This is a genomic window from Vibrio sinaloensis (genome assembly GCF_023195835.1).
In the GTDB taxonomy this organism is placed as follows: Bacteria; Pseudomonadota; Gammaproteobacteria; order Enterobacterales; family Vibrionaceae; genus Vibrio; species Vibrio sinaloensis_C.
Genome location: NZ_CP096199.1, coordinates 345,730 through 403,400, shown reverse-complemented (window position 1 = coordinate 403,400; position 57,671 = coordinate 345,730). Strand labels below are relative to the sequence as shown.

At 48.9% G+C, this 57,671-nt stretch carries 48 protein-coding genes (2 of these 48 only partly in view); 17 read left to right on the top strand and 31 right to left on the bottom strand.

Going from position 1 to position 57,671, the window contains the following annotated elements:
* Window positions 1-1,166, top strand: partial view of a sensor domain-containing diguanylate cyclase gene (locus MTO69_RS01910; protein WP_248330633.1) — the 3' portion only. It extends 361 nt beyond the left edge of the window; only the last 1,166 of its 1,527 coding nucleotides appear in the window; its start codon lies beyond the left edge, outside the window; its stop codon occupies window positions 1,164-1,166.
* Window positions 1,167-1,260: 94 nt separating this feature from the next.
* Window positions 1,261-3,822 (top strand): DNA mismatch repair protein MutS, encoded by a 2,562-nt coding sequence (mutS, locus tag MTO69_RS01905; protein ID WP_248330631.1) that lies wholly within the window; start codon window positions 1,261-1,263, stop codon window positions 3,820-3,822.
* A gap of 51 nt (window positions 3,823-3,873) precedes the next feature.
* Here the strand turns inward: mutS and lptG are convergent, their stop codons facing one another.
* Together lptG and lptF are read right to left on the bottom strand one after the other, a co-directional pair.
* Complete coding sequence (gene lptG / locus MTO69_RS01900; RefSeq protein ID WP_248330629.1) at window positions 3,874-4,944, bottom strand: LPS export ABC transporter permease LptG; 1,071 nt, start codon at window positions 4,942-4,944, stop codon at window positions 3,874-3,876.
* A 3-nt stretch (window positions 4,945-4,947) separates the two neighbouring features.
* A complete protein-coding gene (gene lptF / locus MTO69_RS01895; RefSeq protein WP_248330627.1) occupies window positions 4,948-6,051 on the bottom strand; it encodes an LPS export ABC transporter permease LptF in 1,104 nt (367 codons plus the stop codon).
* Window positions 6,052-6,241: 190 nt separating this feature from the next.
* On the opposite strand from lptF, the gene pepA reads away from it, so the two are divergent.
* From pepA to MTO69_RS01875, 4 genes are all read left to right on the top strand, one after another.
* Window positions 6,242-7,750, top strand: coding sequence for a leucyl aminopeptidase (pepA, locus tag MTO69_RS01890; protein WP_248330625.1), 1,509 nt, complete (start codon window positions 6,242-6,244; stop codon window positions 7,748-7,750).
* Between the two features lie 65 nt (window positions 7,751-7,815).
* Window positions 7,816-8,265 carry a DNA polymerase III subunit chi gene (locus MTO69_RS01885; protein ID WP_248330623.1) on the top strand — a complete coding sequence of 150 codons (450 nt, stop codon included), beginning with the start codon at window positions 7,816-7,818 and terminating at the stop codon, window positions 8,263-8,265.
* 236 nt (window positions 8,266-8,501) lie between these two features.
* Entirely contained in the window at window positions 8,502-11,360 is a 2,859-nt protein-coding gene (locus MTO69_RS01880) for a valine--tRNA ligase (protein WP_248330621.1), read from the top strand.
* A 130-nt stretch (window positions 11,361-11,490) separates the two neighbouring features.
* A complete protein-coding gene (locus MTO69_RS01875; protein ID WP_248330618.1) occupies window positions 11,491-12,216 on the top strand; it encodes a substrate-binding periplasmic protein in 726 nt (241 codons plus the stop codon).
* Window positions 12,217-12,221: 5 nt separating this feature from the next.
* Here MTO69_RS01875 and MTO69_RS01870 read toward each other — a convergent pair whose 3' ends face one another.
* The 3 genes from MTO69_RS01870 to rapA form a co-directional block, all read right to left on the bottom strand.
* On the bottom strand, window positions 12,222-13,184 hold the full coding sequence (locus MTO69_RS01870) for a D-2-hydroxyacid dehydrogenase (RefSeq protein ID WP_248330616.1): 963 nt from the start codon (window positions 13,182-13,184) through the stop codon (window positions 12,222-12,224).
* Window positions 13,185-13,217: 33 nt separating this feature from the next.
* Window positions 13,218-13,955: a bifunctional tRNA pseudouridine(32) synthase/23S rRNA pseudouridine(746) synthase RluA gene (rluA, locus tag MTO69_RS01865; protein WP_248330614.1), complete on the bottom strand. Its 738-nt coding sequence runs from the start codon at window positions 13,953-13,955 to the stop codon at window positions 13,218-13,220.
* A 63-nt stretch (window positions 13,956-14,018) separates the two neighbouring features.
* Window positions 14,019-16,925, bottom strand: coding sequence for an RNA polymerase-associated protein RapA (gene rapA, locus MTO69_RS01860; protein ID WP_248330612.1), 2,907 nt, complete (start codon window positions 16,923-16,925; stop codon window positions 14,019-14,021).
* Window positions 16,926-17,387: 462 nt separating this feature from the next.
* Between rapA and MTO69_RS01855 the strand changes: the two genes are divergently transcribed.
* The 5 genes from MTO69_RS01855 (at window position 17,388) to MTO69_RS01835 (ending at window position 22,062) form a co-directional block, all read left to right on the top strand.
* Window positions 17,388-18,764 (top strand): PhoH family protein, encoded by a 1,377-nt coding sequence (locus MTO69_RS01855; RefSeq protein ID WP_248330610.1) that lies wholly within the window; start codon window positions 17,388-17,390, stop codon window positions 18,762-18,764.
* Between the two features lie 118 nt (window positions 18,765-18,882).
* Window positions 18,883-19,887 carry an ornithine carbamoyltransferase gene (gene argF / locus MTO69_RS01850; protein ID WP_248330608.1) on the top strand — a complete coding sequence of 335 codons (1,005 nt, stop codon included), beginning with the start codon at window positions 18,883-18,885 and terminating at the stop codon, window positions 19,885-19,887.
* 251 nt (window positions 19,888-20,138) lie between these two features.
* Window positions 20,139-21,068, top strand: a complete 930-nt coding sequence (gene pyrB / locus MTO69_RS01845) for an aspartate carbamoyltransferase (protein ID WP_248330606.1) — start codon at window positions 20,139-20,141, stop codon at window positions 21,066-21,068.
* Between the two features lie 17 nt (window positions 21,069-21,085).
* Window positions 21,086-21,547, top strand: coding sequence for an aspartate carbamoyltransferase regulatory subunit (gene pyrI, locus MTO69_RS01840; protein ID WP_248330604.1), 462 nt, complete (start codon window positions 21,086-21,088; stop codon window positions 21,545-21,547).
* 125 nt (window positions 21,548-21,672) lie between these two features.
* A complete protein-coding gene (locus MTO69_RS01835; RefSeq protein ID WP_248330602.1) occupies window positions 21,673-22,062 on the top strand; it encodes a RidA family protein in 390 nt (129 codons plus the stop codon).
* Between the two features lie 58 nt (window positions 22,063-22,120).
* Here the strand turns inward: MTO69_RS01835 and MTO69_RS01830 are convergent, their stop codons facing one another.
* The gene (locus MTO69_RS01830) at window positions 22,121-22,312 is read right to left on the bottom strand and encodes a hypothetical protein (RefSeq protein WP_248330600.1); all 192 of its coding nucleotides are present in this window, start codon (window positions 22,310-22,312) and stop codon (window positions 22,121-22,123) included.
* A 96-nt stretch (window positions 22,313-22,408) separates the two neighbouring features.
* Entirely contained in the window at window positions 22,409-23,344 is a 936-nt protein-coding gene (gene mdh / locus MTO69_RS01825; protein WP_248330598.1) for a malate dehydrogenase, read from the bottom strand.
* Window positions 23,345-23,678: 334 nt separating this feature from the next.
* On the opposite strand from mdh, the gene argR reads away from it, so the two are divergent.
* The 5 genes from argR (at window position 23,679) to MTO69_RS01800 (ending at window position 29,487) form a co-directional block, all read left to right on the top strand.
* Window positions 23,679-24,149: a transcriptional regulator ArgR gene (gene argR, locus MTO69_RS01820; RefSeq protein ID WP_176288821.1), complete on the top strand. Its 471-nt coding sequence runs from the start codon at window positions 23,679-23,681 to the stop codon at window positions 24,147-24,149.
* A 329-nt stretch (window positions 24,150-24,478) separates the two neighbouring features.
* A complete protein-coding gene (locus MTO69_RS01815) occupies window positions 24,479-25,447 on the top strand; it encodes a TAXI family TRAP transporter solute-binding subunit (RefSeq protein ID WP_248330596.1) in 969 nt (322 codons plus the stop codon).
* A 381-nt stretch (window positions 25,448-25,828) separates the two neighbouring features.
* On the top strand, window positions 25,829-28,408 hold the full coding sequence (locus MTO69_RS01810; protein WP_248330594.1) for a TRAP transporter permease: 2,580 nt from the start codon (window positions 25,829-25,831) through the stop codon (window positions 28,406-28,408).
* 100 nt (window positions 28,409-28,508) lie between these two features.
* Window positions 28,509-28,946 carry a universal stress protein gene (locus MTO69_RS01805; RefSeq protein WP_248330592.1) on the top strand — a complete coding sequence of 146 codons (438 nt, stop codon included), beginning with the start codon at window positions 28,509-28,511 and terminating at the stop codon, window positions 28,944-28,946.
* A 157-nt stretch (window positions 28,947-29,103) separates the two neighbouring features.
* On the top strand, window positions 29,104-29,487 hold the full coding sequence (locus tag MTO69_RS01800; protein ID WP_248334252.1) for a DUF2061 domain-containing protein: 384 nt from the start codon (window positions 29,104-29,106) through the stop codon (window positions 29,485-29,487).
* A 5-nt stretch (window positions 29,488-29,492) separates the two neighbouring features.
* Here MTO69_RS01800 and MTO69_RS01795 read toward each other — a convergent pair whose 3' ends face one another.
* Together MTO69_RS01795 and rraB are read right to left on the bottom strand one after the other, a co-directional pair.
* Window positions 29,493-30,293: a glycosyl hydrolase 2 galactose-binding domain-containing protein gene (locus tag MTO69_RS01795; protein WP_248330590.1), complete on the bottom strand. Its 801-nt coding sequence runs from the start codon at window positions 30,291-30,293 to the stop codon at window positions 29,493-29,495.
* Window positions 30,294-30,416: 123 nt separating this feature from the next.
* Window positions 30,417-30,830, bottom strand: a complete 414-nt coding sequence (gene rraB, locus MTO69_RS01790) for a ribonuclease E inhibitor RraB (RefSeq protein WP_248330588.1) — start codon at window positions 30,828-30,830, stop codon at window positions 30,417-30,419.
* A gap of 565 nt (window positions 30,831-31,395) precedes the next feature.
* Between rraB and arcA the strand changes: the two genes are divergently transcribed.
* Window positions 31,396-32,616, top strand: coding sequence for an arginine deiminase (arcA, locus tag MTO69_RS01785; RefSeq protein WP_248330586.1), 1,221 nt, complete (start codon window positions 31,396-31,398; stop codon window positions 32,614-32,616).
* Window positions 32,617-32,845: 229 nt separating this feature from the next.
* Here the strand turns inward: arcA and tldD are convergent, their stop codons facing one another.
* From tldD to MTO69_RS01675, 22 genes are all read right to left on the bottom strand, one after another.
* Window positions 32,846-34,291, bottom strand: coding sequence for a metalloprotease TldD (gene tldD / locus MTO69_RS01780; RefSeq protein WP_248330584.1), 1,446 nt, complete (start codon window positions 34,289-34,291; stop codon window positions 32,846-32,848).
* Between the two features lie 10 nt (window positions 34,292-34,301).
* Window positions 34,302-35,123, bottom strand: a complete 822-nt coding sequence (locus MTO69_RS01775) for a carbon-nitrogen hydrolase family protein (protein ID WP_248330582.1) — start codon at window positions 35,121-35,123, stop codon at window positions 34,302-34,304.
* 11 nt (window positions 35,124-35,134) lie between these two features.
* Window positions 35,135-39,004 (bottom strand): YhdP family protein, encoded by a 3,870-nt coding sequence (locus tag MTO69_RS01770; RefSeq protein WP_248330580.1) that lies wholly within the window; start codon window positions 39,002-39,004, stop codon window positions 35,135-35,137.
* 9 nt (window positions 39,005-39,013) lie between these two features.
* Window positions 39,014-40,483: a ribonuclease G gene (rng, locus tag MTO69_RS01765; protein ID WP_248330578.1), complete on the bottom strand. Its 1,470-nt coding sequence runs from the start codon at window positions 40,481-40,483 to the stop codon at window positions 39,014-39,016.
* 19 nt (window positions 40,484-40,502) lie between these two features.
* Window positions 40,503-41,063 carry a Maf family protein gene (locus MTO69_RS01760; RefSeq protein WP_248330576.1) on the bottom strand — a complete coding sequence of 187 codons (561 nt, stop codon included), beginning with the start codon at window positions 41,061-41,063 and terminating at the stop codon, window positions 40,503-40,505.
* A gap of 3 nt (window positions 41,064-41,066) precedes the next feature.
* Window positions 41,067-41,555 carry a rod shape-determining protein MreD gene (gene mreD / locus MTO69_RS01755; RefSeq protein WP_248330574.1) on the bottom strand — a complete coding sequence of 163 codons (489 nt, stop codon included), beginning with the start codon at window positions 41,553-41,555 and terminating at the stop codon, window positions 41,067-41,069.
* On the bottom strand, window positions 41,555-42,430 hold the full coding sequence (mreC, locus tag MTO69_RS01750; protein ID WP_248330572.1) for a rod shape-determining protein MreC: 876 nt from the start codon (window positions 42,428-42,430) through the stop codon (window positions 41,555-41,557). Before mreC ends, mreD begins: the two co-directional genes overlap by 1 nt.
* A 48-nt stretch (window positions 42,431-42,478) precedes the next feature.
* Window positions 42,479-43,522: a rod shape-determining protein gene (locus MTO69_RS01745; RefSeq protein ID WP_004747218.1), complete on the bottom strand. Its 1,044-nt coding sequence runs from the start codon at window positions 43,520-43,522 to the stop codon at window positions 42,479-42,481.
* 152 nt (window positions 43,523-43,674) lie between these two features.
* Entirely contained in the window at window positions 43,675-46,992 is a 3,318-nt protein-coding gene (locus MTO69_RS01740) for a DUF6701 domain-containing protein (protein WP_248330570.1), read from the bottom strand.
* 2 nt (window positions 46,993-46,994) lie between these two features.
* Window positions 46,995-47,447 (bottom strand): MSHA biogenesis protein MshP, encoded by a 453-nt coding sequence (locus MTO69_RS01735; RefSeq protein WP_248330568.1) that lies wholly within the window; start codon window positions 47,445-47,447, stop codon window positions 46,995-46,997.
* Complete coding sequence (locus MTO69_RS01730) at window positions 47,437-48,147, bottom strand: PilW family protein (RefSeq protein ID WP_248330566.1); 711 nt, start codon at window positions 48,145-48,147, stop codon at window positions 47,437-47,439. The genes MTO69_RS01735 and MTO69_RS01730 overlap by 11 nt, the downstream gene beginning before the upstream one ends.
* Window positions 48,147-48,719, bottom strand: coding sequence for a type IV pilus modification PilV family protein (locus MTO69_RS01725; RefSeq protein WP_248330564.1), 573 nt, complete (start codon window positions 48,717-48,719; stop codon window positions 48,147-48,149). Before MTO69_RS01725 ends, MTO69_RS01730 begins: the two co-directional genes overlap by 1 nt.
* Window positions 48,719-49,177 carry a prepilin-type N-terminal cleavage/methylation domain-containing protein gene (locus MTO69_RS01720; RefSeq protein WP_248330563.1) on the bottom strand — a complete coding sequence of 153 codons (459 nt, stop codon included), beginning with the start codon at window positions 49,175-49,177 and terminating at the stop codon, window positions 48,719-48,721. Before MTO69_RS01720 ends, MTO69_RS01725 begins: the two co-directional genes overlap by 1 nt.
* A gap of 148 nt (window positions 49,178-49,325) precedes the next feature.
* The gene (locus MTO69_RS01715; RefSeq protein WP_248330561.1) at window positions 49,326-49,802 is read right to left on the bottom strand and encodes a prepilin-type N-terminal cleavage/methylation domain-containing protein; all 477 of its coding nucleotides are present in this window, start codon (window positions 49,800-49,802) and stop codon (window positions 49,326-49,328) included.
* Window positions 49,803-49,834: 32 nt separating this feature from the next.
* Entirely contained in the window at window positions 49,835-50,401 is a 567-nt protein-coding gene (locus MTO69_RS01710) for a prepilin-type N-terminal cleavage/methylation domain-containing protein (protein ID WP_248330559.1), read from the bottom strand.
* A 76-nt stretch (window positions 50,402-50,477) separates the two neighbouring features.
* Entirely contained in the window at window positions 50,478-50,948 is a 471-nt protein-coding gene (locus tag MTO69_RS01705; protein WP_248330557.1) for an MSHA biogenesis protein MshF, read from the bottom strand.
* Entirely contained in the window at window positions 50,932-52,152 is a 1,221-nt protein-coding gene (locus MTO69_RS01700) for a type II secretion system F family protein (RefSeq protein WP_248330555.1), read from the bottom strand. Before MTO69_RS01700 ends, MTO69_RS01705 begins: the two co-directional genes overlap by 17 nt.
* 8 nt (window positions 52,153-52,160) lie before the next feature.
* Window positions 52,161-53,885 carry a GspE/PulE family protein gene (locus tag MTO69_RS01695; RefSeq protein ID WP_248330553.1) on the bottom strand — a complete coding sequence of 575 codons (1,725 nt, stop codon included), beginning with the start codon at window positions 53,883-53,885 and terminating at the stop codon, window positions 52,161-52,163.
* Window positions 53,882-54,931: a tetratricopeptide repeat protein gene (locus tag MTO69_RS01690; RefSeq protein ID WP_248330551.1), complete on the bottom strand. Its 1,050-nt coding sequence runs from the start codon at window positions 54,929-54,931 to the stop codon at window positions 53,882-53,884. Before MTO69_RS01690 ends, MTO69_RS01695 begins: the two co-directional genes overlap by 4 nt.
* Window positions 54,932-54,934: 3 nt before the next feature.
* Entirely contained in the window at window positions 54,935-55,774 is an 840-nt protein-coding gene (locus MTO69_RS01685) for an ExeA family protein (protein ID WP_248330549.1), read from the bottom strand.
* 5 nt (window positions 55,775-55,779) lie between these two features.
* Window positions 55,780-57,462, bottom strand: coding sequence for a pilus (MSHA type) biogenesis protein MshL (mshL, locus tag MTO69_RS01680; protein WP_248330547.1), 1,683 nt, complete (start codon window positions 57,460-57,462; stop codon window positions 55,780-55,782).
* Window positions 57,463-57,477: 15 nt separating this feature from the next.
* Window positions 57,478-57,671, bottom strand: the 3' portion of a protein-coding gene (locus tag MTO69_RS01675) for an MSHA biogenesis protein MshK (protein WP_432715640.1). Its footprint extends 130 nt past the window's final position; 194 of the gene's 324 nt are visible here — the last part of the coding sequence; its start codon lies off the right edge, out of view; it ends in the stop codon at window positions 57,478-57,480.

Sequence of the window (57,671 nt, the reverse complement as noted above, 5' to 3'; positions counted from 1 at the left end):
CGACCCTCGAAGAATATTATCAAAAACTGCTTATCGCACGACAAGTCGCAGCAGCGACATCGATCACTGATCTGGATAACATAGTCAAAGTGGACGACACTCCGGCGTTGGCGGCGCTGACAGCTATTCAAAACAGTGTGTTACCTAAAGTAGACCAAATACTGAGTTCATCAAAAAGCAAACTTGAGCAGATTAGCCTCTACATGTGGTTGTTCAACTTACTGTTGTTCCCGCTGATTATCATCAGCACTTGGTTTATTCTGCGCGCCATTAAACACTCTCACTTCCTGCTGCAAGAATTGGCAGAGATCTTTGATGTCTCTCCAGATGGTATTCTCTACATCGATCAGCACGGAAAAATTCTCGGCGCCAACAAGATGGCTTGTCAGTTGTTCAACTATACAAACGGTGAAATGAAACAGCTTTCAGTGGAGGACTTGATTGACCCTAAGCTTAAGAGCGCTCATCGTCAGTATCGCGATCAATTTCAGGCCAAGCAGCAGTCTCGGCTGATGACCGACAAACGGCAAAAGATTGTCGGGCTGACGAAAGACGGTGAACCGGTTGAAGTACAAATCGCCATCTCGTCCACCACCATAGGTAACCAACCTCGCACTATCTGTGTTATTCGTGATATGAGAGAGCAAAACGCGTTAAAGCAAGTCGCGGAACTCGACTATCTCACCCACCTACACAACCGACGTAGTATTGATCAACTGCTGTTCAAAGAGCTGGCACGCTCTGAGCGCAATCAAGCGCCAGTGTCACTGCTGTTAATTGATCTGGATAACTTTAAGCAAGTCAACGATCAACTCGGCCACGCCGAGGGAGACGCTATCTTGACTCAAGTTGCGAACTTCTTACGCGAACACACGCGACCTTATGATTCGATCGGGCGCTGGGGAGGCGATGAATTTGTGTTAATTTCGCCCGATTTGCACCAAGAAGACGCCATTAACTATGCGAATCGACTAATAGACTCATTTAAAGATCTGCCCATTGGACGCGGAGAGCTCAGTTTGAGCATAGGTATCGCGACCCACACTCCTGACTGCCCCTACGATTTGAACACCTTGTTTGAACATACCGACCAAGCACTTTATACCTCGAAACAAAAAGGCAAAGCGCAGGCGACGCATGTTAAAGACTTGGCATTAGAAAAGTAGTTCCACCCTCGGTTATTCTCTGCGCTCTGATTGCCCTTACTGGTGCTGTTTTGATACCCTGCGGGGTAATTTGAACTGTTTGCCAACGACTTGTATGAAAGAGCAAAAACACACGCCCATGATGCAGCAATACCTCAAGCTCAAAGCTGAGAATCCTGATATCTTGCTGTTCTATCGCATGGGGGATTTTTATGAGCTGTTTTACGATGACGCAAAACGTGCCTCTCAGCTATTGGACATCTCTCTGACCAAACGAGGCGCATCCGCAGGAGAGCCGATCCCGATGGCCGGGGTACCTTTTCATGCGGTCGAAGGCTATTTAGCGAAATTGGTTCAGCTCGGTGAGTCAGTAGCGATATGTGAACAGATTGGCGATCCTGCCACCAGCAAAGGGCCGGTAGAACGCAAAGTCGTCCGTATAGTCACTCCAGGCACCGTGACTGACGAAGCTTTGCTCTCGGAGCGTTTAGACAACCTTATCGCGGCAATCTATCACCATAATGGTAAGTTTGGTTACGCGACCTTGGATATTACCTCTGGCCGCTTTCAGTTGATGGAGCCACACAGCGAAGAGGCAATGGCAGCAGAGCTGCAACGTACCTCTCCGCGTGAATTACTGTTCCCCGAAGACTTTGAGCCAGTGCACTTAATGTCATCGCGCAATGGTAACCGCCGCCGTCCCGTGTGGGAATTTGAGCTCGCCACCGCTAAGCAGCAGCTAAACCAACAGTTTGGCACTAAAGATTTGATTGGCTTCGGCGTGGAACATGCCAAACTCGGGCTGTGTGCCGCAGGCTGCCTGATTCAATATGTCAAAGACACCCAACGCACTGCGCTACCGCATATTCGCTCCCTGACATTTGATAGACAAGATCACTCGGTTATTCTCGACGCAGCGACTCGCCGCAATTTGGAAATCACCCAAAACTTAGCCGGCGGCACAGACAACACCTTGGCAGAGGTGCTTGATCACACGGCCACAGCGATGGGCAGCCGTATGCTCAAGCGCTGGCTACATCAGCCGATGCGCGATATTGATACGCTCAATCACCGACTCGATGCCATCACAGAGATCAAAGAAGCCGGCCTGTTTGCCGAGCTACATCCGGTGCTCAAACAGGTGGGCGATATTGAGCGCATTTTGGCGCGCTTGGCTCTGCGTAGCGCCAGACCACGCGACATGGCTCGACTGCGCTTTGCCATGCAGCAACTGCCTGAGCTGGCCGAATCGATGAACGCATTAAGTCATCCCTACTTAGCCAAGCTAGCCCAATACGCAGCACCGATGGATGAGGTCTGTGAGCTACTCGAGCGCGCGATCAAAGAGAATCCACCTGTGGTGATTCGCGATGGTGGTGTGATTGCCGAGGGCTATAACGCGGAACTCGACGAATGGCGCAAGTTGGCAGACGGCGCGACTGAGTATTTAGAAAAGCTCGAACAAGACGAGCGCGAACGTCACGGCATTGATAGCCTTAAAGTCGGTTACAACAATGTGCATGGCTTCTTTATTCAAGTTAGCCGTGGACAGAGTCATTTAGTGCCACCTCACTATGTCCGCCGTCAAACATTAAAAAATGCCGAGCGCTATATTATCCCTGAGCTAAAAGAGCACGAGGATAAAGTACTCAACTCCAAGTCAAAAGCGCTCGCGCTAGAGAAGCAGTTGTGGGAGCAACTGTTTGATTTGCTGTTGCCTCACTTAGAGCAGATGCAAAATCTGGCCTCCGCTTTATCGCAAATTGATGTCTTACAAAACTTAGCAGAGCGCGCCGATAGCCTAGATTACTGCCGCCCGGTGTTAACCAAAGACGTCGGGATTCATATTCAGAATGGCCGTCACCCTGTGGTGGAACAAGTGATGGACGAGCCATTCATTGCCAACCCGATTGAGTTAAACCCACAGCGCAAGATGTTGATTATCACTGGCCCCAATATGGGCGGTAAGTCGACCTATATGCGTCAAACGGCACTGATTGCGCTCATGGCACACATAGGTTCTTACGTACCGGCTGAATCGGCGCAGATTGGTTCTGTCGATCGCATCTTTACCCGAATCGGCGCTTCGGATGACTTGGCGTCAGGGCGCTCTACCTTTATGGTCGAAATGACCGAGACCGCCAACATTTTGCACAATGCAACCGCGAACAGCTTAGTGCTCATGGACGAAATCGGCCGCGGCACCAGTACTTATGACGGTCTGTCCCTAGCTTGGGCGAGTGCTGAATGGCTCGCCAAACAAATCGGCGCGATGACGCTGTTTGCGACCCATTACTTTGAGCTCACCGAATTGCCACACTTGCTACCGGGGATGGCAAACGTGCACCTCGATGCGGTCGAACATGGCGACAGCATCGCCTTTATGCATGCGGTGCAAGAAGGCGCTGCGAGTAAATCTTATGGTCTTGCGGTTGCCGGCCTTGCTGGCGTTCCTAAGAGCGTGATTAAAAACGCGCGCGCTAAGTTGACGCAATTAGAGCAGATAGGCCAAATCGCAGACAGCGCTCCGCGAGGCACGGCGGTCGACATCGCCAATCAGTTAAGTTTGATTCCAGAAGCGAGTGAGGTTGAACAAGCTCTTGCTAACATTGACCCTGATGACCTAACGCCAAGGCAAGCGCTTGAAGAGTTGTATCGGTTGAAAAAACTACTATGATGCAAAACGGCAAGCCCTAAAGCTTGCCGTTTTTTATTCCGCGCAGAAAACTTACAGTTTTCTTCTTAATAACATCAGTGCGACCGACAAGAACACGACGCTTGGCATCACGGCACCAAAGACCGGCGGGATGTTATACACCAGACTGAGTGGGCCGAAAAACTCACTCGAAATATAGAAGGTAAATCCAGCAATCACCCCGGACAGAATCCTCGCCCCCATGGTCACACTACGCAATGGACCAAAGATAAACGACAATGCCATCAGCATCATCACCGCAATCGAGAATGGCTGAGTGACTTTGCGCCAAAATGCCAACTCATAGCGAGCAGGATCTTGCTCTGACGCTTTTAAGTAACTGACATAGTCATACAAACCACCCAGAGACAGCTCTTCGGGTTTGACCGTCACCACCGCCAACTTATCGGGCGCAAGCGAGGTGGTCCAACGATACTCAGGCAAGCTCTGTTTGCTGATTTGCACCTCATCGACCATTTCAGTCAGTTGAACGTTTTTCATTATCCAAGTGTTCTCGGACTCGTACTCCACTTCAGCCGCATGGACAATACTCGCTAGGCGCTTGTCTTGATCAAAGCGCCACATATTCATGCCATAAATTCTGTCGTCTTCGACTTTACCGATAAAGATAAAGTCGTTGGCATCACGCGCCCATACACCGGTACGCACCGACAAGATAGCCCCACCTGATGTCGCAAACGCACGTAGATCACGCGCCATTTTTTGCGCTTGTGGCGCGCCCCATTGGCCCAATAACGTGACCAAAAGCATCAATGGCACGGCGGTTTTCAGTACCGACATACCGATATTAAGCTTAGAAAAGCCTGCCGCTTGCATGACGACCAGCTCCGAGCTCGACGCCAACATACCCAGCCCAATCAGCGCCCCCAACAGTGCTGCCATTGGGAAGAACATTTCGATATCGCGAGGAATACTTAACAACACGAACAGCAGTGCTTGGATTAAATCGTAAGTGCCCTCGCCAACCTTACGTAACTGTTCAACATACTTAATAATTGCAGACAAGCCGACAAAGGTCGCCAGCACCAAAGATGTGGTCGCAATAATGGTTTTGCCGATATACAGATCGAGAATTTTAAACACGAGTTACGCTGCCTTTCTTCTTTGTCTAAGTTTATCTTTAAAGCGGCGAACAGGGATGCTGTCCATCGAGTTGATGCCAATTGCCGTTAACAACAAGGCAGCATTGATTGGCCACATACCAATCACGGCAGGGATAGAGCCATCTTCCAGCGCTGACTTGGTGGCACTGATCGATAAGAAGTACGCAAGGTAAATCAAAATAGCCGGCCCCATTTTGGCAAAGCGACCTTGGCGCGGATTCACCGCAGACAGCGGCACCACTAACATCGTCAATAGTGGGATACACACCACCAGCGAAATCCGCCATTGCAGCTCAGCTTGAGCGCGAGGGTCAGAATTCTTGACTAGCTCTAGAGTCGGAATCGCCTCCCAATCACGTCCTTTCGGTTTGACATCGCGTTGACCAATCAATCCTTCATATTGATCGAACTCGGTAATCATGTAGTCAACCCGAGTAGGCACGCCCTCGTACCGCGTACCGTCGTACATGCGAATGACCTGACGCCCATCACTCAGCTCTTTCACCTCTCCCGATTGAGAGAATGACACACTCGGCAGAATCGAATCTCGCGGTCGCATTTGCGCAACAAACACGTGCTTGAGCTGCTTTCCGTCAATATCATCAATAAACACCACCGACGAGCCATCTGGCGTGCCTTGGAAGTGGCCCTTCTTGAGCAGATCAACGCTGTTTTCGGCTTCGACTTCTTCTTGCAGCTGTACCAGTTTATCTTGGCTATAGGGGGAAAAAATGAACGAGTTGAAACCAGCAATAAGTCCGGTGATCACCGCCAGGTAGAGAGCTGCGCGGATCAAGAACTTATTACCGATGCCAGTGGCGTTCATCACGGTAATTTCACTTTCTGCGTACAGACGACCGAAAGTCAGCAAGATCCCCAAAAACAGACTCAACGGCAGCATCAGTAGGCCCATAGAAGGCATACTCAAAGCGACATAATGCATCACCAAACTTGCGGGAATATCGCCATCCGAGGCATCGGCGAGCACTTTGATCAACTTTTGGCTTAAGAACACTAAAAATAGGATAAAAAATATCGCTAATTGGCTTTTGAGTGTCTCGCGGATCAAATATCTAACAATAATCACGCTGAAATTACCTATACAAAACTTGTTTTTTTAATTGAATCACTATAATTTCCCGTTGAACCTTTTATTTTTAAATTTTTGGCTAACTGTTAATGCGCTTATTTAAGGGTAGTTCCGAGTAAGGAATCAACTAGTAAGACGGCATTATCTAACATTTAGTTCTATTTGTCTTCAGGATGTAGGAGTACGCATGGAGTTCAGTGTAAAAAGTGGCAGTCCCGAGAAACAACGCAGCGCATGTATCGTTGTCGGCGTGTTCGAGCCACGTCGCCTTTCTCCAGTTGCTGAGCAGCTAGATAAAATCAGCGATGGCTATATCAGTTCACTGCTTCGCCGCGGTGATCTAGAAGGAAAACCGGGGCAAATGCTCCTACTTCATCAAGTACCTGGTGTACTTTCTGAGCGTGTGTTGTTGGTCGGCTGTGGCAAAGAGCGTGAGCTGGGTGAGCGTCAGTATAAGGAGATCATCCAAAAAACCATCAACACCCTCAACGAAACAGGCTCAATGGAAGCGGTGTGCTTTTTGACAGAGCTGCACGTTAAAGGCCGCGATACTTACTGGAAAGTGCGTCAAGCCGTTGAAGCAACCAAAGATGGCTTGTACACCTTTGACCAATTTAAAACGGTCAAGCCCGAGACTCGTCGCCCGCTACGCAAACTGGTGTTCAACGTACCAACGCGTCGTGAGCTGAACCTAGGTGAAAAAGCCATCGCTCATGGCCTAGCGATCTCATCCGGCGTCAAAGCATCGAAAGACTTGGGCAACATGCCACCTAACGTGGCAAACCCAGCTTACCTTGCCTCTCAAGCACGTCGTCTAGCGGACGATTACGAGACCATCACCACTAAGATCATTGGTGAGCAAGAGATGGAAAAACTGGGTATGACGTCATACCTAGCAGTGGGTCGTGGCTCTAAGAACGAATCTATGATGTCCATCATGGAATACAAGGGCAACCCAGATCCAGAAGCCAAACCGATCGTTCTGATTGGTAAAGGTCTGACGTTCGACTCAGGCGGTATTTCACTTAAGCCAGGCGAAGGCATGGATGAGATGAAGTACGACATGTGTGGTGCTGCATCGGTGTTCGGTACCATGAAAGCACTGGCTAAACTGAACCTGCCACTTAACGTGATCGGTGTTCTGGCCGGCTGTGAAAACATGCCAGGTAGCAACGCTTACCGTCCAGGTGACATCCTCACTACTATGTCGGGTCAAACCGTAGAAGTGCTTAATACTGACGCGGAAGGTCGACTGGTTCTATGTGATGCGCTAACTTACGCAGAGCGCTTTGAGCCAGAGTGTGTGGTTGACGTTGCAACCCTAACTGGCGCGTGTGTGATCGCTCTAGGTCATCACATCAGCGGCGTTATCTCCAACCATAATCCGCTTTCGCACGAGTTGGTGAATGCTTCAGAGCAAGCAAGCGACCGCGCATGGCGTCTCCCTATGGCCGATGAGTATCACGAGCAGTTGAAGAGCCCATTTGCCGATATGGCAAATATCGGTGGTCGCCCTGGCGGTACCATCACAGCGGGTTGTTTCTTATCTAAATTCGCTAAGAAATACCACTGGGCGCACATTGATATCGCAGGTACCGCTTGGAAATCAGGCGCGGCAAAAGGATCAACCGGTCGTCCTGTCTCAATGCTTGTCCAATTCCTGCTCAATCGCAGTGGCCAAGAGACAGAGGAGTAATCCTCAGCATGTTAAAAAGGGCCGCAAGGCCCTTTTTTGTATCTCCTAAGTCCAGAGAAATCAGTATGGCAAACGCAACCTTCTACATTGTCAAACCGAACTCACCTCAAGCCGAGGCGCATGGGTTTGGCTTGTACGTTGTGTTTCTTGCTCAGCACTTTGCTAAGCAAGGTGCTAAGGTTTATCTCAACTGCCAAGATAAACTCCATGCAGAGGCGATGGCCGAAGCCTTTTGGCAGGTGGAGACAAAAGACTTTCAGGCTCACAACCTGGTTGGCGAAGGGCCCAAATATGGCACGAATATCGAGATAGGCCATCAAGGCGTCAAGCCCTCTTGGAATCGTCAGCTAGTAATTAATTTGGCGGATAATCAGACAACCTTTGCGAACAAGTTTGCTGAGGTGGTAGACTTCGTCCCTTGCGAAGAAAAAGCCAAGCAACTGGCGCGAGAAAGATATAAAATCTACCGTCAAGCGGGCTATCAGCTACAAACAATTGAGATTGAACATTTGTAACGTTCAGTCCACAACCGGTCAATCCTTATAGCTAAGGCGATCTTGTTAGAGATCCCTCATTTATAAATGATTGACAGAGATTAACTTTAACCAGAACCAATCCTCTAAATATTTGGGTTTAGAGCAAGGCAACCAATGAGCAAATCCCGATGAACATACAAGTGGTATTTGATTAGGGTTTGCGAATGCAGTTAACGCAGCTATCAGCCTAAATATGATGAGGAAGTACGAGCGCTATGGAAAAGACATATAACCCAACTTCAATTGAACAAGCTTTATACCAAGCTTGGGAAGAGAAAGGCTACTTTAAGCCACACGGTGACACGAGCAAAGAATCATACAGCATCATGATCCCGCCACCGAACGTCACAGGTAGCCTACATATGGGCCACGCGTTCCAAGACACCATCATGGACACTCTGATCCGTGCCGAACGTATGAAGGGCAAAAACACCCTTTGGCAAGTGGGTACTGACCACGCCGGTATCGCCACACAAATGGTGGTTGAGCGTAAGATCGCTGCAGAAGAAGGCAAAACCAAACACGACTACGGCCGTGATGCCTTCATCGACAAGATCTGGGAATGGAAAGGCGAGTCTGGCGGCACCATCACTAAGCAGCTACGTCGTTTAGGCGCATCGGTAGACTGGGACCGTGAGCGTTTCACTATGGATGATGGTCTATCGAATGCAGTTCAAGAAGTGTTCGTTCGTCTCTACGAAGAAGACCTCATCTATCGTGGTAAGCGTCTGGTTAACTGGGATCCAAAACTGCACACTGCGATCTCAGATCTTGAAGTTGAAAACAAAGACAAAAAAGGCCACATGTGGCACTTCCGCTACCCGCTGGCGGATGGCGTTAAAACCTCAGAAGGTAAAGACTACATCGTCGTCGCTACCACTCGTCCAGAGACCATGCTTGGTGATACTGGCGTTGCGGTTAACCCAGAAGATCCACGCTACAAAGATCTGATCGGTAAAGAAATCCTGCTTCCTATCGTTGATCGCCGCATCCCAATCGTGGGCGATGAGCACGCCGATATGGAGAAGGGCACTGGCTGTGTGAAAATTACCCCTGCGCACGACTTCAACGACTATGAAGTAGGTAAGCGCCACCAGCTACCAATGATCAACATCCTAACCTTTGATGCCAACATCCGTGATGCCGCTGAAGTGTTCAACACCAACGGTGAAGCGAGTGACGCGTACTCAACTGAGCTACCTGCTAAGTACCAAGGTATGGAGCGTTTTGCTGCACGTAAAGCGATTGTGGCTGAGTTTGATGAGCTAGGCCTGCTTGATGAAATCAAAGACCACGATCTAACGGTTCCTTACGGTGACCGTGGCGGCGTGGTAATTGAACCAATGCTGACTGACCAATGGTACGTTCGCACCGCACCTCTTGCTGAAACGGCAACTAAAGCGGTTGAAGATGGTGAAATCCAATTCGTTCCTAAGCAATACGAAAACATGTACTTCTCTTGGATGCGCGACATTCAAGACTGGTGTATCTCTCGTCAGCTTTGGTGGGGTCACCGCATCCCTGCATGGTACGACAACGACGGCAATGTCTACGTAGGTCGCACCGAAGAAGAAGTGCGTGCAAACCACAACCTAGCGCCAGTTGTGGTTCTACGCCAAGACGACGACGTGCTGGATACCTGGTTCTCTTCTGCACTTTGGACCTTCGGTACACAAGGTTGGCCTGAGAACACAGATGATCTGAAGACATTCCACCCTTCAGACGTACTCGTAACGGGTTTCGATATCATCTTCTTCTGGGTTGCTCGCATGATCATGATGACGATGCATTTCTGTAAAGATGAAAACGGCAAGCCACAAGTGCCATTCAAAACCGTTTACGTAACCGGTCTTATCCGTGACGAAAACGGCGACAAGATGTCTAAGTCTAAGGGTAACGTTCTTGACCCAATCGATATGATTGACGGCATCGACCTTGAGTCTCTGGTTGAGAAGCGTACTGGTAACATGATGCAGCCTCAACTTGCAGCGAAGATCGAGAAAAACACGCGTAAAACGTTTGAAAACGGTATCGAACCATACGGTACTGACGCACTACGCTTCACTCTTGCTGCTATGGCTTCTACTGGCCGTGACATCAACTGGGATATGAAGCGTCTGGAAGGTTACCGTAACTTCTGTAACAAGCTATGGAACGCAAGCCGTTACGTACTAATGAATACAGAAGAACAGGATTGTGGCTTCAACGGTGGTGAGGTCGAGTACTCACTAGCGGACAAGTGGATCGAGTCTCAGTTTGAGCTAGCGGCGAAAGAGTTCAATGGTCACATTGATAACTTCCGTTTGGATATGGCAGCAAACACGATTTACGAATTTATCTGGAACCAATTCTGTGACTGGTACCTAGAGCTAACCAAACCCGTTCTTTGGAAAGGCAGTGAAGCTCAGCAACGTGGTACTCGTCGTACGCTAATCACGGTTCTAGAGAAGACACTTCGTCTAGCGCACCCAGTGATCCCATACATCACAGAAACTATCTGGCAGAGCGTTAAGCCGCTGGTTGACGGTGTTAAAGGTGACACAATCATGCTTCAAGCACTGCCTCAGTTCGACGAAGCGAACTTCAACCAAGCCGCGCTTGATGACATCGAGTGGGTGAAGTCATTCATCACGAGTATTCGTAACCTACGCGCTGAATACGACATCAACCCAGGTAAGCCGCTGGAAGTGATGCTAAAAGCCGCGAGCGCAGAAGATGCCGCGCGTCTAGAAGCGAACAAGCAAGTTCTGGTTTCTCTAGCCAAACTTGAGTCAGTACGCGTGCTGGAAGCAGGCGAAGAAACGCCTGCATGTGCAACCGCACTGGTAGCTAAGTCTGAGCTGATGATTCCAATGGCAGGTCTTATCGACAAAGACGCTGAGCTTGCTCGTCTCGATGGCGAGATTAACAAGACTCACGGTGAAATCAAACGCATTGAAGGTAAGCTAGGCAACGAAGGCTTCGTGGCTAAAGCGCCTGAAGCGGTTGTGGCGAAAGAGCGTGAGAAACTCGAGGGTTACAAAGAGACTTTGGTGAAGCTTGAAGAGCAAAAAGCGACGATTGCTGCGCTATAAACCAAACGCAATTAGATAACGTAATAAACAGGGCCAGTCATTGAGACTGGCCTTTTTATTGGCTTGATAACCGTCTGTAAAAGCTGAATGTTGTCTTCTAATATTATAAGAAACAAGCGAGGGAGGCGTTATGCGCGTTGGCATCCTAGTATTGAGCACTTTTCTTTTTATCGCCCATTCGGCCTTGGCCAATAGCAACGACAATATCGTCAAGATCGCCGCTGGTAATTGGCCACCGTTTATTGGCGAACAACTGCAAGACTTTGGTCAGGTTGGCAAAACTATTCAAGAGATTTTTGCCGCTCAAGGCTATCAGGTTGAGTTTCACTTCTATCCATGGAAAAGAGCGTATAAAAAAGCCAGTGAAGGGGAATATGTCGCGACTGCGGTGTGGATGTATGCCGAAGAGCGCACAGAGTTCTTCCACTATAGTGATCCCGTTGCTCAAGAACAGTTTGTTTTCTTTCACCGCAACGACAACCCGTTTGAATGGCAATCCTTAGCTGACTTAGAGGGTAAACACCTTGGCGGAGGACTAGGCTACAGTTATGGCGCTGAGCTTGACCAACTGATAGAGAAGGATCAGGTGAGCATCAACCGAGTCGAAACGCCCGCAAAAGCGTTTCAACTGCTGAAATATCGCCGGGTCGAGCTGGTCCCTGAAGAAAAGCATATTGGCTTGTTCTCACTGAGCAAGCAACCGATTGAACTGCAGCAATTGATCACCTTCAATCCAAAGCCTTTTTTGACCAACGACAGCTATTTACTGTTTTCCAAAGCGCACCCGCAAGCCGAAGCATTGATGGCCGTATTCAACCAAGGGCTGGCTGAACGAAACGCGAGCGATAACCCGTAACCTTTCTATACCACCCGGTTGTGCTGTTTCCCCTCGAGAAACGCCGCGATGTTTTCGATAAGGATGTCGGCCAAATTTTGGATCGCCGTGTCACTTCCCCAGGCAACATGGGGCGTTAACAACAGGTTTGGTAAATGCATGTTGGCGACCAACGAGTTGGACTCATCGGCGGGCTCATCGGTAAACACATCCACCCCAGCGGCGCTAATCTCACCTTGTTTTAGCGCATCGACCAGCGCCTCTTCGTCAACCAAACCACCACGGCCAGTATTGATCACTATGCTGCTCGATTTCATGCTCGCCAGCTCCTGACGACCAATCAAGTGGTGGGTTTGCTCGTTAAGCGGACAGTGCAACGTCAGTACATCCGACAAGGCCAACACTCGCTCAAACGGGAGAAATCCATCTCGGCACTGCGCTGCCCCTTTTCGCTCAGCAAGCAATACGTTCATACCCACAGATTTGGCTAACTGAGCAGTGGCTTGGCCCAAAGCGCCACTACCGATAATGCCTAAGGTCGCCCCTGCCACATCGCGGATTGGGTGAGTAAAAAAGCAAAACTGTTTTTGTCGCTGCCATTCACCAGCGGCAATATCATTGTGATATCCCTTGAGGTTACGTCTAAGGGCGAAGATCATCGCCAGCACATGTTCAGGTACCGACCGAGTAGCATAGCCACGGATATTAGTCACCGCTATTCCAAACTCATGGCAGGCCTCAATATCGACGTTATTCACCCCAGTCGCCGCGACGGCAATCATCTTGAGATTAGGCAACTGCATCAGCACCGAGCGATCCAACACCACCTTATTGGTGATGGCGATTTGGGCCGATTGAAGCCGATCCACCACCTCTCCAGGTGCGGTCAAGTCATACTCAAGCCATTGATGCTCAAACGGTAAATGTGGCAGTTCGATTTGTGTGGGAATCGTTGCGCGGTCTAAAAAAACGATGGTTGGCAGCGTCATTAATCACCTCCGTGTCGCTACCTTATTGGTCCATTATGGTTGTGGTAGCGTTTTATAGTCAGGCAATTCTGGCACAGGCGCAAAAAAGTTAAAGACCATAGGCGTCGCTTCAAGATAGAAGTCACACCCAACAAACGCACTTTGCAATGCTTCGCTGTGTGGATGGTAGAAACTGAGTTCCGCCGCATGCAGCGCCAACCGAGGCGAATATTGATACGCTTGCGGGTGAGCATAAAACTCATCGCCGACAATCGGATGACCTAAGGCTTGCATGTGAACTCGTAACTGATGCGAACGCCCTGTGATCGGCAACAAGCGCACAATGGTGGTACAGGATTCACGTTTCACGACCTGATATAAGGTCTTGGAAGGTTTTCCGTGCTCAAAGCAGACTTTTTGTCGTGGACGACGCTCCCAATCGCAGATTAGCGGCAGGTCAACCTCTCCTTGCTCACCGCTTACCTCTCCCCAAACACGTGCATAGTAAACCTTGTGGGTCAAACGGTACTGAAACTGTTTTTTCAGTGCCCGCTCTGCTTGCTTGTGTTTGGCCAACAACATTAAGCCCGAGGTGTCCATATCAAGGCGATGCACGACTTGAATCTGCGGGTAACGTTCAACCAAACGCGACCACAAGCTGTCATAGTGTTCTGCCAATCGGCCTGGTACTGATAATAATCCCGATGGTTTATTGGCCACCAAGATATGCTCATCTTCAAATACGATATCAACCCAAGGTTCACGAGGCGGGTTGTACTCAGTCATTGCCATAATCTCTATCCAATAAAAACCCAGCCTATTGCTGGGTTTAATCCACGACTTACTGTCTAATCACTAGTTATGACTAACAACTATCATACGCAGTGAATCCAGCTGATACTGCGCTTGGTTGATGTAACCGGTGAGCTGTTTGATTTGCGCATCGATAACCTCAATCTCTTCGTCACGGATATTTGGGTTTACGGCCTTCAGCGCGAGTAAGCGCTCGAGCTCACTGTTCAAACTCGCTTGCATCTCTTGCTGTGCTTGGTGGCGAATCGCTGCCACCTTCTCAACCACGAGCTTGTCACCTGCTTCGATTAATTGATGAACCTGGCTTTGCACCGACGCCACCAGTTTAGTGGCAATATGGCGCCCAACCGGACTCAACTGGCGGTTAAAGCTTTCAAACTCAACCTGTGAAGACAAGTCATTACCTTTGCCATCGAGCATAATACGAATCGGTGTGGTCGGTAAGAAACGGCTAATGCCGCTGCGTTTCGGTGCTTGAGCGTCCACTTTGTAGATCAATTCAAGCAGCATAGTGCCTACCGGTAGCGCTTTGTTTTTTAGCAGCGATACCGCCGCCGTTCCTACCCCTTCACTCATCAGCAAGTCGATCCCGCCTTGGATCATTGGGTGCTCCCAACTGATAAAGTGCATATCTTCACGTGACAGCGCAGTATCACGGTCAAAGGTAATGGTCGCTCCCTCATACGGTAGCCCCGGATAACTTGGCACCAACATATGCTCCGAAGGGGTCACCACCAAGGCGTTCTCACCTTTATCGTCTTGATCTAGGCCAATGGTATCAAACAGGCTCAAAGCAAACGTGACCAGGTTGGTGTCGCCATCTGTCGCCGCGATTTTATCGACAATCGCATGCGCTTTTTCACCACCATTAGAGTGCATTTCCAGCAAGCGATCGCGTCCTTGTTCCAATTGTGTTTTAAGCGCTTTGTTCATCGCCGCCGACTCGGCAATCACGTCCTCAAGATCGCTACTGTCACCGGATGCCAGCATCTCGATCAAGCGCTGTGAACAGTGATCGTAGACGGCACGGCCGGTAGGACAAGTTTCAGCAAACGCGTTCAAGCCTTGATCAAACCAACGTGCCAAGATCGCTTGTGAGGTACCTTCTAGGTAAGGAACATGAATGTCGATATCTCGATTTTGGCCAATTCGATCCAAACGGCCGATGCGCTGTTCAAGCAAGTCTGGATTAAACGGCAAATCGAACATCACTAACTGATTAGCGAACTGGAAGTTACGACCTTCAGAGCCGATTTCACTACAGATCAACACCTGCGCGCCGCCCTCTTCTTGAGCAAAGTAAGCCGCCGCCTTATCGCGTTCGAGAATCGACATCCCCTCATGGAACACGGTAGCACGAATGCCCTCACGCTCTCGTAGCGCTTGCTCTAACTGTAATGCGGTGCTTGCACGCGAGGCGATAACTAAGATCTTCTCGCTACGCTTCTCTTTGATCTTTTCTAGCAACCAGTTTACACGGCTATCAAACTGCCACCAGCTCGCATCTTCTCCTTCAAACTCCTGGAAGACTTCTTCCGGGTAAAGGTTTTTCAGTGCGCGCGCTTCAAGGCTCATTTTACCGCCAATCATGCCCGACACACGCATCGATGTCGTGTATTGCTGAGGAATGGCCATCGGCAGTAAATGAACATTGCGCTTGGGGAAACCTTTCACTGCCGCACGAGTGTTACGGAACAACACTCGCCCGGTACCATGACGATCCATCAAGTTATCAATCAGTTCCTGGCGGGCAACCGCTTTGGCTTCTTCGTCGCTGTCACTTTCGATAATGCGAAACAGAGGTTCAACATCTTGCTCAGACAGCAGTTCGGTGATTTGGTTTTTGGCCGCATTTTCGAGTTTACTGCCAGAAAATAAAGCGCTCACCGAATCGGCTACCGGCGCATATTGCTGCTCTTCTTTAACGAACTCTTGGTAGTCAAAGAAGCGATCGGGATCGAGCAATCGCAAACGGGCGAAGTGGCTCTCTCGGCCTAACTGCTCTGGCGTGGCTGTCAGTAGTAATACCCCAGGAGTACGCTGAGCTAAGCCTTCAACCACTTGATATTCACGACTTGGCGCATCGACGCTCCATTCAAGATGGTGCGCTTCATCGACCACCAATAAATCCCACTCACCTTCTAAAGCTTGTTCAAAGCGTTTGCGGCTTTTACGTAAGAAGTCGAGTGAACACAGCACGTATTGTTGAGTATCAAACGGGTTGTCTGCATCGGCGTACGCTTCGATACAGCGCTCTTCGTCGAAAATAGAGAAATGCAGATTGAAGCGACGCATCATTTCGACCAGCCACTGATGCTGCAATGTTTCTGGCACCACTATTAAGATGCGCTCGGCACGCCCAGCCAGCACCTGCTGGTGAATGATCATGCCCGCTTCGATGGTTTTACCTAGACCCACTTCATCGGCCAAAAGTACGCGAGGCGCGTGACGACGACCAACCTCATGGGCAATATAAAGCTGATGCGGGATCAGGCCCGCGCGCATGCCGCACAAACCACGCATTGGGCTTTTATGCTGCTCATATTGGTTCATCAATGCACGATAACGGAGCACAAAGTTGTCCATTCGGTCGATTTGCCCCGCATAGAGTTTATCTTGCGGCTTATTAAAACGGATCTGGTTGCTGAGCATGATTTCTCGCAGCGCAACCTCTTCACCATTATCTTCTCGGGTGCCTAAATAGGTGTACAGTCCTTGTTCTTCGATCACTTGCTCAACGGTCAGCGACCAGCCTTGTTGGCTTTCGATAACATCACCAACATTAAAAGTCACTCGGGTAACCGGCGCGTCATTACGAGCATAAACTCGGTTCTCTTCAGATGCGGCAAACATGAGTGTTACGGTACGGGCATCAACAGCCACCACAGTTCCTAACCCTAAATCACCCTCTGTATCGCTAATCCAGCGCTGGCCCAAAGCAAATGTCATGAATCGACTACCTCATCTATTTTGATTCGAAAATGGGTCTATAAATCTTAGCTGTTCTGACGCAAGTTGAAAGGCAACTGAAGCGGAAAAAAAGGTCAGTCTTTGCGTCAAAAAAGGTCGCTAATCTTACTTGAAGCTGTGATATTGGTCACGTACAAAGACCGCAAAACGCCACTTTTTTTTGCCTGAGTTGCTGATGACATCAAAGTGTAAGAAATCAATGGCATTTCTAACCCAGAGCGTGGTGAAACCACCTTATACTTTAAGGTGAATGCGCTCGCCAAGCCGTCAACTTTCTGGCTGGCACAAGAGATGCATTCACTAGGATGACGATCAACATAGGTTTGCATTTTGTAGTCAAACCGTCCGCGATCTGGCTACAGCATTGCAAGCGACCTCAGCAAGCCACTTCATGCTTATGTATGAGGGGCTAAGCAAGCCGAAAACGGCAAGGAGACGCTTATGGGTGACACCGACCGGAAGCTATTTGTTCTCGACACCAACATTCTTCTTCACGAACCCCTCGCCATCTACTCTTTCAAAGAACACGACGTTGTGATTCCAATGACAGTGCTGGAAGAGCTCGACCGCATCAAAGACAGCAAACGTGACGTTGCCCGCGACGCGCGAGTTGCAATCCGAGCTCTAGAAGCCATGTTCAAAGACGCCACACCGGATGAAATATCAGAAGGCATCCCTATTAATAAAGACCATGACGGCACAGGGCACATTGCGATCTTGGCCGACTTCGAACTGCAGGAGACTGTCAAAGCCTTTGCCGATAAAGCCGGTGACAACCGGATCCTCAACGGCGTGCTGTACTTACAGAACAAGCGCGCACCGCGCGAAGTCATCTTAGTCACCAAAGACATCAATATGCGGCTGCGAGCCAAAGGCGCAGGGGTTCGCTTTGTCGAAGACTATCGCACCGATCAGTTAATTGACGATGTCCAATATCTGACCAAAGGTTTCCAGCAAATCGAAGGTGAGTTCTGGAGCAATGTGCAAAATGTCGAAAGCCGCACGCTTGCCGGTCACACCTACCACACCCTTGATAGGGCGCCATTTGAGCCAACTTACCTTAATCAATACATTATCGATGAGGAGAGTGATTTCGCAGGGCGAGTGGAACAGATCGAACCTGAAGCGATCACCATCAAAGACCTTAGCCGGGAGCGGATGATGCACCGCCGCGCTTGGGACATCACACCCAAAAACATCTATCAAGGCATGGCTCTGGATGCCCTGCTCGACCCAGATATTGATCTGGTGATCCTCACCGGCGCAGCGGGGAGCGGCAAAACCTTACTCGCTCTTGCCTCTGCATTAGAACAAACCATAGAAAAAAGTATGTTCGACAAGATCATCGTAACTCGTAACACGCCCGATATCGGTGAGTCGATCGGCTTTTTGCCGGGCAGCGAAGAGGAAAAAATGCTGCCTTGGTTAGCCGCTGTGACCGATACCTTGGAAGCGCTGCACAAAAATGATCATTGCACAGAGGGCTCGCTCAAATACATCTGCGATAAGGCCAATATTCAGTTTAAATCGATAAATTTTATGCGCGGTCGCTCAATCCAAAACGCGTTTGTTCTGCTTGATGAGTGCCAAAACCTTACCGCCTCACAGATCAAAACCATCATTACCCGCTGCGGCGAAGGGACCAAAATTGTCTGCTCGGGGAATTTGGCTCAGATTGACTCCCACTACTTAACGCCGGTGACCTCCGGGTTGACTTATATGGTAGAGAGATTCAAGAACTTTGAAGGCAGCGCTAACATTCACCTTAACGGCGTGGTTCGCAGCCGCCTAGCAGAGTACGCAGAAGAGAATTTATAATCACTATTGCCGAGATATAATTCATATCTCGGCACTTTATTAAAATAACTATTCACAAACAGCAATTAAATATGTTTAACTAACTCCATTAGCTGAATGAACATTCAAGGACTGGAGTATGGCCTTTAATCTACGTAACCGAAACTTCCTCAAGCTGTTGGATTTCTCGCCCAAGGAGATTCAATTCCTGCTCGATCTCTCTGCAGATCTAAAAAAAGCCAAGTATGCGGGCAGCGAACAAAAGAAGCTCAGCGGCAAAAACATCGCCTTAATCTTTGAGAAAGCCTCAACCCGAACCCGTTGCGCATTTGAAGTGGCCGCTTTTGATCAGGGCGCTCAAGTCTCTTACATCGGACCATCAGGCTCACAAATCGGTGCAAAAGAGTCGATGAAAGACACCGCACGGGTTCTGGGCCGCATGTACGATGGCATCGAGTATCGTGGTTTTGGTCAAGAGATTGTCGAAGAGCTAGGGGCGCATGCAGGGGTTCCGGTATGGAATGGCTTAACCGACGAGTTTCATCCGACCCAAATTCTGGCTGATTTTCTAACCATGCTCGAACATGGCCGCGGCAAGCAATTACATCAAATTGCCTTTGCTTACCTAGGTGACGCACGTAACAACATGGGGAACTCGCTGTTGGTGGGCGCTGCAAAAATGGGCATGGACATTCGCCTTGTCGCACCAAAAGAGTTTTGGCCACAACAAGAACTGGTGGCCACTTGTCAGCAGATCGCCAAGCAGACAGGCGCCAAACTGACTCTCACAGAAAACGTGGAAGAAGGCGTAAAAGGGTGTGACTACCTATACACTGATGTATGGGTTTCGATGGGTGAAGAAGCAGAGGCATGGGATGAACGCGTAGCGAAAATGACACCTTATCAAGTGAACATGGACGTCATCGCCAAAACGGCCAATCCACAAGTGAAGTTTATGCACTGCCTACCGGCGTTTCACAACGATGAAACCACGATTGGTAAGCAAGTGGCCGAGAAATACGGCATGCAAGGCCTTGAAGTCACCGAAGAGGTGTTTGAATCGCACCACTCGATTGTCTTTGACCAAGCAGAGAACCGCATGCACACCATCAAAGCTGTGATGGTGGCCACACTTGGTAGCTAAAACGCAGCGTCACTCGACAGTAAAAGGCTCGATGTAATCGCTTGCGTTAACAAAACTTCAGCGTATAATGCTCGGCAATTTGTCTGGAGGTAGTGACTCGATGCCACGTAATTCGTGCTCTAAAAAGCGTATTACACTGGGTAAGCCAATGTGCTTACTGGCTGGTTATTTCACTGTTTCCATCTGTTTTTGAAGCCTCCCTTTATGGGGGGCTTTTTTATTGCCTAATATTCGTGACTGGGAAGATGATTATGACAAACACGCTTTACAATAAGCACATTATCTCGATTCCGGAGCTCTCTCGCACAGAGCTGGAGTTGATTGTCAAAACGGCAGGTGAACTGAAAGCAGAGCAAAAGCCAGAACTGATTAAGAATAAGGTGATTGCGAGCTGTTTCTTTGAACCATCAACCCGTACTCGCCTCTCTTTTGAAACGGCGATTCAACGTATCGGCGGTAGCGTGATTGGTTTTGATAACGGTGGCAATACCTCTTTAGCCAAAAAAGGGGAGACGCTCGCCGATTCAGTCCAAGTCATCTCCTCGTATGTCGATGCCTTTGTGATGCGTCACCCACAAGAGGGCGCCGCTCGTCTCGCCTCTGAATTCTCAAACGGTGTGCCTGTGATCAACGCCGGTGACGGTGCTAACCAGCACCCAACCCAGACGTTACTCGATTTGTTCTCTATCGCCGAAACGCAAGGGCGCTTAGATAATCTCAATGTTGCCTTCGTTGGCGATCTCAAATATGGCCGCACCGTGCACTCGTTGACCCAAGCGTTAGCCAAATTCAACAATGTCCGCTTCTACTTTATCGCGCCTGAAGCGCTAGCCATGCCTGACTATATCTGTGAAGAGTTGGATGAGGCAGGCATTGCCTACAGCCTACACACCGATATGGAAAGCGTGGTGCCTGAGCTCGATATCCTGTACATGACCCGTGTACAGAAAGAGCGCTTTGACGAATCAGAGTACGCCCACATTAAATCGGCCTACATTCTAACCGGAGCCTTGCTAAAAGACGCTCGCGACAACCTGAAAGTGTTGCATCCACTTCCTCGTGTTGATGAAATTACCGTCGATGTCGACAAAACACCGCACGCCTACTATTTCCAGCAGGCAGAGAATGGCGTTTACGCTCGTGAAGCGCTGCTGGCACTGGTTTTAAATCAAACACTGTAATCGAGGGAGAAACCACCATGAACAAAGAAACTCAATTGCAGGTAGAGGCGATCAAAAACGGCACCGTTATTGACCACATCCCAGCACAAATTGGCATCAAGGTCCTAAAACTGTTTTCGATGCACAAGTCGCAGCAACGGGTCACCGTTGGGCTAAACCTACCGTCATCTGCGCTCGGCCACAAAGACCTACTCAAGATTGAAAATGTGTTTATCAGCGAAGAGCAAGCCAGCAAACTGGCCCTGTATGCGCCACATGCAACGGTCAATCAGATAGAAGACTATCAAGTGGTGAAAAAGCTGGCATTGGAACTCCCAGAGCAGATCAACAACGTGTTTGAATGCCCAAACAGCAACTGTATTAGCCACAACGAACCGGTTGAAACTAGCTTCAAGGTGTTTGAGAAACAACAAGACATCCGCCTTAAGTGTAAATACTGCGAAAAAGTCTTCTCACGTGAGATCGTAACGGAACGCTAGACCGATTGCAGCGAAGCTTTTCGTCCCCGCTGGATGAGGCGGGGATTATCGCTTTACGCGCCTGATAATTCGCGGCACACTGGACCACCTAAATTCTGCTAACCTAAAACAGATGGAACATAACAATGACTAAAGTCCTGCATACAGAATCTGCACCAGCAGCAATCGGCCCATATGTACAAGGTGTTGACCTCGGCAACATGGTTTTGACTTCTGGCCAAATCCCAGTCAACCCGAGCACAGGTGAAGTCTCTGCCGATATCGCAGAGCAAGCTCGTCAATCCCTAGAAAACGTAAAAGCCGTTGTCGAGTCGTCTGGCCTGACGGTTTCTGACATCGTCAAAATGACGGTATTCGTTAAAGACCTCAATGACTTTGGTACAGTGAACGAAGTTTACGGCAAGTTCTTTGATGAGCACCAAGTTGCAAACTACCCTGCACGCTCTTGTGTTGAGGTAGCGCGTCTGCCAAAGGACGTCGGCATTGAGATCGAAGCGATCGCGGTGCGTAAATAAATACGCTGTCGCTAATAAAAAAAGCGAGCCAAGGCTCGCTTTTTTGGTCAGTGACCGTCTAGTAATACTGGTCGCAGCCTTGATGGAGCTGTGGGTTGTCGATAAGCTCTTGCACATCGACCGCCATTTGCTGCTGAGATGATTGCTCTTCAATCAACACGCAATTAGTTTCTCTATCTACCACCAAAACCTTGCCAATCCCCTGCTGACACTCAACCAGCATGCCTTTTTTGATCTGACAGATGTCCATAATCACTCTCCTCTACATCTGGCTTTAATACGAACAAGAGGTTAAAGCGATCAAAAAAGCCGACTCGAAAGTCGGCTTTGCATCATTCAATAGAGATTACTTGTTAACGAAATCAACACCCGTTTGGATGTCACCGTTAAGCGTCTCAAGCATTCCGTCTAGGGCAGATTTCTCAAAATCACTTAGCTCACCGTAGCTAAGGATATCTTCTACACCGTCTTTACCCAGTTTCACTGGCTGTGCAAAGAATGGCGCATGCTCACCGTTACCTTCAACGTAAGCGTACTCAACCACTTCTTCACCTTGCAGGGCTTTCACTAGCGCTAGACCAAAGCGACATGCTGCTTGACCCATTGATAGCGTCGCACTACCGCCACCCGCTTTTGCTTCAACCACTTCGGTACCTGCGTTTTGAATGCGCTTAGTCAGTGCCGCCACTTCTTCAGCGGTAAACTCAACACCTTCAACTTGAGATAGCAACGGAAGAATCGTCACACCCGAGTGACCGCCGATCACAGGTACACGCACTTCACCTGGATCTTTGTCTTTTAGCTCTGCGACAAACGTTTCTGAGCGAATCACGTCAAGAGTCGTCACACCGAACAGACGACGCTTGTCGTAAACGCCCGCTTGCTTAAGAACTTCTGCTGCGATAGGCACAGTGGTGTTAACTGGGTTAGTAATGATACCCACCATGGCTTTAGGACAAACGTCAGCGATACGTTGAGCAAGAGATTTCACGATACCCGCGTTTACATTGAACAGATCCGCACGATCCATGCCTGGCTTACGTGCCACACCTGCTGAGATCAATACCACATCAGCACCTTCTAGTGCTGGTGTCGGATCTTCACCGGCGTAGCCTTTGATTGACACTGGGGTTGGGATGTGGCTTAGATCGGCAGCAACACCAGGAGTCACTGGTGCAATATCGTATAGAGCTAGATCTGAACCCGCTGGAAGACGGTTTTTAAGTAGAAGGGCTAGGGCTTGACCGATGCCACCTGCGGCACCAATAACAGCTACTTTCATCGTAGTTCTCCTTGAGAAGATTCTCTTATATATGTTTTGTAGGGCGGTTTAAAATCGGGTACGCCCAAGCTAAACCAATCACAACCTGATTACAATCAATTAACGTCAGCTTTGCGACCTTGCGCAATCCGACAAAAACGTGCTAGAGGTCGGTGAGCATTATGTGGGTCTTCACCTTGAATGACAAAGGGTTAACGCCAATTTTTTTACCGTGATTTTTTGTCAGTTTACAGTGATACGTTAGACAGATTTGCCTGTTGCCGTTGGCACTAAATGCATAGCTATGCGAGAATATTCACTTGCTTTTGATACTCACAAACATAGAAACGAAGCCATGCGCCATTCTGAAAAACAAGATAACCTCGTTCGTGCTTTTAAAGCCCTATTAAAAGAGGAACGTTTTGGTTCCCAAGGCGATATTGTTGAAGCTCTTAAAAATGAAGGGTTCGAAAATATCAACCAGTCCAAAGTGTCACGTATGTTGACCAAATTTGGCGCGGTTCGTACCCGTAATGCCAAAATGGAGATGGTCTATTGCTTGCCTGCCGAGTTGGGAGTCCCGACTGTTTCAAGTTCACTGCGTGAGTTAGTGCTTGATATTGACCACAATAATGCTTTGGTGGTCATTCACACCGGCCCAGGCGCTGCGCAGTTGATTGCTCGCTTGCTCGACTCACTGGGTAAAGCTGAGGGAATACTTGGAGTTGTTGCCGGTGATGACACCATTTTCATTACCCCGACCTTGTCGATTACTACTGAGCAATTGTTCGACTCAGTGTGCGATCTTTTTGAGTACACTGGCTAATACCTATCCACACAAATCTCAGATTCACGCCGTCAATATTGCGGCGTGACTCAGATCACATCTTAAAAAAATCACCCCTTAGAACTAGAGCTAACTTAAGTAATTGATTGTTATGGCAATTGCAATCAAAACAATCCTGCCACATTCCGATTTCATATAGGCATAATGACTATATTTTTTAACACACGTGTAATTATGTGCCAATTTTTTGCTATTATTCAGCCACTTTTTCAACATACGGATTGAAAAAGATGCCGTTTCCAACATGAGGAAACTCCTTAAACAACTACACTTGTTTAGGGTTAATAATGAATAAGGAAGGGAAATTCATGGCATTGAACAAACTTATTAAAGTTGGTGCGATTGCAGCTGCCGTTATGGGCGCTGGCGCAGTTAACGCTCAAGAGTTCATCACTATTGGTACTGGTTCGGTAACTGGTGTTTACTACCCAACTGGTGGTGCAATCTGTAAGCTAGTTAACAAAGGCCGCAAAGAGCACAATATTCGTTGTTCTGTAGAATCAACTGGTGGTTCAATCTACAACGTCAACACTATCCGCGCTGGCGAGCTAGATTTCGGTATCGTTCAGTCTGACTGGCAGTACCACGGCTACAACGGTACAAGTAAGTTTGCTGAACAAGGCCCGTACAAAGAGCTACGTGCAGTGTTCTCTCTACACACAGAACCATTCAACATCATCGCACGCAGTGACGCAGGCATCGAAAATGTTGCAGACCTAAAAGGTAAGCGCGTGAACATCGGTAACCCTGGTTCAGGTGACCGTGCGACAATGGGCGTGGTAATGGAAGCAATGGGCTGGACCAACGATGACTTCAAACTCGCGTCGGAACTAAAAGGCTCTGAGCGTTCTCAAGCACTATGTGATAACAAAATCGATGCATTCGTTTACGTGGTTGGTCACCCAAATGGATCAATCAAAGAAGCAACCACGTCTTGTGATGCGAAGCTTGTATCTGCGACCGGTGCGAAGATCGACGAGATCGTTGCTAACAACCCTTACTACGCATACAGCACAGTACCAGCAGGTATGTACCGCGGTACTGAAAACGACGTAAATAGCTTTGGTGTGGCTGCAACTATGGTAACCACTACCAAGGTTTCTGACGACGTCGCTTACAACGTTGCAAAAGCAGTATTCGAAAACTTCGATACTTTCAAACGTCTACACCCAGCGTTCGCTAACCTTAAGAAAGAAGACATGGTGAAAGCTGGTCTATCTATCCCTCTACACCCTGGTGCAGAGAAATACTACAAAGAGATCGGCCTACTTAAGTAAGCCTCTCTAGTGTCAAGGAGGGCTCCCTCCTTGACACAATCTTATTGTTTTAAAACAACACCTTTTTTGAGTTTCGCCTTGTTGAAACTCTTTCTGTTTCTGTGTCTAAGAAAATGTACCTATGTCATTAATTATGTGTTCAGAAAATTGCGCAGGAAAAATCGCTGGAAACAAGGCAAAGATTGCAGCTAGCTAGTGGCTCTAACTACAAAATCTTTAACGATGTTTACGGCGATTTTAACCAGCAAGAATGATCCGATAATTGATGAAATAGGTACTGTTAACTGAGCAATATTTCATCTTTTCACTACACTAAAAGATGCTGAATAAAGGTTCGAATAATCAAAATCATACGGACCACTTATAATAAGGATTTAGTCCATGTCGAAGACAACAACTCCGTCTCAAGATGTGCAAGAAATGGTCGCTCAATCCGATACAGGTGCGCGCGCCCCATCCGGGCTAGCTGGTCGCATCTTGTGGTTTGTGCCGCTATGTTGGTCACTGTTCCAACTTTGGTACGCGTCTCCTTTGCCGTTCATTTTCAACTTTGGCGTACTTAACGATACCGAAGCACGTTCTATCCATTTAATGTTCGCCGTGTTCTTGGCCTTCACCGCCTACCCAGCACTGAAGAACTCACCTCGCGATCATATTCCGGCCATTGACTGGCTGCTGTCGCTGGCAGGCAGTTTTTCTGCCGCGTATATCTATATTTTCTACACTGAACTTGCTGGTCGCTCTGGCGCTCCGACGTCGTTTGACATCGTGATCGCAGTCACCGGCATGGTGCTATTGCTTGAAGCCACACGCCGCGCGCTCGGTCCTCCACTGATGGTGGTAGCAGCGGTGTTCCTACTGTACACGTTTGGCGGTCCGTACATGCCAGATGTCATTGCCCACAAGGGTGCTAGCTTAAATAAAGCAATGTCACACTTATGGCTCACCACCGAAGGGGTGTTTGGTGTGGCATTGGGGGTATCGACCTCGTTTGTGTTCTTGTTTGTTCTGTTTGGTGCCATGCTAGAACGTGCGGGAGCGGGCGCTTACTTTATTAAGGTCGCCTTTTCGCTGCTTGGTCACATGCGTGGTGGCCCTGCGAAAGCCGCGGTTGTGGCGTCAGGCCTATCAGGCTTAGTGTCAGGCTCGTCGATTGCCAACGTCGTGACAACCGGTACCTTTACGATTCCGCTCATGAAACGAGTAGGATTCCCGGGAACCAAAGCTGGTGCCGTCGAAGTTGCCGCATCAACCAACGGCCAGCTCACCCCACCAATTATGGGTGCAGCGGCATTCTTAATGGTTGAGTATGTGGGTATTTCTTACGTTGAAGTCATTAAAGCTGCGATTCTTCCAGCGCTTATCTCATACATCGCTCTGATCTACATTGTGCACCTTGAAGCGTGCAAGGCGGGTATGACTGGGCTTCCACGTCGTCATAATCCAACCTTAATTGCCAGCTTGCTGTCGTTTACTGGCACCATCCTTGGCCTATGCGTGATAAGCGCGGCGGTTTACTACGGTGTGGGTTGGACCAAAGACGTCTTTGGCGCTGCGGCGACTCCAATTGTGACCATTGCCCTACTCATCAGTTATGTGGCCTTGGTGAAAATTTCAGCTCAATACGCCAAAGAGGGCGCGATTGAGATTGATGCCGAGCTTACCGAAGTGCCTGATCCAGGCCCAACTATTAAGTCAGGCTTGCACTACCTACTGCCGATCGTTGTATTGGTGTGGTGTTTGACCGTAGAGCGATTCTCGCCTGGATTGTCGGCGTTCTGGGCAACCGTGTTTATGATTTTCATTTTGCTGACTCAGCGACCTTTAATGGCTGTGTTTGCCAAGCAAGGTTCTATGGCGGAGCACACTAAAGCCGGTTTTGTCGATTTGGCCGAGAGCTTAGTTTCAGGCGCGCGCAATATGATTGGTATAGGTGTGGCGACGGCGGCAGCAGGTACGGTAGTTGGCGTAGTGACATTGACGGGCATTGGCTTGGTGATGACCGACTTCGTCGAGTTTATCTCGGGTGGTAACATCATTCTGATGTTGCTGTTTACCGCAGTGATCAGCCTGATCTTAGGGATGGGATTGCCAACAACCGCAAACTACATCGTGGTCTCCACTTTGATGGCTCCAGTTATTGTAACGCTTGGCGCGCAAAGCGGTTTGATCATCCCATTGATCGCGGTACACCTATTTGTGTTCTACTTCGGTATTCTTGCCGATGACACGCCACCGGTTGGCCTCGCAGCATTTGCAGCGGCGGCTATCGCTAAATCGGACCCAATCCGCACCGGTATTCAAGGCTTTACCTACGATATCCGAACCGCGATTCTGCCTTTCATGTTTATCTTCAATACTCAATTATTATTGATGGGGATTGATACATGGTGGCATTTAATGCTCACGATCATATCTTCGGTTATCGCTATGCTGATATTCTCTGCGGCAACGCAAGGTTGGTGGTTCACTAAGAATAAGTGGTGGGAAACGATACTTCTGCTTGCTCTGACCTTTACCTTCTTCCGCCCTGGCTTTTGGTGGGATCAAATCTACCCAGCCAAAGTAGAGCATCCTGGTACGGCTATCGCACAAATCGCCGAGAACATGAACGTCGGTGAGCAAATCGAACTGTTAGTTGCTGGGGAAAACCTTGAAGGCACTTACATATCTAAAACGGTTCGACTGCCGTTCGACGATGAAGCAGAAACAGCGCAAGATCGTATCTCGTCGATGGGTTTAATGCTTAACGAGGATGATGGACGAATGATCGTCGATATGGTCGAGTTTGGCAGTCCAGCGGAGTCGGCAGGGATCGATTTCGACTGGGAAATTCGCGCTGTGGTCGTCGATGCTGACCGACCGATGAAAGAGTGGGTATTCCTGCCTGCACTGCTGCTACTGATTGGTCTAGGCCTGAATCAGAAGCGTCGAGCTCGCAAGGAACAACTGAGCGCCTAATGAGTCAGCCCTGCACACAATGCAGGGCTACACTTACTCTATGAATGCAATCCAACCCGTTTCCCCTAACAAGCGGTGACGGATGAAGAGAGATATCACAATGTACAAACAGATTCTGGTTCCAGTCGATTTAAACGACAAAGGTTTTTCAGATAAAGCCGTTGAGCTTGCGGTATGGCACGCTAAGCACTCTAATGCCCAAGTTCATCTGCTCAATGTTCTACCGGGTATTCATATGTCGATGGTCGCCACCTACTTCCCCAAAGATGCCGCGATGAAGATGAAAAACGATGTTGAGGGACAACTGAAGGCGTTTGCCGCTCAGCACATTGCCGACGATGTCGTTTACAAAGTGCATGTTGCCGAAGGTAAACCGTACTCAACGATTCTTAACTATGCAGAAAAACTGGGGGCAGATCTTATCGTGATGCCAAGCCACAAACGCTCGAAAATTGACAAAGTGGTGCTAGGTTCTGTAGCCAGTAAAGTTGTGAATAATTCACCAATCAATGTTCTGGTGGTAAAACCACAAGGCTAATAGCTAATACCCGTCAATCACTATGATGTTATCAGGCGCTCATTGAGCGCCTGTTTTAATTGCCGCAGCCTATCAATGAAATCGGTACAAGCGAATTTCATTAATACGAATAGTTATCAATAATAGCCATATCCAAACATACTGATGGGCTTTGATGATGAAAAAAACCGTGACTTTCGCTGTACTGCACTTCACTGTCGCTTTGACCGTGGCGTACTGGCTCACCGGCGATTTTTTGCTCGGGAGTTTCATTGCCATGGTTGAGCCTTCAGTCAATACCATCGCTTTCTATTTCCATGAGCGAGCCTGGACCCAAAGCCGCACACTTCGTCGATTGAGTCGTTCAACTAAGGTCAAAACCACCAGCTTTGCTGTTGTCCATTTCAGCGTCGCTTTCAGTGTGGTGTACTTAATGACTGGCGATGCATTTGTCGGAGGGATACTGGCTGCGATTGAACCCACGATTAATACTTGCGTGTATTACTTGCATGAAAAAGTCTGGCAACGCCAACAAACGCCCCAACCTAGTTTGGCCTGTTAGCAAGCTTACAATGCGTAGTGGCTGACACACAGCTGTTCGCTTAAGCCAATATGGAAACGTTGGGTTTGCCCATCGAGTGCCACCTCCAGCAGATACAGATCGTCTGCTTCGGGGTTGGCACTATCGGCATAGATAGGCGCTTCAATTTGAAACAGGGCACTGACATGATTATCGCGAACATCGATGGGTAGGTGATAAGTCATGCCATTAAATTTAACCGCCGCCGAGACCAACCCAGCCGCATACGTGGTGTAGTGCAAATCCACCATAAACTCACAGCCACCGCCGTGATGCCAGATTTGCTCCGTCGCAACATGATCGAGGCGCACGTGGCGGATAAACTGTAAGTACGGTACCTGCCACACCCCAATGCGTGAGTCACTCGGGTTATACGGACTCTGATCTAACGGGCACAACACGATCTCTTGCTCATCGAGTAGACTGTCTTGATCTTGCTCCAAAAACAGGATCTCAAATCGATTCCGACCACGCTGCAAATAAGGGCGAATATCTTTTTTATACACCGACTGAGATTGATCACAATCGAATACGGCCACCCCATTAATCCGGACTTCAGCGTAATAATCGACCCCAGCCATAACCAGCTCAACCGCAGGAAAAGCCAGCATCGACTCATCGACCTCAATGTCGTGCATAAGGTGCCATTCTTGCTGTGCAATGTCTGATTCTGAGAGCGTATCGGGCAATATCAGGCTCAACGGCGCAGGAAAGGTAATGTCATCTTGAGGAATTGATAAGTCCGTCAATGGAGAGAGTTGCCATAAGCCTGCCAGAGGGAGTTGCATAGTTTCAAACTTGTCCTAGATCAAAGTTGGACGATTATAAAGCGAGAAACAGGGCAAAAGCGAGGCGCAGATACAAAAATACCAGCCTTTTGGCTGGTATTCGAAGCAGATCGAGAGCGAAGATTACTCCTCGTCATCCTCTTCCTCTGGGTAGAGCGCATCTTCGCCTTCGTAGTAAGTGCCCCAGCCGTCGTAAATAATGTCGTATTTTTCAGCCAGGTGGACGAGTTTCTCTACTTGCGCATCAATGGCTTCGGCATTCAGTGCAGACTCCATAGTGGCATCACAGCACAGCAGTTTGTTGCCATCCTCGTCTTCCGTTTCCTCTGCTTCAAGCACTTCAAAACCCATTTTGAACGCTTCAACTACCGCTTTTTCTAGGGTGTTAAAGTCTTCGGCAAACAGGTGATGTTCAATTTCGTATAGAGCGTCCGGATCACTGCCATCTTCCAATAAAGCTTGAATGATATCGCGAGTATCTTCTTTTTGAATTTCAATTAACTCTTCAACCGATAGATATTCATCTTGTTGAGACATATGCCGTGCTCCAGATAATGACAAAAATGATCGTAACTTACAGCGGTGAAATATCGCATGGATCCAACGAAATTACTACCTGAAATAGGATCTCACGCCGATCTTTATCCTCTCAAGCTCAGTGACTTTAGCAGGATCGAGTTCACAACAATCAAAATTAACAATTTTTTATCAAAACAGGAATTCAGAACATTCTCTCTATTTAGCGATAGCCTGCAACGTCTGGTGTTTATGCGTTTTTATCTGCTTCGCGTGCATAACCGAATTTCGAATCTAATTGAATAAAACATGCACTATTTCGCCCAAGAGTGGCTGAATCTGCATAGCTATGCTGGTTTAAAGTCACAATCTGCACTCTCTGATGTCGCGGCAAACGAATAGCAACGCATCTCCCGCCCGTGCCAGCAAAAGATAAATATAGCAAATAACTTGCTTAAAACCATCAATAACAAAATTAAACACCAGTAAAAACCAAAAACTCAAATCATAGAACTACAAACCAGGGTTGCATCTTTATAACAATCTTGTCATAAATACGCGCAGGAAAAACAAGTAAGGACACAAAATGAGTAAGTTGTATGTAGGCTCAGAAGTTGGTCAGTTGAGACGTGTACTATTAAACCGCCCTGAGCGCGCCCTCACCCACCTCACCCCATCTAACTGTCACGATCTTCTGTTTGATGACGTGTTAGCCGTTGAAGCTGCAGGCGAGGAGCACGACAAGTTTGCACAAACCTTAACCGACCAAGGCGTCGAAGTTCTTCTTCTTCATGACTTACTGGTTGAAACCTTAGCGGTCGCTGAAGCAAAAGCTTGGCTGCTCGACACCCAAATCTCCGATTTCCGTTTTGGTCCAACCTTCGCCAGAGACTTACGTCACTACCTGTTCGAAATGGATAACGAGCATCTAGCCACCGTGTTGCTCGGTGGTTTAGCTTACTCCGAGTTGCCGATTCAATCAGCATCTATGCTGCCTCATATGCATCGACCACTCGACTTTGTTATCGAGCCTTTACCTAACCACCTGTTTACCCGCGATACCTCTTGCTGGGTGTATGGTGGTGTATCACTCAATCCAATGATGAAGCCAGCACGCCAAAGAGAAACCAACCATTTGCGCGCTATCTATCGTTGGCATCCGGTATTTGCAGGCCAAGACTTTATCAAGTATTTCGGTGATGAAGATCTTCATTATGATAATGCCAACATCGAAGGTGGCGATGTTCTGGTGATTGGTAAAGGGGCGGTATTGATTGGCATGTCCGAACGTACCACTGCGCAAGGTGTCGAAAACTTAGCCGCCAACCTGTTTAAGCATGGGCAGGCAAAACAAGTGATCGCGATTGAGCTACCAAAACACCGCTCATGTATGCACTTAGATACGGTGATGACCCATATGGATGTGGATACCTTCTCTGTGTATCCAGAAATTATGCGCAAAGATCTTAATACTTGGCGACTCACGCCGAAACAAGATGGTGAGATGAAGGTAGAAAAAGTGCCTAGCTTTATCCATTCCATCGAGCAAGCGCTCGAACTGGATTACTTAAAGATCATCACCACAGGCGGCGATAGCTACGAAGCAGAGCGCGAACAGTGGAACGATGCCAATAATGTACTGACAGTGAAACCTGGCGTCGTGATTGGTTACGAGCGTAATGTTTACACCAATGAGAAATACGACAAGGCAGGCATTGAAGTGTTGACTATTCCAGGTAACGAATTGGGACGTGGTCGCGGTGGCGCCCGCTGTATGAGCTGCCCTATCGAGCGCGATGGGATCTAGTTTCGAGTTTCGAGTTTCGAGTTTCGAGTTTCGAGAATTGCAACTTAAAGGATTGGCACAATGTGCCAATCCTTTTCTTTTAAATTCAGATAATTAAACTTAGATATTAGCCAGTGCTACCAGCAACTTTCGACTCGCTCATCACAAACTCCTCTAGAAGGACGAAGTCCGTTCTCGGAGCTAGATGCTCGCAAGGCGAAGCCCGCACTCCAAGCAAAGCGTTGTGTTGTTACTCAGTGCCACCAACTGTGATGGAATCGAGTTTAAGGGTTGGTTGACCTACGCCAACCGGCACACTTTGTCCTGCTTTTCCGCACACACCGACACCTCGGTCGATGCTTAAGTCATTACCGACCATAGAGACTTGCTGCATGGCTTCAATACCCGAACCGATCAAGGTTGCTCCTTTGACTGGGCGGGTGATCTTACCATCTTCAATCAGGTAGGCTTCAGAGGCAGAAAACACAAACTTGCCTGAAGTGATGTCCACTTGCCCGCCACCGAAGTTCGGTGCGTATAGGCCTTTTTTGACCGTGGAGATGATCTCTTCGGGCGTATGCTGGCCTGGCAACATATAGGTATTAGTCATACGTGGCATCGGCAAATGGGCATAGGATTCACGTCGGCCATTGCCCGTCGGTTTACCGCCCATAAGACGAGCATTGAGCTTGTCTTGCATGTACCCTTTCAACACACCGTTTTCAATCAAGGTGTTGTATTGGCCATTAACACCCTCATCGTCAACGTTCAACGAACCACGCAAGTCTTTTAGGGTGCCATCATCAACAATTGTACACAGATCAGAGGTGACCTTTTGCCCCACTTTGCCACTGAATACTGAAGACTCTTTACGATTGAAGTCCCCTTCTAGGCCATGGCCTACCGCTTCGTGCAACAATACACCCGGCCAACCTGAGCCGAGTACGACAGGCATCATACCCGCCGGAGCCGCATCGGCTTCAAGATTGACCAAAGCCATTCGAATCGCTTCATCGGCGAAGTGGTAGGCAACTTTGTTGCCGTCATCTTCACTGAGGAAGAAGTCGTAGCCAAAGCGACCACCACCACCTGCGCTACCACGCTCACGGCGCTCGCCTTTCTGCGCGAGCACGCTGATCGATAAACGAACCAGCGGACGAATATCGCCTGCATAAGTACCGTCGGTCGCGGCAACTAACATCTGCTCGTGTACACCACTCAAGCTAATTGACACTTCTTTGATTAACGGTTCTTTGGTACGAATATATGCATCTAGTTCTTTGAGCAGCCTTGTCTTTTGTTCTTTTTCCCAGCTTTCTAGTGGGTTGACGGCAGCGTAGTAATGCTGATTTTCATTGCGTTTGAACGCTTGAACGCAACCACTCTGACCTTGTTGGGCAATACCACGCGCTGCATGTGCACTCTGTTTGAGGCCTTCAAGTTGAATCTGATCTGAGTAGGCAAAACCGGTTTTCTCACCAGTCACAGCGCGTACCCCGACACCGCAATCTATATTGAACGAGCCATCTTTGATGATGCTGTCTTCCAACACGAGAGACTCGTGCCAGCTAGATTGAAAATAGATGTCAGCGTAGTCGACCTGACGGGTGGCAATGCTGGCGAGAGTGTCAGCGATCTCTTGTTCTCCCAGGCCAGCTGGTCTTAACAAAGCATCTTCTACTTGGTGGATTGTCATATATGTGCTCTTAATTTTGTTGTAACTGGTGACGGAAACGAGCGTGCTGCTGGACAGGCATCGCCACTCTCAACTCTTGTACTTGATTCAGTTCGATATCGACCAATAAATTGCCCGCTTCATCAGCCAATGATGCAACCACTTCGCCCCACGGAGAAACAACCATCGAGTGACCCCATGTCTCTCTGCCACATGGATGCGTTCCAACTTGATTGACCGCGATAATCCAGCTCTGGGTTTCAATCGCTCTGGCGCAAAGCAAGGTTTGCCAATGAGCTCGACCTGTTACCGCAGTGAAGGCCGCAGGGACTAAGATGACATTTACCCCTCGTTGCGCCAACTCACTATACAGTGTAGGAAAACGGACATCATAACAGATCGTAAAACCGAGGTGAGCGTAAGGGGTACAATAACTGACCACTTGATTACCTGGAGTAAAGGTTTCTGACTCACGGTAGCGCTGGTGACTATCGGCCACATCCACATCAAACATATGCAGTTTGTCATAGTGGCATACTAGCTCACCTTGAGGTGAATAGAGCAAACTGGTGGTGGTGACTTCCTGCCCACGACGAATCGGCATACTGCCAACCGCTAGCCACAACTGGTGCTCTTTAGCCATCTCAGACAAAGCGCGCTGTAGTGGACCATCATCAAGAGCCTCGGCGACGCTATGGTAGTCTTGACGCCCACCAAACACCAACGCGTTTTCCGGTGTCACCACCAATTGCACCTGCTGCGCAGCCAAGGCAGCCACTTGTTGACTTATATAGGCCAAGTTTTGCTGCGGATCTGGCCCCGACGTCATTTGAATCAAACCGACTCTTTCCATGTCTGCCATCCTTATTTCACTGACTCTCGAAGCTTTTCAGGCAACTTAAACTCCCCTCGACTGCGTGATAACTCTTTTACCTCTGGGTTATCAAGCGGCCCTTTGACTTCATAGTTTACTTGAGTAAACACCTCAACGACAGGAGAGATAACCGTGGTAATCGCCAATACATACAGTGCGGTTTGTGGCGTCACCGCAAACGCAGTAAGCACAGGGATGCCCGAGGTGATATCAGGAACAAAGTTCACTTCTGCATCGACGGTACGAGTGTTGAGGTTGGCGAGCCCTTTGATGGTCATTTCACCTGCGACAGCATCCATGTTGATGTCATTGGTCAAAAACACGCCGTTACGAATTGAACCGCTGCCAGTAATCGAGTTAAAGGCCATGCCTTTATCAAAGATGTCGCTAAAGTCGAGCTGCATTTTGCGAATAATAGAATCTAAACTGAATAGGCCGAGCAACTTAGCCGCACCGCTCACATCAGAGATCACCCCTTTACCGAGTTCTGTCGATACTTCACCACTCAAGGTATCGATGCGGCCAGACCAAGGTGAACCGTCCCAATCCACTTTAGCTTGAATATCAAACGGAGCGCGTTGAATTCCTGTTGTCACGCCAAAGCGTTCCATAATATCACTGTTGTTTTCACCGGAAATCGCCACATCAAATTGAGTACGGCTTTGGGTGTCATTCAGTTGCCACCAGCCTTTGATGTCCGCTCGGTTAGTGCCACTCTCAAAGGTCAATTTTTTCCACTCTAATTTGTCCCCTTGGCGCTGAAGATCGAGGTGAGTTTTACCCACTCGATACCCCTGCAGCCAAAAGTCATCTATTGTCAGCGTAATGTTCGGCACCTGTTGATGGAACTGGCGCTCAAAAGCACTGATCAGAGGTTTATTAGGGTCATCAACTTCAAACATGGCTCGGTCTTGATATTCCTCATCTAAGTGAGGGACGTAAACATGCAGCCGTTCCAGCGCCACGGACAAGTCATAAGGTTCTATGTAGCTTGCTTCCCCTTTTGCTTCTTGACTGTCGAGGTTTAGATACCAACCTAAGCCTTTTCTTCGAGCGGAGAACGCAACATCGTTCCAATCAATACCGGCCAATCGCAGCTCTTTACTGTTTATGTCAACCCGCTGAGGTAACGGAATTTCAGGGGTATTCATTGCCGCGACTATCGCTTGTGAGGGCCCTTGGTCAGCAGAGAGCATTTCGAGCCATTCATCAAGATCAAGCTTGGCCAAACGGATTTGTAAGTGATGCCCCACCACTGGGCTAATTTTAAAACTCCCTTTACCTAGGACTAAGTTGCTGTCTGTCAGCACTGGTGTGCTTGGACGAATATCAATTTCAGTCTGGTATTTAAAGTTAGGCAGTTGGACCCGCGCAGTGACGGTTTCCTGATTCCCAGACGCTTGCAGGCGGCCTTTGCCCGGCTTGCCCATCAACTTGTTGAGCGGTGAAGGTAAGTCACTACTCACTAACTTTAGATCTGCTTCGGTATCTATCTGGTAAGTAAAACCAATGTCATTGAGCTGAATATCGACATCCATTCGCCACGGTGCGTGACCATCCAGAGGCCCGAGCCAACGCTGGCCTAAATATGGCGTCAACGGCTTAATGTCCCAATCGCCAACCACATCGATCGCGACGCCATAACCTTGGGCAATGTTTTCGCCGTTGAAGTCGATAGCGACGGGTTGAGTAAGCAAGGTTGCGTCAATGCCAGCGGCGCTCACGACATCATTATCAAACTCAACCCGTCCTGAAACCTTTTCTAAGGTCATTGGTGGAGCATCAATGGTGACATGATTATTAACTAAGTCGGCATAACCCCATGCACGCGCTTCTTTATCGCCACTAAAGGGAATATCGAGTTGGAAGCGAGACTCGACTTGGCCATCGACTTGTACTGCCGTGAGTGCGGCACCAACCGAATCGACCAAAGGAGAGGCCGTCATATAATCACGTACTGCGTTGCCTTGTGCCACCGCTTGAGCTTCAATCTCAATATGCCCGTCTTCTGCTAACTCAGGAATGCGCCCGGTGATGCGTTTTGCGGTCACATCCATCAATGTGGCGCTGTGTGAATCGAGGTACATAGCATCGTTTTGGAAAAGCAAGTCCAGTTGCAAATCCGTAATTGGCGGCCAGGCGGTATCAAAACTGAACTTAGCTTGCTCTAGCCCAACCCATGCCTGAAACATGCCATCATTGCGTTGATAGGGAAAATCGCCCAACCTGCCATACCACAGCAGCTTGGCGGTGTTGACTTTACCCGCCTGAATCGCAGTACTCAGATAATCCGTTAGTTCTTGACCCAATGCCAGAGTAGGTAAGTAGCGCCACGTTTCTCCCGCATTATAGAGATCCGCTTCGGCGTAGAACGACAAGAATGGGCTTTTGTCTTGCTCAACATCCAAGCGAAATGCGCCTAGCACTTGCAAATCTGGGGTCGCAGCGGTCACTTTATCGGCCCATAAGGACCATCCCTGCTCATCCTGTTGCCAAACAAGATCAACTTGACCTTGCTTGATGCTTAACGGCGCTTGAAAGACATCACCATAAGGCAATAGATCATCAATCAAACTGACTTTCGCTTGCGCTTGTTGTAGGTCTCCATTTATCGACGCAGAAAGGTGGTGCACCTCTGGCAGTAGCTGCCACTGCGACATACTGCCTTGTGATAGCTGGGCGGAATAGTTGAGGTTTTGCCAATCATCAATAGCTGCGACTCGAATGTCTTCCAACCGGCCGCCAAGGTTGAGCTGTTCAAGCACTTCATTCGTTGCTTGAGATTGAGGCGCAAGCTTCATCAATGGCATCAATGCAGCGATGTCCAGTTGCGAGATATTTAGTCGCCAATGCTCAGGCTGCCAATCGAATGCAGCATCGAACTCGGGCCAAGCTTTCTCGTCAGTGTACACATTGAGTGAGTAAGCATTGACTTGCCAGCCTTGCTCTCTAGGTTCGAGCTCTAACACTCCAGATTCAATTAACAGTTCATGACGTTGACCCTGTTGCCAAATCAGCTCAGACGGCAGTAATTCAACATGAGCGCTGGTCGGCTGGTTACGCTCTAATGTCAACCAACTATTAAAATTTAACTGACCTTTCTCGATACCCATTTCCGTTTTAAAGTACTGACTTAACCAAGGTGTCACTCGTACATTCTGCGCAGAAACATAAAACTCACCGCTCACTTCTTGCAATGAACCATGATCAACGAAATTGGCCTTAACCTGTGCCGAGTTGATGTTAGTGTGCGCCAAGTTGACCTCACCATCGACAAAGTGACGACGCCCGTGGTTTTGCCAGTGCAAGCGGCTAATATCCAGCTCTCGCGGTGTACCGTCTACGCCAACAAAGTGCACTTGTGATTGGGTGAGAGAGAAGCGATCCAACTGACGCAGCAGCAATTGGTCTAGCTGCTCGATCACCGTTTTTTGCGCGCCTTGTGGATTGAGTTCTGGCGTTGCTGTGTCTTGAGTCCATTCAATTGAGCGGATGTCTAACTTAAGTTGGTGAATACTCAAGTCTGCCACGACAGGTTGACGCTCGAGTAGTGATTGCAACAGATCGAGCTCTATCTCCACATTTTGCGCCGAAAAATAGATGCCGCTACTTTCAGGGGTATCTGCCGCAACGCCGCGCAGCGAAATAGAGGGATGAGTATTACGCCAAAAACCGTGAATATCAGAAATCTCAAACTCAAGCCCAGTGCTTTGATTCACCCAAGCTTGAATTTGAGGTTGAAAATGATTGAGTTTGGGCAGAGCAATACGTAACCCAGTGACGGCCATGGCCAACAGGACCAGCACCGTCACTAGTAACCCAAGAAAAAATCGCGTTATGCGAGTAACCGTAGAGTTCACAACACGCCTTTACATCATCACAACGTCAAATTGCTCTTGAATATACAAAGGTTCAGCTTGAATTTTCACTTGCTTACTAATAAACACCTCCAGCTCCGCAAGGGCATGAGACTCTTCCCCTTGCAAAGCCTCTGCCACAGCTGGCGATGCATAGACGACAAACTTGTCGGCGTCGTAGGCGCGGTTGACTCGAGTGATTTCACGTAGGATTTCATAGCAAACCGACTCGACCGTTTTGACGCTACCTCGACCTTCACAAGTAGGACAGGTCGAGCACAAGACATGTTCAATGCTCTCTCGGGTGCGCTTACGAGTCATCTCAACCAGACCTAATTGAGTGAAACCATTGATGTTGGTCTTGACCCGATCTTTGTTCAGCGCTGACTCTAAAGAAGAGAGGACCCGATTGCGATGTTCATCCGACGCCATGTCAATAAAATCAATGATAATGATGCCACCAAGGTTGCGCAGGCGAAGTTGACGAGCGATCGCTTGGGTTGCTTCGATATTGGTATTGAAAATGGTCTCTTCGAGATTGCGACGACCGACAAACGCCCCCGTATTGATATCGACGGTGGTCATCGCTTCGGTTTGGTCGATGATCAAATAACCGCCCGATTTGAGCTCCACTTTACGCTCTAAGGAGCGTTGAATCTCGTTCTCGGTGTCGTACATATCAAAGATCGGCTTATCGCCTTCGTACAGCTCTAACTTATCGGTGAGCTCTGGTACGTATTCAGAGGTAAACTCTTTGAGGTTTTCGAACTCCTGACGCGAGTCGACCAAGATTTTATTTAGCTCAGTGCCGACAAAGTCACGTAAGATTCGCTGCGACAAACCAAGCTCACCATAAAGGGTCGAGCGGGTTTTGTACTTGCTGCGACGCTCTGTCACTTTTGACCATAGACGTTTAAGAAACGCCGCGTCTTGAGAGAGCTCTTTTTCATCAGCGCCTTCGGCGGCGGTGCGAATTATAAAGCCGCCGTTTTCGTCGCAGTAATGACCAACCACTTTTTTCAAGCGGTTGCGTTCCGCTTCGCTTTCAATACGTTGCGACACGCCAACGTGGCTCGCCCCTGGCATAAACACCAGATAGCGCGATGGCAAAGTGATGTCGGTGGTTAAGCGTGCCCCTTTGGTGCCCAGTGGGTCTTTGACCACTTGCACCACGATATCTTGTCCTTGGCGAACCAGTTCAGAGATATCGCGAACCTGAAACTGTTGCTTCTCGTTTTCTGCCACACACTCAGTGTGAGGCACAATATCGGAGGCGTGCAAAAACGCCGCTTTTTCTAGGCCAATATCAACAAATGCCGCTTGCATTCCCGGCAACACTCGGCTCACTTTGCCTTTGTAAATATTACCAACGATGCCACGCTTGGCTTCTCGTTCGACATGAATTTCTTGGAGGCTGCCCCCCTCAATCATGGCCACACGAGTCTCACTCGGGGTCACGTTAATCAACAACTCAGCACTCATGAGCGCACCTCAAAAATAATTATAAAAATTTGCGCAAGAGCTGGTCAGTTTCGTACAAAGGTAAGCCGACAACGGCGTAATAACTCCCTTCAATCCGGGTCACAAAACGTCCACCCAGACCTTGAATACCATAACTACCAGCTTTATCGCATGGCTCGCCCGTCTGCCAATATTGTTCTATTTCTTGCTCTGACAAGGGCTTAAACCAAACGTCTGTGGTCACAACCACAGTTTCTTGATTCTCTTGTGTGGCAACAGTCACCGCTGTCATCACTTGATGTGCTCGATTGGAAAGCATCAACAACATCTGTTTAGCATGCGCCAAGTCATCCGGCTTTTCCAATACCTTATCGTCACACACCACAATAGTATCTGAGCCAATCACGACGGCATCGGGTTCGAGCAAGACCGCCGCCATCGCTTTGTCTTTAGACAAACGCGCTACGTAGTCAAACGCACCTTCATTTGTCTGACGCTGTTCTTCCACATCGGTTTTGAGCACCGAAAAGGTGTAACCCAACTGAGTTAATAACTCTTTACGTCGCGGCGAACCAGACGCCAAAATCAAACACTGTTTCATTGTCTATCTTATATGCCAGTGGCGTCTCACTCGACGCATTAACAAAAACATCCATGGCCACAAAACACAGTTAATCAAACCGCTCCACAAAGAAACCGGATTGAAAGTGATATCTTGGATTAAGTACTCGCCACAGAAGATCAATACATCGAGTAACATCGACATCACGCCAATCAAGATGGCCTGCTGCCAAAGCGCCATATTGCGCACCACAAGGAAATTGAGCGCAACTAGATATATGACGATCGACATCATCATGCCGCGGATACCCAAGGTGGAGCCGAGCAGCAAATCCCACAACAAACCCAAGATCAAGGCAGACCCAACATTTACCCGATGCGGTAACGCTAACACCCAATAACAAGTGACCAGCAACAGCCAAGATGGGCGCATCAAATCGAGCACACCGGGCCAAGGGATGGTTTGCAGGGTCAATGCAATCAAAAACGACCCAAAAATGACAAATTTGCCCTTTAAAACACTATTGGCCATTACTGAGACTCCTGTTGATTGTCAGGTAACACTTGTTGAACTTTCTCCTGACGAGAGTCATTCGGCCATATCAATAGCAAATAACGTAAGCGTTCAAAATCGACCACCGGCTTCGCTTCAATCACCGCGAACTCGCGCGCGGTGTCACGCTCGACATTAGCAACATGCGCTACGGGAAAGCCTTCCGGGTATATCCCGCCTAACCCCGAGGTGACTAACAGGTCGCCCTGTTCAATATCGAGACTGATCGGAATATGGTCGAGGTTAATCAGATCCGTTTTACCACTCCCAGAGGCGATGACACGAATGTCATTACGAATCACCTGCACCGGAATCGCGCTCAGGCTATCGGTCAGCAGTAACACTCGGCTGTTGTGAGCAGAAACAAAGGTCACTTGGCCGACGATGCCTTTTTCATTTGCCACTGGTTGACCGACGTAAACACCGTCGATCTGCCCTTTATCAATCACCACTTGATGACGATAGGGCGAAGTATCGACCGCCATTACTTCGGTCACCACTTTGCGCTCGTCGCGAATAAATGATGATCCGAGCAGCTTACGCAATCTTTGGTTCTCTTCCCGGTACTGATCCAGCAACAATAAATCGTTTTTTAAGCGCAGTACTTCCCGTTTCAGTGTGCGGGTACTTTCCATGTAATCCTGACGGATATTGAAGCGTTCATAAGCCCCTTCAAACATCACTCGTGGAACGTCGGCCAGATACTGAATCGGCGCGACCAAGCTATTGAGAAAGTAACGTACTTGGGCAAACGCGCCTAAACGACTATCAGCCAGCATAAGGCTGGCTGATAGAATAACGGCAAAAAATAGACGTAACTGAAGTGAAGGTCCCCGGCCAAAAATCGGCTTCATAGAGTATGAGATCCTCTTACGGTTCTTGGCAGCGCCAAGAAGTTTCGATTATTCTTCGCTAAACAGATCGCCACCGTGCATGTCGATCATTTCAAGGGCTTTACCACCACCACGAGCGACACAGGTTAGTGGATCTTCAGCAATCACCACTGGGATGCCGGTTTCCTCTGTCAGAAGACGATCAAGATCTTTCAGTAGTGCACCGCCGCCAGTCAGTACCATACCGTTTTCTGAAATGTCAGACGCCAGTTCAGGCGGACACTGCTCGAGCGCGACCATTACCGCAGAGACGATGCCAGTTAGAGGCTCTTGCAGCGCTTCGAGAATTTCGTTTGAGTTGAGGCTAAAGCTGCGCGGCACACCTTCGGCTAGGTTACGACCACGCACTTCGATCTCTTCCACTTCATCACCAGGATAAGCTGAACCGATCTCGTGTTTGATCTTCTCCGCTGTCGCTTCACCAATCAAACTGCCGTAGTTACGGCGAACATAGTTGATGATCGCTTCATCAAAACGGTCACCACCGATACGCACCGACGATGAGTAAACCACACCGTTAAGTGAAATCACCGCCACTTCTGTTGTACCACCACCGATATCAACCACCATTGAACCGGTTGGCTCAGAAACACGCAGACCCGCACCAATTGCCGCCGCCATTGGCTCGTCAATCAAGTAAACTTCACGTGCGCCAGCGCCTAACGCCGATTCACGAATCGCGCGACGCTCAACTTGGGTCGAACCACAAGGCACACACACCAAAACGCGTGGGCTTGGTTTAAGAACGCTGTTGTCATGAACTTGCTTAATGAAGTGTTGCAACATTTTTTCGGTCACGTAAAAGTCAGCGATAACGCCATCTTTCATCGGACGAATTGCAGAGATGTTACCCGGAGTACGACCTAACATTTGTTTTGCAGCATGTCCGACTGCGGCGACACTTTTGCCGGCACGGTTACGGTCTTGACGGATGGCTACAACGGAAGGCTCGTCGAGGACAATGCCCTGTCCTTTAACGTAGATAAGAGTGTTGGCAGTACCTAAATCGATAGATAGGTCATTTGAAAATATGCCACGAAGTTTTTTGAACATATTCTTCGCTCGTCCTGAAAGAATTAGAAGATAGAAAATTGCACTAAATGTACCAATGCCTTGCCGCTACAGCAAGGCATTGAAGTGTAAACATGGGCTGAAACACGCAATTTCTAACAGATTCCTAACGATGGGCAAAAAAATAACAAAAATTACTGCCCAGTTAGCCCTGGCTCACCACGGAAGATGACCCGATCATTGCCGCGGAAAATGCCAAACGTGACCACAGCTGCTGGGTTTTCTTCGCCGCTTTGTGTCGGATCCCAGTTATACATCAACCACGCTTGTCCGTTGTTGCTACCGCTACAACTGGCAGAAGAGGCACTGCTGTCGAGTCTGAGCCAAAGCCGAACTTGCTCGCGTGTCGAGGTGGTTTGGCGAGCGCGCAAAGCTGATGAGAGACCAGAAGCAACTACGCCGGTATCACTCAAGCGAACATTGTCTTCAATCGCACCTGTTGTCGGCCACAGCACTTGGCGGCAAAAATGCTGACCATCAAATGCCGAGAAGCTGTCATTGGTATTGGTCGCAAATCGGCTACCGTTCCAGTACTCCACCAGCAAGGGCACGGTGAGCGGCGTACCTTCGACACCACCAACGTCCGAAAGATGATAACGGCCAAAGACTAAGCGAGGTTGGTCGTCAGGGAGCACTTGATTGTCGCTAGCCTCAGTATCGCTTGCCGCCAGTTTGAAACGAACGGGGTCATTAACTGTGGCAGGGAAAACATTCAGACTAACGTTCAGAGCAGCGCCAGCTAAATAGTTATAAGGCCCATCGGGCGCAAGGTCAGCGCGCTTCTGCCACACGATTTCATCACTATCCAAGCGCCATTGATGGCCTTGATAACTTGATTTAGCCGCCAGTTTGGTTACATCCGCATTGAGCAATCTATCTTGATTGTCAAAAGCAAACACCGCCTGTAAGTTGGAGCCAAACAAACCGTAGTTGGTCGCTTCTACGCCTTGACGGTTGTATGCCCCTACCCGAGCAGTGACACTTGCAAACGGCTGGTTCATGTAGGTAAAGTTTTGGTTTCCCGTGGCAAGCGCAGGATCATTCCAAGCATTTTGGTCAATTTTGAAATAGTCAGGGTAGAAGCGCCCGACCGACTGTGTAAAAGGATCGAGCGACATGTTGAGGTACGTGGCACCGGTTTCAATCTGTAATGTACCAACTTGCGACCAAGAGTGACGCACGGTTTTGCTCTCGCCATCGCTGGCGCTAAAGTTCCCAACATTGGGCGTTAATACGCCATTGTCACCCGAGGTGGGATAAAAGACGCTGTTACTCACGCTGATAGGCCCGTTATCGAGTGGGTAGTTACCCGTAACGGGATACGTGCATTGATCGCTTGCACCGTTACTTGAATCGCTGTGAACGATCGGCCGATAAGTCACATCGAACTCGCTGCCAGCACTGATAAAACCTGGACTTGCCGTGGTGGTCGCGGGGTTAATGATTGCCCCTGTCAAATCGACGATGTCGCACAGCGCAATCTTCCATGGCCGTGAGTAGACCTCAAATTCGCCTTTAAGCGCCCCACCTGGTGTAGGACAGCGCTCTTGATCACTACAATCAAAATTGGTGTCTTCGAGCGTGACCCTGATCTGTCCCGACTCTTTAAAGTTCATCTGGGCGCTGCGGTTGTTGTTATTGATCGCGGCGGAAAAAGCAAAGTCGTTGCTATCTATTGGAGCATTAAGCGGTCGCTGATAAACGAAGCTGGCTGTGGGATTTCCCGCGTAACCTAAGGTGATCAAGTTACCACCATCACAGGCTTCAACCCCAATTGGCACGGAGTGGTTTTTCCCCGCCACAACAAATTGGTCTTCCACTCGAAAGCGGTACGGAACATAGCGAATCACATCCGTGTCGGTGTAGGTGTTTCCGTCACTACTGAGCTGCGCAGCCAATGTATAATCACCGAGAACATTCGGCGTGGACGTACGCACCTGAAATTGAGCAATGCCGTTGCTCATACCACTCTCTCCCACTACAGGACGAATGGTTAGGTTACTCCCTGAGGCTTGCTGCAACGACGGTTGAAAGCCGCTCACCAAGTTGCCGTCACGATCTAAAACATGGACTTCGACAATATCTTGTGGGCTTGTTTCACACGTCAGGTGGTAGTTGTAGGGCTTGATCTCAATCCGGTCTACTGATGGCTGTGGAGGTAAATAACAACCGTTCGCTGACTTTGCTTTGATATAACTCTTGTCAGTTGCTCGAAAGTTAATCACTGGTGCTGTAATAGATCCTTGCATTTGAAAGCGGTCGACAACGTTTACGTCGAAACCCGCTGATGCCTGAGGAGAAATATAGATACTAGCACTAATACGGATATCGCTGCCGCGCTGTGGGTAAAACTGAGAGAGGTTACCATGCCCTATAAGTGACAAATTATTGTGGTCAAAACTGGTATCATCAACTTCGCTAGTTGACGCATTTATGTAAACACGACTATTTTGACTAAAATTGATTTGATTGTAGTGCAGTACTACTTTCCCTCTAACATACAGAGCAATGTCGTTGTTGTTGAAATTGAGTGCCTTAACCCAATATTCTCCCGCCTCAAGTGTTATCGAACTTCCATTGATACCAAACGACAAAGAGTTGTATAAGCCAGGAGATAGCACGACGTTCCCTCCATTAGGGGCTGTAACGTCTGAACCGTCATAATCGAATGCACTCGGTTGAGGTGGACCTGAAGGGAACAAACTTCGCGTGCGGTCAACTGTACACACATTACCTGCGTTGACACCATCATTATAAAGGCACCCATTATTACTATTCCCATTAACTTGTGAACTGGCAAAAGCCAAGGCTTGAGAACGGTTAAATTCATCAAGGTAGATACGGTTGCCTTCCCCACTACCACCTGAGATATTTAAATATCCGTCCCATTGTTCCCAACCAAAACCCGAGTTTAGATAACGATTTGTTTGCAGTGATTCCGGAAAATAGTCACAAAGATCCGGCAGGGGCGTGGGTGGTGGAGTAACAGACTGACTGCAATTAAGGGACGATGTCCCATCTCCAGACAGAAGCACTTTCTGAGGATGAATACCCTTTAGATCTGCATCGTAAGAACCCAGAAATTTAAACCCATTACCATCATCAACATAGTACTCAAACCACCCGACACTGCTACCGCTTGTCGCAGGATAAAACAAAAGCTCGACCCAGTAGCTTCCACCGAGTGCCATATAATTTGGATCCCTTACAAAGGGAGCGCCATCAATTGTGTCTGGCACGCTATCATCATTTGTCCAAATGGGAATCGAGCTGTTATTGTTACCTACTGCCTTGACTCCATAAAGAGACTCACCCAAGTTACTTGTTTGAATTGAAAAAGTGACTTTGAATTGCTCACTTGGATTGATCTGACACGAATTAGCATATGCGGGTAGCGCAAAGATAATCATCAAGCAGATAAACGCGACTAGATTGACGACTTTTTTACCCATAACTACTCCTTAACCCAAATTTGCTGACTGCGCACCACTTCTGACAACCCAGAGCCACAAGTGACTCGACTTTCGAGCAGGTAGAAGGTTTCTCCGTCAAGCGGTCCCTTTACATTACAGCTTAGTGCGACAGTGCGGCAACTGGCGACAGCATCGAGTAATTGATTGGCGCGAGTGATTAACTGTGCGGACACGCCGTCGGTCGCGCTATTTCCATCTGGGTCGCAATGCGCAGCAATGGCGCTGCTGGTTGAGTCAAGCGGGTAGAAAAGCGTCAGCGCCATTTCGTTGATCGAATGGCTCATGAGCCAAGCTTGTGTGCCCAGCACGTCTCGGGTGTGGGCGTCACTGTTAGACAGCTCGATCCGGCTCAACGCCGTCGCCAGCAGCCCCATCACCACTAAAACAAAAATCACCACTATGTAGAGGTTACCCTGCTGACGCTTAAGGAACATTGATCACCTGTATATCATGCTCAAAGTTGGTGGTTTCACCATTTTGACGAAAGGTTAAGTTAGCGTGAACCAAACCATTATTTTGTACGGTAGCGGGAACATAATTAAGCGAGCCAGACACAATAGCATCGGAGAGCGCCGCGCCATCTCTTTCTACTCGCCCTTGGCCAGCAACTTGGATGATGCAATAACTACGCTCTTGATTGCGGTCAAACATGTAGTAGCGCTTAGCGACCGACTGACTTTCGATCCGGCTGGCCTGATTCACTAAAGCAAACACTTGGTTGGCACGCGCGGTGACTAGGCCATTGAGCGCGATGGAATCATCTTGGACGTTCAAGTTAGCAGTTGGGTTAATGATCAGTGAAAGGTCATCAAAGCTGCTGGCATCTAGCCCATCGCGCTGACCAACAATAAACTCAACATCATTGCCCGAAATTGCATAAAAGCCTGAGTAAATGATCGGATAGAAGTAGACACAGTTGTCTTCACTACGAAACACATTAGGCACCGCATGACGCACTTCACGCGACATTTTCTCTAGCACAAACTTAGCCTGCGTTTGTAAACGCTGACGATCAACGCTATCGACATAACCGCGCGCACCCAGCTCAACAAAGCCAGCAATTCCGAGCACCAAGATCCCTCCCACCACTATAGTGAGGATCATCTCGATCAAGGTAAAACCGCGTTGCTGCATCAATAGTTTCCTCGATACCCCACCAAGCGAATGGCGGGTTGATTGCTCGCCGCGATGGTCAAGGTCACTTGTTTTAGAGTGGCTCCTGCCCCATTGGCGTATTGCACCGCAATGTCCAAACGGAAGTTGGCATAGCTGCTACCGCCATCTGCCAGCAGCGCGTTTAGGTCTCGGCAGCCGTTGGTGGCTCCGGGGGTCCAGCAGCCGATAAAGTCATCAACATCATCGTATTGCAATGGGTTAGCCACGGTTTCTCCTCGGTCACTATCAATACCGAGCACGCGGCTACTGCTGCCAAACCCTGAACACTGTGTTGAGCCAAGGTCGAGCGAAGAGCAGCGCACCCGCCCCCCCTGAAAGTCACTATGATGGTCAAAGCCACGAGCAAGGATTTGCGTCATCACACTTTGCCCAAGAGCCGCAACGCGAGTTTGGTAATGGGGGTCCGCTGAGCGGGCGATTTGCGGCGCAAGAAAGTTCACTATAGTGATCATGGCTAATCCCATAATCACAATCACAATCACGCTTTCGATTAGGGTAAAACCGCAAGAGATCGATCGCTTTGATTTCACTAGCTGCAGCCTCCTGAAGAAACATAACCATTGCGTTCAATCGTTACGCGACAGGTTGAACTGGCCGCTCGGATATCAACCGTCACCGCTTGGTTAGGTTCTCCGAGCAAGTCAAACTCCAAACACGCGGTCTGCGGGGAAAAAGTGACCCCTTCTAGCGCGACCCAGTCACTGCGCTGGGCGCTGGCTTGGTTGCAACCGGCGACAGAACCCAGACAGTTGGCGCTAACGCTGAGCGCCGTATTGCTATCTGACGCGCAACTGCTGGCACTGTTGGATTGCATGCGCGTCACTTGAACTTGGCGAATAACCGAGATCACCTGCTCTTGGGCAACAAACGCAGAGAAGCTGTCGCGGCCAATAAAACGACTCGCAGCATATAGCGAGACAATCGCCACTAAAATGATCACCACGATCAGTTCCACTAAGGTAAACCCTAAGCTCTTTGCACGCGCCATACGACTCTTTATCGATTTAAAACACTCAAGTAAGTATAACTGAACCCAGTTGATCGCTGTTGTTTTTTAAGGAAATTTGAGAAGAGGCAAGAAGGAAGAATCTGGAAAAGAAAAAAGGCCAGCAATGCTGGCCTGATAGCGAATAAACTTAGCAACCGCTATTAGTTACCGTAGCACTGTAGGTTGCTGTCGCCGCAGATGATGCACGTCCAGTATATTTAACGTAACAATTGCCACTGGTAATTGTTGTAGCTGATGAACCTGAAATAGCTTCATCATAAAACGTCACATAATATCCGTCAGTTGCTGCAATTTTACTCCAATCATTAGTATTCAAACCTACGACAGCTGTACCAATTCCTGCATCGCTTGCAGCAGGGTAGCCATAAGCCGTCGCAATACCATCAACCGTACTTGTATCCTTGTTTTCATCACCTTGTATCGCAGCTTTGCCATACACAATTCCAGCCGCACCATCAATGGCACCTTTCAAACCTTGTAGAGATGATTTACGCGCATCATTTTGCAAGTTCAAAAAGCGCGGTGCTGCTGTAACAGCCAAAATACCTAAAATTACAATCACCACGACCAGTTCGATTAGGGTGAAACCGCCTTGTCTTTTCATATTACACTCTCTCTATTTGACTATGTGCAGCGCTACTGCAGCGTTACGGTCACACGACCTGTCTCTATTTGATACACAAACTGATGATTGCTGTTGCCCTCTTTTTGTACATAGGTACAGGTTGAGTTATTGCTATCAGCTTGCGCGGTATATTTGATATTGCTATCGGTAGCTGCAGCAGAAATCGTGCCGACTTTGGGCGGATTTTGCAGCAGATTATCCATAAGATCGATGCACGCTTGATCAGTCAGCGTGGTCGGGAAACTGGTGTCATCATTGTTAAGTGCAAAAGGGTAACCATCGCGAAAATTACCACCGGTTTGAGCACTACTGGTCAGCCAAAATTTGACCCCGTCATAGTTTACCGTATTGCGCCTTACTGAGTTTATTAAGCGAGATGGGCGTGCTTCCGCTTCCCACTGGGCGCGCGCAGAGAGGACACCGGTGGCAAATCCACCCGCGACACCCTCAATACTGGCTTTCTTTGCTTCATCGGTGACATCGAGAAAACGAGGCAGCGCAGCAACAGCCAGCAATCCCACCACGACAATCACCACCACCAACTCAACCAGAGTAAAACCCGTTTGCGTTTTTTTCATTGTTTAAACCTGTCTATAACTGAGCCGTATTATACGGACATTCTCCACTTTCACTACCTGTTGTATGTCAAAAAAACTACTGAATTAAAAATCCAACTTGGGCAGAGAAATTATTCTGAATCAAACTGATAGCAATAAATCGATCCTGACTATAACGATAGATACAACGATAATCCCTCGCTATTGATTCATTATCAATAGCGAGCGGTTGATGACCCAACAACTCTTCATCGGGATAGAGTATCGCTAGCCAATATTGGCAATCGACACGCTGCTGGTTGTTCAACGGCGTCACCCACCCTTTATCAGTGTAGTTGAGCTCGAGACCAGCAATCTCTAGCGAGTTCGCTTTCCTTGCCAACAACCACTGCTGTTTATAAAAACTCGCCCGTTCGTTAATCCGCTGACTAGCGAGCTGCAGCGCCGAGCGGTTAGCCTGTTGTTCGACCGCACGCCAGGACAATAAAAAACTGGCCACTAGTGAGATCAGTAGTAACACCCCAATAGCCAAGCGTGACAACTCAAGCCTACTATCCCTTGATGGCATCGAGCATTCCCCACATCGGCAAGAAGATGCCCAAGGCTAAGATCAACACCATGCCGGCGACAATCACCAGCAAGATCGGTTCAATGCGCGCGGTCAGTGTCTTGAGATCATAATCCACTTCGCGATCATAAAAATCCGATACTTCGAGGAGCAGTTCATCGATTCGCCCCGTCTCTTCACCGACAGAGATCATTTGGATCACTAAAGGGGTAAATACACCACTATTGATTGCCGTCGATGAGATAGTTCCCCCCGCTTCAATCGAAGCTTTCATCTCCATCAGGCGGTTTTCGAGAAACTTGTTGCCGAGCGCCTCTGCGGACAAAGCCAACGATTGATTGAGCGGCACCCCCGCCTTGAGCATTAACGCAAACGTGCGTGAAAAGCGTGACAGCTGCGCTCTATTGACCAACTCACCCACTACCGGCATACGCAAACGGAATTTGTCCCATGTTTCTCGACCTGCTGCGGTGTTTATCCACGCCCGAAAACCAAACAACCCGGCGACAATCGCCGCCACCATCATCAGCCAATAGTTAACAAAGAACTCTGAAGTGGTGATCAGGATCCTGGTTGGCAGCGGTAACTCAACCCCAAAGCGGGCGAACATACTGGAAAACTGAGGAATCACTTTAACATTAAGGACAAACAGCGCGACCACAATAAAGCTGATCACAAACGTTGGGTAACGCATCGCGGTTTTGATCCGTTTGCGAGTTTCGACCTCTTGTTCATAGTAACCCGCCAGTTGCAATAGCGCCTGATCAAGACGACCCGTGTTTTCACCCACATGGATCATCGAGACAAACAGCGGACTGAACACTTTGGGAAACATCTGCATCGAACTCGACAAACTGCGACCGTTGGTCAACTCTTGAGTCACGTTTTCCAACGCCTCTTGCAGCTGTTTATTGGTACTATTCTGACTCAAGCCTTTCATCGAACGCAGCAGTGGCACCCCGGCCTTAGTCAAGCTGTACAACTGCCGGCAAAAGATCACCAACACCTCAAGTGGCACTGCAGGTGTGAACAAGGTTTTAATATCGACACCCAAACGACTGCTCTGGTCCGCGATCTCAATCGATACAGGAATGATGCCTTTATTCATCAACTGTTCGACCACTGCCTCTTGCGTTGGCGCATCAATGGCACCGGATGTGGCGGCTCCATCGGCATGTCGGCCTTGATAGTTAAACGTCGGCATAGCTCACCTTAGATATAGATCGCTTGTTCAAATCCAGAGGAGTCCCCTTCGCCAAGGCTCATCACCTCACCAAAGCTAACCACCCCTTGAATGGCTAACTCCATCGCCGAGGCCAGTAAGGGTTTGTAGTTGGCCGATTGACGAGCGACTTGAGCAAACCCGACTGCGTCGTTAGCGCGCAGTTTATCCATCATATCCTGCTCCAATTCGAGCATCTCAAACACACCAATACGGCCCCGGTATCCGGTCAAATTACAGTTTTGGCAGCCTTTACCGACCCAAAATTTACTCTCGACTTGATTCGGGAAACGCTGAGCCAACCACTGCCTGCGCCCATCGTCCAGTACCTCTTCGGTTTTACAATCTGGGCACACTTTGCGCACAAGCCGCTGAGCGACTACGGCACGCACCGCGCTGGCCACTAGGTATCCCGGCGCGCCCATGTCCATCATACGCAGCGCACTATCAACCGCATCATTGGTGTGCAGAGTGCTTAGCACCAAGTGACCCGTTAGAGCAGCACGCAAACCGATCTCAACCGTTTCTTGGTCGCGCATCTCACCGACCAAGATAATGTCGGGGTCTTGGCGCAAAAAGGTGCGCAGTACGGTAGAGAAGTCGAGATCAATCTTCGGGTTGACTTGCACCTGATTGACTCGGGGAAGTCGATATTCGACCGGATCTTCGGCAGTAATGATCTTCTTACTCGGTTGGTTGAGCTCGGTCAGCGCGCCATACAAGGTGGTGGTTTTGCCCGAGCCTGTTGGGCCTGTCACCAAAATCATGCCATGAGGTCTTTTTAACTGGCGTCTTAAACGCAGCAACAGATGGTCTGGAAGACCGGACTCTTCAAGCTTACGCACGCCCGCAGATTGATTGAGCAGACGCATCACCACAGATTCACCATGTTGAACGGGCATGGTCGACATCCGGATATCGACCGACTGGCCTTTAGTGCGAATATTAAAACGCCCATCTTGAGGCAAGCGCTTTTCCGAAATATCAAGGTTGGCCATCAGCTTCAGTCTCAGCACTAGAGCGGAAGCAATATTGACTTCATTGAGCAGGGTTTCGTGCAGTACGCCATCAATACGCTGGCGAAGGCGCAGCACATTGGCATCTGGCTCGATATGGATATCCGACGCGCCAACTTGAATCGCGTCTTCAAACAAGGAGTTAATCAGCTTAACGACCGTGACTTCTTCACTATCATTACCTTCGATATTGAAGTCAAATGCCTCGGTCACTTGGTGTTCAGCTTGCAGCTGCTCGGCAAACGACGCGATCTCTTTGGTGCGGCGATAATAGCGGTCAAAACCATCGACCAGTTGCTTTTCAGGCGCAATCACAAATTCAATGCTGTATTGGCCCAACTGTCCAAGTAGGGCTTCTTGAGCAAATAGATCGGCAGGATCGCTCATCGCCACCCGTAAGGTATTCTCTTGGCGACCAATCACCAGCGCGCGCAAGCGCCGCGCATGGACCTCTGGTAGCAACTGCACGGCGTCGATGTCGACATTAGCACGGCTCAGATCAATCAGAGGGATATCGAGTTGCTGAGCCAAAAAGCTCAGCATTTGATGCTCGGTCAGGAAGCCAAGCTCAATTAAGGTAGCGCCGAGTTTTCTTCCGGTCGTCTTCTGTGCGGTTAGCGCCTGCTCAACTTGCAGCTCAGTGATGATGCCCTCTTCGACTAATAGATCGCCGAGTCGTTTTCTAAGTTGAATTTTCACTGTGGCTGCTCCTCTAAACGACTGATTAGCGCTAAACGGTCACGAATAAACTGTTGAGATTGACTGGAGAGACCTAGCTTAGTCAACGCCTCTGCATAAGAGGCCTTGGCCTGAGTTAAATCGAATGCTCGCTCTTGTTGAATCGCCAGCCCAAGCCACCAGCGGCCGCTGTCTGGCTCGAGCTGAACCAACTGTTGATAACTGGCTAGGGCGAGGGCATCTTGTTTTTGCTTCTGTGCTAACGCAGCCCGCAAAGACAAATATTCAACTGACGCTTGCTCTGGCAGGGCGCTGAGCACGGTCAACGCCGCCGGGGCCTGCTGCTCTTTAAGCAACATTTTTGCCAGTGCTAGGCGCAAATCGACATCGTTACCGTTGAGGGCAATGCCCTTTTGCAATAGTTCTGCCGCTTTGCGTACTTCGCCTTTGCCGTAATAAAGTGCGGCCAATCGCTGGCGAATATCGCCATCGTTGGGGGTATAACGCAGCGCTTGGTGATAAGCGTCCAATGCTTGTTTAAGGTTGTTGTTATCGAGCGCTTTTCGTCCCCGTTCAGCCGCCTTTTGCGCCAGTTGCTCGCTGGTCAGTGACACTTGCTCAACCACCAATTCACCAGCCACAACATCGCTTGTTGCTGTGGCGGGCTGGGCTTGGGCAGCCCGCGGCTCTGACTTCACTTTCTCCGTTCGCTTTGCCGTCGGTTTAGATTCAACACTAGCGACTTTGAGCGGTTCAACCTCCGTCTCAATGATTTGCGGCAGCGATTTGTTGGAGGCGACAAATACAGGGGTAGCCGTTGACGCTTTGCTGGTCGGCGATTCACTGATTTCGATCGCAGACTCAGTTGGTAGTGGCGACACCATCTCGGACGGTGCTTGCTGCGAAATAGCCCAACCACCAACCGCGAGGCTCGCGGCAAAGCTTCCCGTAACCCAAGCCACAATGGAGCGGTTTTGAACCGGCTTCACCTCAACATGAGTGATCTCTCCCCCCTGTTGTGGACTGTGATTGGACAGCTTGGCCAGCGCTCGATTTATGGTACTCATGGTTTAACTCCACCCCCACAATAGTGGGCTTTTGAACTTGGGCTTACAACTGTCATAGGTGTCATGAATGGCTCGAAAGAGTTGCGAGTTACTCACTTGCGTTAATCCATCACTACAACTAAGCACTAAGGCTTTGTGGCATATTTGGTTAATCAAACGCGGATAGCCGTAGCTGGCGCGCCAAATGGCTTTTTTGTGGTTCAAGCTAAACAAGCTTGTCTCGCCACCCACCTTGTCAAGGCGATTATCAATATAGGCCACCACCTCCGCGACCGTTAAGCCCCGTAACTGGGCGCTAAAGGTAATCCGTTGACGCAATTGGCGTAAATGATGGGACGCTAAACGCTCATCCAACTCCGGCTGACCAAACAACACAATTTGCATCAGTTTACGCTGCTCTGTTTCTAGGTTGCCAAATAAACGCAACACCTCCAAAGCCTCATCGCTTAAGACCTGCGCCTCATCCACCAACACCACCACTTGCTTGCCCTGCTGAGCTAAGCTCAATAGGCGCTGTTGAATGACATCAACGACTCGACTCGGTGCCACTGATTCAATGCCCAGCTCATTGGCCACCGCTATACGCAATTGGTCGCCATCAAGCGCTGGATTAGGGATCAAGACTAGCTCTACGTTAGGAGCGGCATGCTTAATGAGCATGCGGCATAGCATAGTTTTCCCTGTCCCGACCTCGCCAGTAACCTTAATGACCCCTTCGCCCATCTCAAGCGCAGCCAATACGGTTTGAATCGCCTCATAATGAGGTGTCAATCCTAAGAACATTTCTGTATCGGGCGTCAGATGAAATGGCAAACTGGCCAGCCCAAAATGCTCAAGATACATCGCCGTTACTGCTCGTCAGGGAACCATTCTTGAAGTAAATCTCGCGAACGCTCTAGCTCCTTCTGCCAAGTGTTCACCCCAACCACTGACGGTTTCAACAAGATAACCAGCTCGGTTTTCTCCGTATATTGATTGGTATTTCTAAACAGATGACCAAGTCCCGGAATATCACCCAAGAAAGGCACTTTAGAGACTTGATCTTGTGTCGCTGACTTCATCAAGCCACCGATCACCACCACATCACCATCTTGGGCACGGATCACCGAATCTGACTCGCGAATCGCACTGGTGGCCAGCGGCAACGTTAAGCTGGTATCGCCATAGCTGATGCTTTTTTTCTCTTCTTTGACATCGATAACGGCGGGATGAACATGAAGTAATACATTACCTTGGTCATCAATTTGTGGCGTTACATCAAGTGAAATACCGGAAAAGAACGGCGTCAGTTCAACATTGGTTGAGGTATTCGTTGTCGAGCTTCCCGTATCGGTATTTGAAGAAAAATCGGTGACAAAATAGCTATCGGTACCGACTTTGATCACGGCCTTTTGGTTATTAGAGGCGGTAACGCGCGGACTAGACAGCACGTTGAGATCCCCTTGAGTCGCCATAAAGCTCAGCACAGCGTCAAAGCTACCACTGGAAATCACCAAATTGGATTGCCCGCCCAGTAAGGTGCCAATGGCGTCTAAACCAGGCAGCGCTGCCGGAATCACAGCGCCAGCCGCATCTTTGACAATCGACCCTTGGCCTAAGGTGTAGTTGGTCCCGTTAGAGGTAAAGGCTTTTGACCAATTGATCCCTTGCTGATAACCATCACTGAGTGTGACTTCCAAAATCTTGGCTTCTAAAATCACCTGACGGTGCATACGTTGCTGTGACACCCCTAAAAAGTTGCGCACTTCTCGGATTTGATCTGGATACGCTCGCACCATGATCACACTCGCTTGGGGCATGACCACCACGCTTTGACCGTCACTGGATCCGATCAGCTTCGCTACGGCTTTCTCAAGCTGCGGCCAAAAGTCGCTTTCACTGGTGGTTTCGATCTCGGTGCCGCCTTTAGTCGAGTTATTGCGGTTGTTTGATCCCGAATCATTGGAATTATTCGACGTGTTCGATGAGTTATTGTTGCGCGAGGAATTGTTATTGCGTGAGCCGTTATCCGGGTTAGTGACCGTGCCTGTTGAGATCGAAGTGATTGAGCGCCCCGCTCGTTTAAACTGCAAATAGTCGATAGGAATGGTGACGGTGCGCAGCCCTGCAGGATAGACCTGAATCACGCTGCCGGTTTTAGCGATCTGGTACCCGTAAAGGTCTTCGACTACGGAGAGTACTTCATCCAAAGAGACATCATTAAGATTCACCGTGATGGTACCAGAGACATTAGGGTGGATAGCCGCGCTATACTCGGTCCCTTTGACCAAACTGGCAAAAAACGCTTTCGCTTCCACTTGATTGGCTTGAACTCGAAAACGCTTAATTGTCTGTGAGGCGATGTCACCCTTGGTCGTCAACTCCGGCATCAAGTCTGCTTCCACCGAGGCTGGCAGGCTATCTAAGCTACGGCTGTTGTTGTGATTGATCGCCTCGTTGAGTGCACCCTTTGCTTCAACAGGGTCACGATGGCCCATTGAACAACCAACGAGTGTTGAGGCGATAGTGATAGCTATAGCGAGTCTACGCATAAATTCCTACAAACCTTACTGTTTCACTTCAAGGGAGAAGAGGGATAATTTCCAAACTTTGTCACCGCGTGATAGCGTGACGCTTTCCTGCTCAATGCGCCTAACCGTGTAGCCGCTGACACGCTCACCCATCACCAATGACTGCCCATTCAACACGGCTGCACACGGCGAATCTGTCATACACACAATACTTTGCAACTTGGGTAAAG

Coding starts and splice junctions, on each gene's coding strand:
- mutS (WP_248330631.1), top strand. CDS start 1,261: ATGAAAGAGCAAAAACACACGCCCATGATGCAGCAATACCTCAAGCTC.
- pepA (WP_248330625.1), top strand. CDS start 6,242: ATGGAGTTCAGTGTAAAAAGTGGCAGTCCCGAGAAACAACGCAGCGCA.
- MTO69_RS01885 (WP_248330623.1), top strand. CDS start 7,816: ATGGCAAACGCAACCTTCTACATTGTCAAACCGAACTCACCTCAAGCC.
- MTO69_RS01880 (WP_248330621.1), top strand. CDS start 8,502: ATGGAAAAGACATATAACCCAACTTCAATTGAACAAGCTTTATACCAA.
- MTO69_RS01875 (WP_248330618.1), top strand. CDS start 11,491: ATGCGCGTTGGCATCCTAGTATTGAGCACTTTTCTTTTTATCGCCCAT.
- MTO69_RS01870 (WP_248330616.1), bottom strand. CDS start 13,184: ATGACGCTGCCAACCATCGTTTTTTTAGACCGCGCAACGATTCCCACA.
- rluA (WP_248330614.1), bottom strand. CDS start 13,955: ATGGCAATGACTGAGTACAACCCGCCTCGTGAACCTTGGGTTGATATC.
- rapA (WP_248330612.1), bottom strand. CDS start 16,925: ATGACATTTGCTTTGGGCCAGCGCTGGATTAGCGATACAGAGGGTGAT.
- MTO69_RS01855 (WP_248330610.1), top strand. CDS start 17,388: ATGGGTGACACCGACCGGAAGCTATTTGTTCTCGACACCAACATTCTT.
- argF (WP_248330608.1), top strand. CDS start 18,883: ATGGCCTTTAATCTACGTAACCGAAACTTCCTCAAGCTGTTGGATTTC.
- pyrB (WP_248330606.1), top strand. CDS start 20,139: ATGACAAACACGCTTTACAATAAGCACATTATCTCGATTCCGGAGCTC.
- pyrI (WP_248330604.1), top strand. CDS start 21,086: ATGAACAAAGAAACTCAATTGCAGGTAGAGGCGATCAAAAACGGCACC.
- MTO69_RS01835 (WP_248330602.1), top strand. CDS start 21,673: ATGACTAAAGTCCTGCATACAGAATCTGCACCAGCAGCAATCGGCCCA.
- MTO69_RS01830 (WP_248330600.1), bottom strand. CDS start 22,312: ATGGACATCTGTCAGATCAAAAAAGGCATGCTGGTTGAGTGTCAGCAG.
- mdh (WP_248330598.1), bottom strand. CDS start 23,344: ATGAAAGTAGCTGTTATTGGTGCCGCAGGTGGCATCGGTCAAGCCCTA.
- argR (WP_176288821.1), top strand. CDS start 23,679: ATGCGCCATTCTGAAAAACAAGATAACCTCGTTCGTGCTTTTAAAGCC.
- MTO69_RS01815 (WP_248330596.1), top strand. CDS start 24,479: ATGGCATTGAACAAACTTATTAAAGTTGGTGCGATTGCAGCTGCCGTT.
- MTO69_RS01810 (WP_248330594.1), top strand. CDS start 25,829: ATGTCGAAGACAACAACTCCGTCTCAAGATGTGCAAGAAATGGTCGCT.
- MTO69_RS01805 (WP_248330592.1), top strand. CDS start 28,509: ATGTACAAACAGATTCTGGTTCCAGTCGATTTAAACGACAAAGGTTTT.
- MTO69_RS01800 (WP_248334252.1), top strand. CDS start 29,104: ATGAAAAAAACCGTGACTTTCGCTGTACTGCACTTCACTGTCGCTTTG.
- MTO69_RS01795 (WP_248330590.1), bottom strand. CDS start 30,293: ATGCAACTCCCTCTGGCAGGCTTATGGCAACTCTCTCCATTGACGGAC.
- rraB (WP_248330588.1), bottom strand. CDS start 30,830: ATGTCTCAACAAGATGAATATCTATCGGTTGAAGAGTTAATTGAAATT.
- arcA (WP_248330586.1), top strand. CDS start 31,396: ATGAGTAAGTTGTATGTAGGCTCAGAAGTTGGTCAGTTGAGACGTGTA.
- tldD (WP_248330584.1), bottom strand. CDS start 34,291: ATGACAATCCACCAAGTAGAAGATGCTTTGTTAAGACCAGCTGGCCTG.
- MTO69_RS01775 (WP_248330582.1), bottom strand. CDS start 35,123: ATGGAAAGAGTCGGTTTGATTCAAATGACGTCGGGGCCAGATCCGCAG.
- rng (WP_248330578.1), bottom strand. CDS start 40,483: ATGAGTGCTGAGTTGTTGATTAACGTGACCCCGAGTGAGACTCGTGTG.
- MTO69_RS01760 (WP_248330576.1), bottom strand. CDS start 41,063: ATGAAACAGTGTTTGATTTTGGCGTCTGGTTCGCCGCGACGTAAAGAG.
- mreD (WP_248330574.1), bottom strand. CDS start 41,555: ATGGCCAATAGTGTTTTAAAGGGCAAATTTGTCATTTTTGGGTCGTTT.
- mreC (WP_248330572.1), bottom strand. CDS start 42,430: ATGAAGCCGATTTTTGGCCGGGGACCTTCACTTCAGTTACGTCTATTT.
- MTO69_RS01745 (WP_004747218.1), bottom strand. CDS start 43,522: ATGTTCAAAAAACTTCGTGGCATATTTTCAAATGACCTATCTATCGAT.
- MTO69_RS01740 (WP_248330570.1), bottom strand. CDS start 46,992: ATGGGTAAAAAAGTCGTCAATCTAGTCGCGTTTATCTGCTTGATGATT.
- MTO69_RS01735 (WP_248330568.1), bottom strand. CDS start 47,447: ATGTTCCTTAAGCGTCAGCAGGGTAACCTCTACATAGTGGTGATTTTT.
- MTO69_RS01730 (WP_248330566.1), bottom strand. CDS start 48,147: ATGCAGCAACGCGGTTTTACCTTGATCGAGATGATCCTCACTATAGTG.
- MTO69_RS01720 (WP_248330563.1), bottom strand. CDS start 49,177: ATGGCGCGTGCAAAGAGCTTAGGGTTTACCTTAGTGGAACTGATCGTG.
- MTO69_RS01715 (WP_248330561.1), bottom strand. CDS start 49,802: ATGAAAAGACAAGGCGGTTTCACCCTAATCGAACTGGTCGTGGTGATT.
- MTO69_RS01710 (WP_248330559.1), bottom strand. CDS start 50,401: ATGAAAAAAACGCAAACGGGTTTTACTCTGGTTGAGTTGGTGGTGGTG.
- MTO69_RS01705 (WP_248330557.1), bottom strand. CDS start 50,948: ATGCCATCAAGGGATAGTAGGCTTGAGTTGTCACGCTTGGCTATTGGG.
- MTO69_RS01700 (WP_248330555.1), bottom strand. CDS start 52,152: ATGCCGACGTTTAACTATCAAGGCCGACATGCCGATGGAGCCGCCACA.
- MTO69_RS01690 (WP_248330551.1), bottom strand. CDS start 54,931: ATGAGTACCATAAATCGAGCGCTGGCCAAGCTGTCCAATCACAGTCCA.
- MTO69_RS01685 (WP_248330549.1), bottom strand. CDS start 55,774: ATGTATCTTGAGCATTTTGGGCTGGCCAGTTTGCCATTTCATCTGACG.
- mshL (WP_248330547.1), bottom strand. CDS start 57,462: ATGCGTAGACTCGCTATAGCTATCACTATCGCCTCAACACTCGTTGGT.